Annotated in this window: 48 protein-coding genes, 1 tRNA gene and 3 pseudogenes (1 of these 52 running past the window's edge); 28 read left to right on the forward strand and 24 right to left on the reverse strand. The window is 72.2% G+C overall.

Annotated elements, in window-relative coordinates:
* Positions 1-95 carry the end of an amino acid permease gene (locus C9F11_RS22780; protein ID WP_249401843.1) on the forward strand. The gene continues 1,387 nt to the left of window position 1, outside the view, so the window shows 95 of its 1,482 coding nt (coding positions 1,388-1,482); the start codon falls outside the window, past its left edge; its stop codon occupies positions 93-95.
* 64 nt (positions 96-159) lie between these two features.
* Here C9F11_RS22780 and C9F11_RS22785 read toward each other — a convergent pair whose 3' ends face one another.
* From C9F11_RS22785 to C9F11_RS22805, 5 genes and pseudogenes are all read right to left on the reverse strand, one after another.
* Positions 160-1,830, reverse strand: coding sequence for a relaxase/mobilization nuclease domain-containing protein (locus tag C9F11_RS22785; RefSeq protein ID WP_138961018.1), 1,671 nt, complete (start codon positions 1,828-1,830; stop codon positions 160-162).
* Between the two features lie 4 nt (positions 1,831-1,834).
* Positions 1,835-2,206: a plasmid mobilization relaxosome protein MobC gene (mobC, locus tag C9F11_RS47485; RefSeq protein WP_171076110.1), complete on the reverse strand. Its 372-nt coding sequence runs from the start codon at positions 2,204-2,206 to the stop codon at positions 1,835-1,837.
* A gap of 346 nt (positions 2,207-2,552) precedes the next feature.
* Positions 2,553-3,569, reverse strand: a pseudogene (locus C9F11_RS22795) (DUF2637 domain-containing protein).
* Between the two features lie 457 nt (positions 3,570-4,026).
* Positions 4,027-4,731, reverse strand: a complete 705-nt coding sequence (locus tag C9F11_RS22800; RefSeq protein WP_138966867.1) for an ATP-binding protein — start codon at positions 4,729-4,731, stop codon at positions 4,027-4,029.
* 17 nt (positions 4,732-4,748) lie between these two features.
* Positions 4,749-5,669 (reverse strand): hypothetical protein, encoded by a 921-nt coding sequence (locus C9F11_RS22805; protein ID WP_138961020.1) that lies wholly within the window; start codon positions 5,667-5,669, stop codon positions 4,749-4,751.
* Positions 5,670-6,145: 476 nt separating this feature from the next.
* On the opposite strand from C9F11_RS22805, the gene C9F11_RS22810 reads away from it, so the two are divergent.
* The 3 genes and pseudogenes from C9F11_RS22810 to C9F11_RS22820 all read left to right on the forward strand — a co-directional run.
* The gene (locus C9F11_RS22810) at positions 6,146-6,403 is read left to right on the forward strand and encodes a helix-turn-helix transcriptional regulator (RefSeq protein WP_138961021.1); all 258 of its coding nucleotides are present in this window, start codon (positions 6,146-6,148) and stop codon (positions 6,401-6,403) included.
* Between the two features lie 122 nt (positions 6,404-6,525).
* Positions 6,526-6,843, forward strand: coding sequence for a helix-turn-helix domain-containing protein (locus C9F11_RS22815; protein ID WP_138966869.1), 318 nt, complete (start codon positions 6,526-6,528; stop codon positions 6,841-6,843).
* Between the two features lie 27 nt (positions 6,844-6,870).
* Positions 6,871-8,154 (forward strand): annotated as a pseudogene (locus tag C9F11_RS22820) (LacI family DNA-binding transcriptional regulator); the annotation flags it as partial.
* 102 nt (positions 8,155-8,256) lie between these two features.
* Here C9F11_RS22820 and C9F11_RS47490 read toward each other — a convergent pair.
* The 4 genes from C9F11_RS47490 to C9F11_RS22840 all read right to left on the reverse strand — a co-directional run bounded on the left by C9F11_RS47490 (position 8,257) and on the right by C9F11_RS22840 (position 11,315).
* Entirely contained in the window at positions 8,257-8,925 is a 669-nt protein-coding gene (locus tag C9F11_RS47490) for a hypothetical protein (RefSeq protein ID WP_171075583.1), read from the reverse strand.
* 244 nt (positions 8,926-9,169) lie between these two features.
* Positions 9,170-9,958: a DUF1883 domain-containing protein gene (locus C9F11_RS22825; RefSeq protein WP_138961022.1), complete on the reverse strand. Its 789-nt coding sequence runs from the start codon at positions 9,956-9,958 to the stop codon at positions 9,170-9,172.
* A 238-nt stretch (positions 9,959-10,196) separates the two neighbouring features.
* Positions 10,197-10,270: transfer RNA gene (locus tag C9F11_RS22835), tRNA-Pro, on the reverse strand.
* A 109-nt stretch (positions 10,271-10,379) separates the two neighbouring features.
* The gene (locus C9F11_RS22840) at positions 10,380-11,315 is read right to left on the reverse strand and encodes a metallophosphoesterase (protein WP_138961024.1); all 936 of its coding nucleotides are present in this window, start codon (positions 11,313-11,315) and stop codon (positions 10,380-10,382) included.
* A gap of 131 nt (positions 11,316-11,446) precedes the next feature.
* On the opposite strand from C9F11_RS22840, the gene C9F11_RS22845 reads away from it, so the two are divergent.
* Complete coding sequence (locus C9F11_RS22845; protein WP_138961025.1) at positions 11,447-11,914, forward strand: GatB/YqeY domain-containing protein; 468 nt, start codon at positions 11,447-11,449, stop codon at positions 11,912-11,914.
* 539 nt (positions 11,915-12,453) lie between these two features.
* On the opposite strand, the gene C9F11_RS22850 is transcribed toward C9F11_RS22845, so the two are convergent.
* Positions 12,454-14,742, reverse strand: a complete 2,289-nt coding sequence (locus C9F11_RS22850) for a transglycosylase domain-containing protein (RefSeq protein WP_138961026.1) — start codon at positions 14,740-14,742, stop codon at positions 12,454-12,456.
* Positions 14,743-15,181: 439 nt separating this feature from the next.
* Between C9F11_RS22850 and C9F11_RS22860 the strand changes: the two genes are divergently transcribed.
* Positions 15,182-15,526, forward strand: a complete 345-nt coding sequence (locus tag C9F11_RS22860) for a WhiB family transcriptional regulator (protein WP_171075821.1) — start codon at positions 15,182-15,184, stop codon at positions 15,524-15,526.
* 131 nt (positions 15,527-15,657) lie between these two features.
* On the opposite strand, the gene C9F11_RS22865 is transcribed toward C9F11_RS22860, so the two are convergent.
* A complete protein-coding gene (locus C9F11_RS22865; RefSeq protein WP_138961027.1) occupies positions 15,658-17,043 on the reverse strand; it encodes an ArsA family ATPase in 1,386 nt (461 codons plus the stop codon).
* A gap of 58 nt (positions 17,044-17,101) precedes the next feature.
* Positions 17,102-18,076, reverse strand: a complete 975-nt coding sequence (locus tag C9F11_RS22870) for an ArsA-related P-loop ATPase (protein WP_138961028.1) — start codon at positions 18,074-18,076, stop codon at positions 17,102-17,104.
* Between the two features lie 82 nt (positions 18,077-18,158).
* On the opposite strand from C9F11_RS22870, the gene C9F11_RS22875 reads away from it, so the two are divergent.
* The 4 genes from C9F11_RS22875 to C9F11_RS22890 all read left to right on the forward strand — a co-directional run bounded on the left by C9F11_RS22875 (position 18,159) and on the right by C9F11_RS22890 (position 20,628).
* Positions 18,159-18,320, forward strand: coding sequence for a DUF4177 domain-containing protein (locus tag C9F11_RS22875; RefSeq protein WP_003975360.1), 162 nt, complete (start codon positions 18,159-18,161; stop codon positions 18,318-18,320).
* On the forward strand, positions 18,317-18,781 hold the full coding sequence (locus tag C9F11_RS22880; RefSeq protein ID WP_138961029.1) for a RidA family protein: 465 nt from the start codon (positions 18,317-18,319) through the stop codon (positions 18,779-18,781). Before C9F11_RS22875 ends, C9F11_RS22880 begins: the two co-directional genes overlap by 4 nt.
* Positions 18,782-18,881: 100 nt before the next feature.
* The gene (locus C9F11_RS22885) at positions 18,882-19,748 is read left to right on the forward strand and encodes an NUDIX hydrolase (RefSeq protein ID WP_138961030.1); all 867 of its coding nucleotides are present in this window, start codon (positions 18,882-18,884) and stop codon (positions 19,746-19,748) included.
* 49 nt (positions 19,749-19,797) lie between these two features.
* Positions 19,798-20,628, forward strand: coding sequence for an MBL fold metallo-hydrolase (locus C9F11_RS22890; RefSeq protein ID WP_138961031.1), 831 nt, complete (start codon positions 19,798-19,800; stop codon positions 20,626-20,628).
* On the opposite strand, the gene C9F11_RS22895 is transcribed toward C9F11_RS22890, so the two are convergent.
* Together C9F11_RS22895 and C9F11_RS22900 are read right to left on the reverse strand one after the other, a co-directional pair.
* The gene (locus C9F11_RS22895) at positions 20,625-21,449 is read right to left on the reverse strand and encodes a nucleotidyltransferase domain-containing protein (protein WP_138961032.1); all 825 of its coding nucleotides are present in this window, start codon (positions 21,447-21,449) and stop codon (positions 20,625-20,627) included. The two genes, C9F11_RS22890 and C9F11_RS22895, sit on opposite strands and share 4 nt — an antisense overlap.
* 118 nt (positions 21,450-21,567) lie before the next feature.
* Positions 21,568-22,242 carry a Crp/Fnr family transcriptional regulator gene (locus tag C9F11_RS22900; protein WP_006382668.1) on the reverse strand — a complete coding sequence of 225 codons (675 nt, stop codon included), beginning with the start codon at positions 22,240-22,242 and terminating at the stop codon, positions 21,568-21,570.
* 438 nt (positions 22,243-22,680) lie between these two features.
* Here C9F11_RS22900 and nth point away from each other — a divergent pair, with 438 nt between their 5' ends.
* The 3 genes from nth to C9F11_RS22915 all read left to right on the forward strand — a co-directional run bounded on the left by nth (position 22,681) and on the right by C9F11_RS22915 (position 26,119).
* Complete coding sequence (gene nth, locus C9F11_RS22905) at positions 22,681-23,742, forward strand: endonuclease III (protein ID WP_249401844.1); 1,062 nt, start codon at positions 22,681-22,683, stop codon at positions 23,740-23,742.
* Positions 23,743-24,162: 420 nt separating this feature from the next.
* Positions 24,163-24,804, forward strand: coding sequence for a CoA pyrophosphatase (locus C9F11_RS22910; protein WP_138966871.1), 642 nt, complete (start codon positions 24,163-24,165; stop codon positions 24,802-24,804).
* A gap of 112 nt (positions 24,805-24,916) precedes the next feature.
* Positions 24,917-26,119: a MarP family serine protease gene (locus tag C9F11_RS22915; protein WP_138961034.1), complete on the forward strand. Its 1,203-nt coding sequence runs from the start codon at positions 24,917-24,919 to the stop codon at positions 26,117-26,119.
* Positions 26,120-26,137: 18 nt separating this feature from the next.
* Here the strand turns inward: C9F11_RS22915 and C9F11_RS22920 are convergent, their stop codons facing one another.
* The 6 genes from C9F11_RS22920 to C9F11_RS22945 form a co-directional block, all read right to left on the reverse strand.
* A complete protein-coding gene (locus C9F11_RS22920) occupies positions 26,138-26,326 on the reverse strand; it encodes a hypothetical protein (RefSeq protein ID WP_138961035.1) in 189 nt (62 codons plus the stop codon).
* Positions 26,327-26,457: 131 nt separating this feature from the next.
* Positions 26,458-27,405 carry an alpha/beta hydrolase gene (locus C9F11_RS22925; protein ID WP_138961036.1) on the reverse strand — a complete coding sequence of 316 codons (948 nt, stop codon included), beginning with the start codon at positions 27,403-27,405 and terminating at the stop codon, positions 26,458-26,460.
* Positions 27,402-27,902: a phage holin family protein gene (locus C9F11_RS22930; protein ID WP_138961037.1), complete on the reverse strand. Its 501-nt coding sequence runs from the start codon at positions 27,900-27,902 to the stop codon at positions 27,402-27,404. The genes C9F11_RS22925 and C9F11_RS22930 overlap by 4 nt, the downstream gene beginning before the upstream one ends.
* Before the next feature lie 87 nt (positions 27,903-27,989).
* Entirely contained in the window at positions 27,990-29,387 is a 1,398-nt protein-coding gene (nhaA, locus tag C9F11_RS22935) for a Na+/H+ antiporter NhaA (protein ID WP_138961038.1), read from the reverse strand.
* A gap of 292 nt (positions 29,388-29,679) precedes the next feature.
* Positions 29,680-31,680 carry an acetate--CoA ligase gene (gene acs, locus C9F11_RS22940; protein ID WP_138961039.1) on the reverse strand — a complete coding sequence of 667 codons (2,001 nt, stop codon included), beginning with the start codon at positions 31,678-31,680 and terminating at the stop codon, positions 29,680-29,682.
* Positions 31,681-31,869: 189 nt separating this feature from the next.
* Positions 31,870-34,275, reverse strand: coding sequence for a SulP family inorganic anion transporter (locus C9F11_RS22945; protein WP_138961040.1), 2,406 nt, complete (start codon positions 34,273-34,275; stop codon positions 31,870-31,872).
* A 294-nt stretch (positions 34,276-34,569) separates the two neighbouring features.
* On the opposite strand from C9F11_RS22945, the gene C9F11_RS22950 reads away from it, so the two are divergent.
* The gene (locus C9F11_RS22950; RefSeq protein WP_138961041.1) at positions 34,570-35,859 is read left to right on the forward strand and encodes a hypothetical protein; all 1,290 of its coding nucleotides are present in this window, start codon (positions 34,570-34,572) and stop codon (positions 35,857-35,859) included.
* Between the two features lie 87 nt (positions 35,860-35,946).
* Here C9F11_RS22950 and C9F11_RS22955 read toward each other — a convergent pair whose 3' ends face one another.
* Positions 35,947-36,927 (reverse strand): ATP-binding protein, encoded by a 981-nt coding sequence (locus C9F11_RS22955; protein ID WP_138961042.1) that lies wholly within the window; start codon positions 36,925-36,927, stop codon positions 35,947-35,949.
* Positions 36,928-37,028: 101 nt separating this feature from the next.
* Between C9F11_RS22955 and C9F11_RS22960 the strand changes: the two genes are divergently transcribed.
* Positions 37,029-37,856, forward strand: a complete 828-nt coding sequence (locus C9F11_RS22960) for a Fic family protein (protein ID WP_138961043.1) — start codon at positions 37,029-37,031, stop codon at positions 37,854-37,856.
* 459 nt (positions 37,857-38,315) lie between these two features.
* Here C9F11_RS22960 and C9F11_RS22965 read toward each other — a convergent pair whose 3' ends face one another.
* The gene (locus C9F11_RS22965; RefSeq protein WP_138961044.1) at positions 38,316-39,143 is read right to left on the reverse strand and encodes an HAD-IB family hydrolase; all 828 of its coding nucleotides are present in this window, start codon (positions 39,141-39,143) and stop codon (positions 38,316-38,318) included.
* 524 nt (positions 39,144-39,667) lie between these two features.
* Here C9F11_RS22965 and ssd point away from each other — a divergent pair.
* The 7 genes and pseudogenes from ssd to C9F11_RS23000 form a co-directional block, all read left to right on the forward strand.
* The gene (gene ssd / locus C9F11_RS22970; RefSeq protein WP_138961045.1) at positions 39,668-40,810 is read left to right on the forward strand and encodes a septum site-determining protein Ssd; all 1,143 of its coding nucleotides are present in this window, start codon (positions 39,668-39,670) and stop codon (positions 40,808-40,810) included.
* On the forward strand, positions 40,807-41,976 hold the full coding sequence (locus C9F11_RS22975; protein ID WP_138961046.1) for a TadA family conjugal transfer-associated ATPase: 1,170 nt from the start codon (positions 40,807-40,809) through the stop codon (positions 41,974-41,976). The genes ssd and C9F11_RS22975 overlap by 4 nt, the downstream gene beginning before the upstream one ends.
* A gap of 8 nt (positions 41,977-41,984) precedes the next feature.
* Complete coding sequence (locus C9F11_RS22980; RefSeq protein WP_138966873.1) at positions 41,985-42,896, forward strand: type II secretion system F family protein; 912 nt, start codon at positions 41,985-41,987, stop codon at positions 42,894-42,896.
* On the forward strand, positions 42,896-43,711 hold the full coding sequence (locus C9F11_RS22985) for a type II secretion system F family protein (protein WP_138961047.1): 816 nt from the start codon (positions 42,896-42,898) through the stop codon (positions 43,709-43,711). Before C9F11_RS22980 ends, C9F11_RS22985 begins: the two co-directional genes overlap by 1 nt.
* Positions 43,712-44,109: 398 nt before the next feature.
* On the forward strand, positions 44,110-44,247 hold the full coding sequence (locus C9F11_RS48755) for a DUF4244 domain-containing protein (RefSeq protein ID WP_249401845.1): 138 nt from the start codon (positions 44,110-44,112) through the stop codon (positions 44,245-44,247).
* Positions 44,234-44,698, forward strand: a complete 465-nt coding sequence (locus C9F11_RS22995; RefSeq protein ID WP_138961048.1) for a TadE family type IV pilus minor pilin — start codon at positions 44,234-44,236, stop codon at positions 44,696-44,698. The genes C9F11_RS48755 and C9F11_RS22995 overlap by 14 nt, the downstream gene beginning before the upstream one ends.
* Positions 44,695-45,054 (forward strand): annotated as a pseudogene (locus C9F11_RS23000) (Rv3654c family TadE-like protein); the annotation flags it as partial. The gene C9F11_RS22995 and the pseudogene C9F11_RS23000, both read left to right, overlap by 4 nt.
* A gap of 162 nt (positions 45,055-45,216) precedes the next feature.
* Here the strand turns inward: C9F11_RS23000 and C9F11_RS23005 are convergent.
* Positions 45,217-47,670: a DEAD/DEAH box helicase gene (locus tag C9F11_RS23005; RefSeq protein ID WP_138961049.1), complete on the reverse strand. Its 2,454-nt coding sequence runs from the start codon at positions 47,668-47,670 to the stop codon at positions 45,217-45,219.
* An 81-nt stretch (positions 47,671-47,751) separates the two neighbouring features.
* On the opposite strand from C9F11_RS23005, the gene bldG reads away from it, so the two are divergent.
* From bldG to C9F11_RS23025, 4 genes are all read left to right on the forward strand, one after another.
* Complete coding sequence (gene bldG / locus C9F11_RS23010; protein WP_030677886.1) at positions 47,752-48,093, forward strand: anti-sigma factor antagonist BldG; 342 nt, start codon at positions 47,752-47,754, stop codon at positions 48,091-48,093.
* Positions 48,094-48,211: 118 nt separating this feature from the next.
* The gene (locus C9F11_RS23015; RefSeq protein ID WP_138961050.1) at positions 48,212-48,631 is read left to right on the forward strand and encodes an ATP-binding protein; all 420 of its coding nucleotides are present in this window, start codon (positions 48,212-48,214) and stop codon (positions 48,629-48,631) included.
* A 605-nt stretch (positions 48,632-49,236) separates the two neighbouring features.
* Entirely contained in the window at positions 49,237-51,639 is a 2,403-nt protein-coding gene (locus C9F11_RS23020; RefSeq protein ID WP_138961051.1) for a sodium-translocating pyrophosphatase, read from the forward strand.
* Positions 51,640-51,847: 208 nt separating this feature from the next.
* A complete protein-coding gene (locus tag C9F11_RS23025; RefSeq protein WP_138961052.1) occupies positions 51,848-52,432 on the forward strand; it encodes a small secreted protein in 585 nt (194 codons plus the stop codon).
* A 206-nt stretch (positions 52,433-52,638) separates the two neighbouring features.
* Here the strand turns inward: C9F11_RS23025 and C9F11_RS23030 are convergent, their stop codons facing one another.
* Complete coding sequence (locus C9F11_RS23030; RefSeq protein ID WP_138961053.1) at positions 52,639-53,466, reverse strand: class I SAM-dependent methyltransferase; 828 nt, start codon at positions 53,464-53,466, stop codon at positions 52,639-52,641.
* A 177-nt stretch (positions 53,467-53,643) separates the two neighbouring features.
* Here C9F11_RS23030 and C9F11_RS23035 point away from each other — a divergent pair, with 177 nt between their 5' ends.
* Positions 53,644-54,243 (forward strand): TetR/AcrR family transcriptional regulator, encoded by a 600-nt coding sequence (locus C9F11_RS23035; RefSeq protein WP_138961054.1) that lies wholly within the window; start codon positions 53,644-53,646, stop codon positions 54,241-54,243.
* A gap of 20 nt (positions 54,244-54,263) precedes the next feature.
* Positions 54,264-55,784 carry a class I SAM-dependent methyltransferase gene (locus C9F11_RS23040; RefSeq protein WP_249401846.1) on the forward strand — a complete coding sequence of 507 codons (1,521 nt, stop codon included), beginning with the start codon at positions 54,264-54,266 and terminating at the stop codon, positions 55,782-55,784.
* Positions 55,785-55,956: the final 172 nt, after the last annotated feature.

Genomic DNA, 55,956 nt, shown 5'->3' on the forward strand with positions numbered 1-55,956 from the left:
CGATCGCGGTCGGGGTGGTCGTCGCCTTCTGCGGTGTCTGGTGGCTTGCGTCGGCCCGCAAATGGTTCCTCAACCCGGGCCACCCCCGCTCATGAGCGGGGTGGCGCGCTAGTAGGCCGCAGCGGAGGAGAAACGGCTATGTTCCGCCCGCTTGTGCGGTCAGCGCCGGCGAGCAGCACTGTTCGCCGGCTTGGCGCCGGGTGTGCTGGTGCCGGAGACGGGGTGCTGCATGGTGGCCTGGGCGCGAGGGCCGGGGGCGTGGCGTTGGCCGAGGCGTTGGATGCGCCAGGTCAGGGCGCGGGCGGGGTTGCGGGCGTCGTCCAGGGTGCGTTGGCTGACGGCCTGGTCGAGGATGGTGGCCGCGTTATGCCCTGCCTTCTCGGCCTCGGCCAGTACTGCGGCCAAGGCATCCCAGGCAGCGTCGTCAAGGATGCGCTCGGCGTAGGCGGGCACCGCCTTATGGACGTACCGGGCAAGGCGATGCTTGGTCTGCAGGCTGGGTGCGTGGCGGGCGAGGTTGTCCAGCACCGGTGGGGCGATCTGCGCGTACGCGGTCTGCAGGTGGCGGAGGGCCTGTTCGGCTGCCGCCTCCTGCTGGGCGTGCTGGCGGGTGCGGTGCCAGTGCCGGGCGAAGGCGACCGCGGTGTCGATCAGCATCGCCAGGCCGGACCCGTCGCCCACGGATGCGGGGTTGCGCCAGATCGCCTGGACGCTGCTGCGCAGAACGCGGGCGCTGGCGTCGTCGGCGGTGATGCGGGAGCGGGTGGCGCGCTCGAACGCCGCGGCGGCCCGTTCCAGTTCGCTCCTTACCCCGGCCGGTGCGGTGAGCGGCAGCAGGTCCAAGGCGGCACCGAGTGCGACGAGCTGGCCCTGGGCGGCAGGATCGTCACCACGGGTGAGGTGGTGGGGGATGCGTTCGGTGGCGGCGGTGGCCTGGTGCCACGGATTGTCCGGCGGGATGGGGGCGGGCGCGGAGCTGGTGTGCGTGAGGCGCTGGCGGATCTTGGGCAGGGAGAGGTCGCTGGCGAGGGTGGAGCCCGCGTACCAGATGGGTTCGTCCTGCTTATTGACGTCGCCGGGCAGAGCGACGCTGTAGCCGATCACGTCGCCGGACGGCTCGGTCTTCGGGCGTACGTTCACGCCGGTTGCCCCCAGGAAGGCGAAGAACTCAGCTTCGCTGGAGACGGCGGCCACCGCGCGGCGTACCCGCAGGCGCAGGATCTCGCGGGATGTGACGTCCTGGTCCAGGCGCTTGGCCTTAAAGTGCTCTTTGCTGGTGGGGCGCTTGGCGGCGGTGCCATCGCCCGGCTTCAACCGCCGCAACCCGTAGTCGATTTCGATCCGGCGAGCCTCACGCTGGACGGCGCGTTGGTCGTAGCCGCGCTGCGGGCGTCGGCCGTCTTGGCGGACGAGGGTGGCGGCGATGTGGATGTGGTCGTCGGCGTGGCGCACGGCGACCCAGCGGCAGGCTTCCTCGTCCCCGGTCGGGGCGATGCCGGCGGCGGCCACGATGCGGCGGGCGATGTCTGCCCACTGGGCGTCGGTGAGGATGGGGTCTTCGGGTGCGGCGCGGACCGGGCAGTGCCACACGGTGTCCTTGGGCGCCTTGTCGCCGAGCATCTGCACGGGCTGGTCGAGCTGGGCGACAAGCTGCTTTTCCACCTCCTTCGGGTCGCGGTGGGGGCTGCGGCCAGGGTCAGGGGCGAAGCCGTTCCAGGACGCCACCAGATGCGGGTCGGTGTGCTCATTGGCCCGGCCCTTGCCGAAGAGGTAGCCGATCGTGCGGCGGGTAGCCTCGGGACCCCCGCCAAGGATGATCTTGGGTATCACCGTCTCACCGGCCCTCTGTGATCTGGGAGACGGCGGTGTCCACGTCGGCGATCGACGCCTCGACGCGGTCCAGGAGCCGCTGGACGGTGTCGGGGTGGGGCCAGGCGCCGTCCTTGTTGAGGTGCCGTGTGAGCTGGTTGAGGTTGTTGCCGATCTTGCCCAATTGCCCGTTGGCGGCCATCAGCGCCTTAACCATGGCCCGGTAGTCGGCGACCGCGGCTGTGGGGTCATCGGAGCGGGCGGCGGCCAGCGAGCACTCGGCGACGTAGCCGCCGGGCTTCATACGGCTCAGGGCGGCGGCGTTCTTCACGAGGGCGTACTCGTCGTCGTTGTAGCGGGGATGGACGCGGTGCTCGCGCAGCTGCTTGTCACGCAGACGGCGACGCGGTGCAGGCTGCTGCGGCGCGTTCGACGACGGCTCGCTTGTTCCTCCCTCGGTCGGCTCCCCCGGGCCGGCCGACTCCGGTGCCCCCTCGGCGCCGGAAGCCTCCGCCCCCTGTGGGGCGGAGGCCGGGTAAGGACTCCTTACCCGACAACTTGCTGCGTGTGTGACGGGGGTGATGGTCGACTGCTGCTGAGCTGTGAGGGGTTCGTGGTGCTGGTCGTGCATGCGATGGATCTCCGTGGGGTGCTGGTACTGGGTGCTTGGCTGTGTGCGGCCCCCGTGTCCCGTGTTTGTCAGCACGGGACACGGGGCGGGGCGAGTGGTGCGTTGGTGGGGGTCAGGCCGCATCGGCCGGGGCTGTGCTGAGTTCCCTCTGTGGCTGGGGGGTGGCCTCGTCGGGGCTCTCCAGAGGCTCGGCCTCGAAGCCGTCGTCCACGACGGGCTCGGCGTGACCGGTCCGCTCGGCCCGCAGCTGGTCGCGCACGATGCGAGCGCGCTTCTGGCCGACACGTAGTTCGGTGCGCAGACGCTCGGCGGTCAGCTCGTCGTCTCCCCAGGCAGCGGTCAGGATTCGGGCCTCGTCGAGGGCTTCGGCGTCGGTGCGGGAGCGGGTGCGGTCGGCGGTCGACTCGGTGGTGGCGGGGCCCCGACCGGTCGCCTGACGCGGGGCGGCGCCGGTCGACTCCGCCACAACCGACCGGGGCGGTCGGGCAGCGCGGGCGGGGGCCGACTCGTCGGTCTCGGTCGGCCTCGCCACGGGCGCCTCGGTGACTTCCACAGAGGTCGACTCGGCCAGCTGGTCGAGGCCCGATTCGGCCTGGTCAGATGCCGACCGGGCAGCCTGTTCACTGGCTGCCTGACCGGCCGACTCGTCGGCTTGTCGGTTGCCCGACTGGGCCGAGGACACTTCGGCGGAGTCGGCCGACTCGGGGTTGTGGTGCAGCACCTTCGCCACGAGGTCCGACCCGAAGTAGATCGACCCGACCGGGAGCGAGGTCGCCAACAGCACCAGGGCCCAGTTCGCAGGCTCTCAGTCGGCCAGTCGGCCCCACCGGATCGACGAGGTGTGCAGGGCCGGAGCAAGGCCGTGCACGTAGTTCAGAAGGAGGCTGGCGATCGTGTAGGCCGCCAGAACCCGCAGCGCGAACTTCCGGTCGGGACCGGTCAGCACGAGCGTGGCGACCAGTGCAAGGGCCATCAGCCCGTCGACCACGATCGGGTAGAGCAGGGCGGCGGTGGAGTCGGCGCCGATGGCGCGGGCCACGTCGGACAGCGCGTTCCACGAGACGCGGAAGGCCATGAGGACGACTGGCACCAGGCCGACGACCAGGGTGATGCGTCCGTTGCGGTTCACGCGATGCTCGCCAGTGGGTGCGGGTGCCCGGCGAGCATCGCCAGGATCGTCATGTTGGTGAGGGCCTCGTCGTCGGCGGCCGGAGCGAGCGGTAGCAGGGTCACTGCCTGCATGGGTGCTGTGGTTGCCGCGTATGGCTGCCGGTGCGCTCGGGGCAGGGAAGTGCAAGGCAGTGGGCTCCAGGGTGGAGAGGTGGGGCCTGTGGGGCGGGAGTGAGGGGCGTGCACGCGGGCCGTTCTGAAGAGGGCTCCGCGCGTGTACGCCTGGGCGCATGTACGGCGTGGATGCTCGCGTGATCGCTCCGCGCGCACCGGTAGGGATTCAGCCGACGGCGGTGAGGCATCGGACGGTGGCGTAGGAGCGGGTCTGCTCGTCCCTCTTCGGCAACGCCGTCGGCCTTGGTGGCCAGCTTGCTGTCGACGAGACGGCCGAGGCGGCGCCGGGGCGCAAGGGCCTGTTAATGCCCGCGCGGGCCGGTGACCGTGCCGCGCCTGCGGTCGGGGCCGTCGAGGATGACGCGGCGGGTCATCTCGGCGAGGCGGGAGGCGACGCGGTCGCCGACGGCGGTGCGCAGGTCGGCGATGGGGAGGTTGGTGGTGATGAGGGTGTGCAGCTCGTGGACGTACCGGTGGTCGATGAGTCGGTAGGTCAGCTCCTCGGTCCACTCCGATGCCTTGGCGGCGCCGAGGTCGTCGAGGAGCAGCAGCGGGCTGCGGGCCAGTTCCTGGAAGCGGCGTTCGCCGTCGTGGCCCTGGCGTGGGCGCAGGGTGGCGTGCAGCTCAGCGGTGGTGATGGCCTCCCAGCGCAGCCGGACCCCGGCGCCGAGCAGCGAGCGGATGGCGCCGTACGCCTGGTAGGTCTTGCCGGTTCCGGTCGGGCCCGCGATCAGCAGCGAGGGGCCGTAGGCGATGCCCGGTGCGCCGCCCGGCCCCGGCCGTCCGGCAGCCGCGATCTCCTCGACCCAGGCCGATACGTCGGCGTGGTCGGCCAGGGCGTTGAGGTAGCGGCGCGGGATGCGGGCGGCTGCCAGCTCCAGCGCGGTCACCGGCTCCGGCGACGGCGCGGCGTCGACCACGGCGGTGGGATCGATGTCGCGGGCGGCCAGGATTGCCTCCAGTTTGGCCACTGCGCCGCCCAGTTGGCGTGGCTCGCGCGCAGAGATCGCAGAGGTCGCCGTGGTCACAGCTCACCTCCGTACGCGGCCTGCGCGTCGACCGGGTTGGTCCACGGCCGGTGCCCTGCGGACGTGCCGCTCGACGAGGGCGGGTTCATGGCCTCGTTGACCAGGCTCGGCAGCACGCTGGGATGCAGGCCCTTGGCCCGCAGTCGCTCGAGACCGGCGCGCACGTACGCCGCGTCGATGCCTTCGGCGAGCAGACGGGCGGTCTCCTTGCCGAGATGCCCCAGGAAGCCTCTGGGCGGCCGGTTGGCGCATGCGGCGGAGTACTCGGCGATGAGCGCCTTGGCCGAGACGGACTCGAGTGCGGGGGCGCTCGCGCCCCCCACCGGAGGTGATCCTAGATCCAGGATCCTAGGTCCTAGATCCGGGCCATGAGGGCTCACTGAGTCCTCAGTGAGCCCTCCCGGAATGTTCCGTGATGCCTCACTGAAACCCTCCCGAGCTGCGGTTTCGCCGCTTTTCGCCGAAGACTCCCGCAGAGTGTGCGACTCCTCGGCGAGGACTCCGGGAGAGCTCACCGAAGGCCCCGTGAGTCCTGCGTGATGGCTCGCGGAGGGCTGCGCGGGCCGTCCGCCCTCGTGGCGCGGGCACGGAGGGCAGCGGCTGCCGCTGGGCCGATTGATCTTCTGGTGCTTGGCCCAGGTGACGATGTGCAGGTAGTTCTTGCCGTCGTGGCCTTCGTAGCGGCAGATCAGGCCGGCCCCGGCGAGCTGGGTGAGGTCGTCCTCGACCGCCAGCGGGCCGTGTTCGGGGCGCAGTGACCACAGGGCACCGGCGATGACGGCGGCTTGGTCGCGGAAGCAGCCGTGGTCGTCGGCCTGGGTGAGGAGCCCGAAGAAGGTCCGTTCCGCGGAGATCGAGACCTCGGCCAGCGACTCAGAGGTGAAGGCTTCCGGCTTGATGGTGCGTATCCGTGCCAAGGCAGGTGGGTGTCCTCACTCGGTGGCCGGGCGGTCGGGCAGGGCTCACCGTCGTTGGTCGGGGGGGGAGAGAGAGGGGCGGTTCGTGACCTACGGCGGGGCGTGCGCCGCAGGCATCCGCGTATGCGGGGGGGTGTCGTCAACACAGCCACACCCCACCGCATAAGTCCACCCCCATCTCTCACGGCAGAAATGCCGCTGGAAATGAGGCGGGCGGCGCCCCGCCAAAACAGTAAGACGCAATCCCCAGTCGCCGAAATCGTCGGCACAATTAACCGAGCCAGAAGGATCACATTGCCGAAGCGTTGACGGCCCGCTGCCCGGGAAGCTACAACACAACACCGCACGTCAGAGCAGGGTCGGCATTCCACCCCCGACCCCTGAATGCCCGAGTTGCCGGTTTGGGAATCGCGGCGTGCTTTATAGCAGACGATCCCCGGTTAGCGAAACCGGAGAAGGCGAGCTACAAAAAACCCATGGCAGCCCGACCCCTTCAAATCGGTTCAGTAGGAATCCGGACCGCCCGAACCATCGAAATTCTCCGTACCGAGCGCGGACTTTCCCAACGCCAGCTCGCCACCCGTGTGACCGCCCTCGGCCACCCGATGTCGAACACGGCGCTCTCCCGTATCGAACGCGCCCAGCGTCGCTGCGACATCGACGACCTCGCTGCCCTGGCCCAGGCCCTCCACGTCCCGCCCTTCGCCCTCCTGGAGGGCGACACCGCGCTGTGATCGCGGGCATTCCAACTCATGCCCCCCAGCACCGCCTACGTAAGGACCCCTCACTCTTGCCCCAAGCCGCAATACCCGCCGCGCCCACGCCTGCTCCGCTCCGCCCCGAAGGCGGCTCCTCGCTGCCACGCCTCTACGTCCCCGAGGAGATCGCCGACGTACTCGGCTGCTCCGCCTGGTGGGTCAAGGACCGCGCCCGCCGACGGCTCATCCCCTTCACGAGGGTCGGTCGTGCCTACCGCTTCACCGACGAGCACCTAGCGGAGATCATCCGCATGCACGAGACCCGCCCCGCAATTCCGCGGCAGCGAGCCGAAGCTCCTCGTGCGCCCAAGTCCTCCTCACCTCAGCCTTCTCCGTCGTCTGCCGCGTCCACGGCTCGCCTGCGCGCCCGGCCACCACGCCGAGCCCATCAGAGCCAGTTCGGGACAGCCGCCTAGCCGACGACGCAGGAAGGGGAGGAATACGTGGGTTTCGCGGAGAAGCGCGGAAACTACTGGCGCGGCCGGTACAAGATCGCGCCCGGCAAGCACCTCACGGTCGCCGACGACAACGGCAAGGCGATCAAGTTCGCTACCAAGGGCGAGGCTCAGCGTGCCGCGAGTGAGGCGGAGAACAAGTACCGGCGCGGAGACTGGCGCGACCCGGCACTCGGCCAGGAGACCTTCGGCGAGTACGCGAGCCGCTGGTACGCCGCCCAGGACCTGGCCGCCTCAACGATGCAGAACTACAAGCGCCACATCGAGGAGCACCTGCTCCCCGACTTCGAGGACAAGGCGCTCGCAGGCATCCTGCGCACGGACGTCGAGCTGTGGGAGAAGAAGGAGCGGGCCGCGTACGCGGCCTCCAGCGTCAAGACCTGGCGCTCCACGCTCCACCTGATCTTCGAGGACGCGATCGACGAGGGCCTGCTCACGTCCAACCCGGCCGCCCGGCGACGCGGGCGCGGCAAGCGTGCCGGCCGCTCCCGCGACCGCGGCCCGGAGAAGGTCGTCACTGACGCCCTCGGCATCCTGCTCACCGCTGAGCGGGCTGCCCTGCTCTCCGGCCGCGACGACGAGTTCGTCGCCACGGTTCTCAAGGGCTACACCGGCAAACGCTGGGGCGAAATCGTCGGTCTCGAAACGGAGTTCGTCCGCCCTGCTGCCTTCCGCGTCGAGTGGCAGCTGTACGAGCTGGATACCGGCGAGCTGGTCCGCTGCCCGCCCAAGGACGACAGCTACCGCACCATCGACTCGCCGGACTGGCTGTCCGCCCTTGTCCTCAACCACATCGCCCGTACGAAGCCCCTGCCGTGCCCCTGCCACGGCAGGACGTACGTCTTCAGGGGCCAGGGTGCAGCCCGCACCGGCGGCCACCTGGGCGCGAAGCTGGCTGATGTCGCACGCCGCGCCGGAGTCTCCACCGGCACGGTTTCCAACGTCCTCAACCACCCCGACCGCGTACGCGAGGACACCCGAGCCCGCGTCGAGCAGGCGATCGCCGACCTCGGCTTCGTACGCGGCGGCACCACATCGGAGCACGCGGCCCACTGACGCCGAAACGGCTTCGCCACTTGGTTGTTCACCCCGGCGGTCTCCGGTTGGTACCCGAAGAAGGCACCCCAGGAGGCCCGCCCGGTGCCGATCCTCGGCGATCCCTGGCCCGGCATCCCAGCCCGAGGCCGCGGCGCCGCCGACCGGGCCGACGCCTGCTGGATCCCGATCGCCAAGGGCCTCACACCCCATGGCCTGCGCCACACCCACCGGACTCGGAGCTTCGCCGGCCAGGTCTGGCCCGCGAACTCCTGCGCCATCGAGATTGTCACCTTGTCTTCATGTGCCATCGCGACCGCTGCGCGACCTGCCGTATCGTCACTCCCGCGGTCCGGGCCGTGTCCCATCCTGTTGGGGCACCGTAAGACGGGGCTGCGTGGAACGCCCCGAAGGGCGCAGATGCCGCTCCGGATCACGGATACCAGCGATCTCTCCGAGCCCGATCACGTACGGCCGCAGGCGTTCCTGCAGTTGGCGAAGTTCTGTGCGGAACGCGGTGTTCTCCAACCACTCGGATTCGTCCTTGTCAGGGTGGCTTTCCTCGAAACGCTGCAGGCTTGGGTGCCACTTGGCCAGGAACGGAGCTAACTCGAAGTTGAGCACGTCTAGGGCTAGTTCGTACACCGAGTCCCCCTTGGCAGGTGGAGGAGGGGTCGTATGGCCCTCTAGCGGATCGCGATAGAGGTCGAAGAGCGTATTGAGAGAGGTCAGGGCCTCGCGTAGGTTCCCACTCCCTTCTTCCAGCGGGCGAGTAGCCACCCGGGTGGCGGCTTGGAAGAACATCCTCTGAGCGGCCTGACGCATGTCCGTCTTAGTGATGAACGACATCTCGTTGCCGAAAAGGACGAGGCGGACCTCGGTCAGCTGAGCGGTCCTGCGATACAGCTCCAGGCCAAGTGCTGCGGCCACACCGGTGAGGCACCCCACGATGATCGACAATTGCTGCCCACCAGTCTGACTGATGGAATATGTTGCAATGCCGATCACGCTGCCTATGAGACCGGCTAACACCATGCGTAAACCTATTCGAACCGTGCTGTTTCCCTCGCGTCCACTCTGTCTGGCCACCGGACTCCTCACGCCCTGACGCTTCGTATTATCTGGTGGCCCTCGCTGGCGCACGGAGGCCACCTGGTGCCCCCGGAGGTCGTTGGACTCCGCTCCGGTAAACGTGATCATGCCACTCTGGAAGGGGCGCGTCGGTAGCTGAGTCGGCGGTTGTGTTCGTGGGCTAAGCGGCTTCTTCCTCTCGTACCACGTCAGCGATCTGTCGTGCGATCTCCCCGATGGAATAGTCGCTGGTGCTCATCGCCACCTTGTCTGCGAGGGAGGGGCTGTAGCGCCGGACGTCTTCAACGTGCAGGTTGTGCCAGATCGGCAGGAGCGACTGCTCTCCGGCCACGTTACGGGTGATGAGTCCGTCGAGTTCGTGGTTGGTCCAGCCCTTGGCGAAGAAGGGGGCCGAGAGCACGACGATGCCGATTCGGCTTGCTCTAATCCCTTCATCGATCTTGCGACGGAGGCTGTGGCCGATCCGCATCTGGGCTTCGTCGAGCCAGACAGTCACGCCTAGCGTGGTCAGTGCGTCTCGAAGGGGGCGGGCAACAGCTCCTTTGTCCTCGGACGCATGGGAGATGAAGACGTCCCAGGTCTGGCCGCCAAGCACGTCGCCAGGGGGCTCCTCCGGCTCATGGACCGCGACGGAGCGGGCCGGGCTGCCGTGCTCGTTGCGGGCTGGGGGCAGGAAGCCCAGCGGAGGCGGTTGAACCTGAACCGATGAGGTGATGCGGCCGGTGCGGCCGCCGAGGTCGATGGCCGCGACCCAGTGTCCGTTACTCGGGATGGTGATCCGGTGAGGGGACCGATTGACGCGACCGCCCAGGTATCGGTACCTCTTCCCCGACTTGTACTTGCTGTACTCGCTGCGCGTCATCACCTGGACATTGGCTTGGTTGCGCAAGGTGACGACGACTGTGGAACCTCTCTTGAGGCTGCCGAGGTCGTAATAGGCGTGTTCCATAAGCGCTCCTGGGAGGCGTGCGGTGCGGCCAAGCGCATCCCAGGGTATGGACTGCCACTGACAGTCGGCGGCGTAAGGCAAGAGGGGAGACGCCGACTGGGCGCTTACCGCTCAGTGGTGTCAGTCGGAGCCGACTTTCGGAAGTCGGCTCCCAAACGGCTCCCAGATCGTCTCCAGAAACCACTCAGGGGCCTGACCCGCTCTCGCGGATCAGGCCCCTGACCTGGTCTTACAGCTGTCGGGGTGGCGGGATTTGAACCCACGACCTCTTCGTCCCGAACGAAGCGCGCTGCCAAGCTGCGCCACACCCCGATGTCGATGCTCCGCTGCCTGTCAGCTCTGCTGCGCAGGTCGCGGCGACATCGATTACTTTAGCGGACCGGCGGCCGGAGACGAAATCCGGTTTTCCGGAGGGCGTGGGTCAGGCCCGTGCGGGGCGCTCCGTGAGGGTCAGGAGCGTGGCCTCGGGCGGGCAGGCGAAGCGCAGCGGGGTGTAGCGGTTGGCGCCGCAGCCGGCGGAGACGTGGAGGTAGGAGGTGTGGCCTCCGGCCTCGTGCGTGGAGAGTCCCTTCACGCGGTCCGTGTCCAGGTCGCAGTTGGTGACGAGGGCCCCGTAGAAGGGGATGCAGAGCTGGCCGCCGTGGGTGTGGCCCGCGAGGACCAGCGGGTAGCCGTCGGCGGTGAAGGCGTCCAGGGAGCGGAGGTAGGGGGCGTGCACGACGGCCATCGAGAAGTCGGCGCCGGTGTCGGGGCCGCCCGCGACCTGCTCGTACCGGTCCCGCTTGATGTGCGGGTCGTCCAGGCCGGTCAGCGCGATCTCGTAGCCGTCGATCTTGAGGGTGCCCCGGGTGTTCGTGAGGTTGACCCAGCCCGCCGCGTCGAAGCCGTCGCGCAGGTCCTCCCAGTCGATGTGGACGACGCCCACCGCGGGCGGGTTGCCGTTCAGGCCGTGGCGGCCCTGGACCTTCTCCAGCAAGTAGCGGGCGGGGTTGCGGGGTTTGGGCCCGTAGTAGTCGTTCGAGCCGAAGACGTACGCCCCGGGGAAGGCCATCAGCGGGCCCAGCGAGTCCAGGACCTCGGGGATGCCCTCCGGGTCCGACAGGTTGTCGCCCGTGTTGATCACGAAGTCGGGGCGCAGGCCCGCGAGCGAACGCAGCCAGCGCTGCTTCTTGCGCTGCCCGGACACCATGTGGATGTCCGAGACCTGGAGCACGCGCAGCGGTCGCATCCCCGGCGGCAGCACGGGAACCGTCACCCGCCTCAGCCGGAACATGCGGGTCTCGATGCCCACGGAGTAGGCGATTCCGGCCGCGGCCGTCGCCGTGATTCCCAGAGGTACTGCGTATCGCGCGCGCATACCTCCATCGTGTCAGACCCGGTGCGTCCCGTCGGTGGCGAGGGCCCGGGGAGGGCGGGCCGGAGACGGGCCCGGAGCGCCGCCCGGAAATGAAGGGGCCGACCGGGCTGCCCACCTGCCACAATTGCCCCATGACCACGCTCAAGTCGAAGCTTCAGGCCGACCTCAACGCCGCGATCAAGGGGCGCGACGAGCTGCGCTCCTCGACGCTGCGGATGACGCTCGCCGCCGTGACGAAGGAAGAGGTCGCGGGCAAGGAGAAGCGCGAGCTCTCCGACGACGAGGTGCAGAAGGTGATCACCCGCGAGGCGAAGAAGCGCCGCGAGGCGGCCGACGCCTTCGCCCAGGGCAACCGCCCCGAGCAGGCCGAGCGCGAGCGCGCCGAGGGCGAGGTCCTCGCCGAGTACCTGCCCAAGCAGCTCTCCGACGACGACCTGGAGCGGATCGTCGCCGAGGCCGTCGCCGAGGCGAAGGGCGCGGGTGCGGAGGGCCCCCGGGCCATGGGCCAGGTCATGAAGATCGTGAACCCGAAGGTGGCGGGCCAGGCCGAGGGCGGCCGCGTCGCCGCCACGGTCAAGCGCCTCCTCGCGGGCAGCTGACCCCGCCGCGGGCGTCTGCCCCTGCCCTTCGCGGGCGGCGGCCCCCGCCGCGGGCGTCTGCCCCTGCCCCTCGCGGGCGGCGGCTCCGACCTCGTTCGGGCGGCGGCTCCCGCCTCGGGCCGCCCCCGTCGCGGGCGGCGAGCCCTGCCCCTCGCGGGCAGTGCCCCCCTCGGGCGGCCCCACCTCCGGAGGCGAGCCCCGCCCCTCACAGGCGGCGGCTCCCACCCCGTTCGGGCGGCGGCTCCCACCCCGTTCGGGCGGCGGCTCCGACCTCGTTCGGGCGGCGGCTCCCGCCTCGGGCCGCCCCCGTCGCGGGCGGCGAGCCCTGCCCCCCGCGGGCAGCGGCCCCCTCACCTCGGGCGGCCCCACCTCCGGCGACGAGTCCCGCCCCGCTGCGGGCGGCCCCCCGCTTAGGGCGGCCACCGCCCCCGCCCTCCCCCGGACCGGACCGCCCCGCCCCGCACCACACAGGGGCGGCCCCCGAGCCAGAGCTCAGGGGCCGCCCCTGTCACCGTGTGGCCCGGCGCGGGCCGTCGGCCTCAGTCGCGTCCGCGCCGTCCGCCGTCGCCCCAGCCGCCGCCGTCGCCCCAACCGCCCGGGCCGTCGCCGCCATTGCCGTTGCCGCCGTTGTCGTTGCCGCCGATGATGTCCGGCCAGGGGCTCCCGCCGTTGCCGTTGCCGTCACCCGGCTTGCCGTCGTCGCCGTCGTTCCCACCGCCGTCGTTCCCACCGCCGTCGTGGTCGTCGTGGTCGTCGCGGTCCCGGTCGCCCGGCAGCCGGACGGTGTCGAAGCGCGGGTCGGGCTTGCCCGTGAGGGCGCCGCTCATGGCGTCGCGCCAGATCGGCCCCGGCACCTCGCCACCGAAGACCTTGCCGTAGCCGCGGCCGCCGATGGAGATGTCGATCATCTTGCGCTCGTGGGCCGGGTCACCGACCCAGACCGCGCCCGACATGTTCGGGGTGTAGCCCGCGAACCAGGCCGCGTACCGGTAGTCGGTCGTACCCGTCTTGCCCGCGCTGTCGCGGGCGCCGAGGCCCGCCTGCTTGCCGGTGCCGTCCTCGACGACGCCCTTCAGGAGGGTGTTGATCGTGTCGGCGGTCCGCTCCGACATGGCCCGCGAGCACGTCGACTTCGGCACCGGAAGGGACTTGCCCGCGATCGTGCTGATCGACTCGATGGCGATCGGCGTGCAGTACCTGCCGCGCGCCGCGAACGTCGCGTACGCGCTCGCCATCGTCAGCGGCGACACCTCCTGGGTGCCGAGCGCGATCGAGGGGGCCTGGTCCATCGGCTTGCCGTTGGCCCGCTCGACGCCCATCTTCCCGGCCATCTCGGTGACCGGGCAGATGCCGAGGTCGCCGATCATCTGCACGAAGTAGGTGTTGACCGACTTCGCGGTGGCCTCCCGCAGCCGGTAGGGGCCGACCTCGGACTCGTTCTCGTTGGTGAGCTTCGCGGGCCGGCTGGGGTCGTTGCGCCACGTCTTGCCGTCGCAGGCGGCGACGCTCGACGGGTACGGCATCTCGTACGGGGCCGAGTAGCGCTTGCCCGGTGACATGCCGCGCTCCAGGGCGGCGGCGGCCACGATCGGCTTGAACGTCGAACCGGGCTGGTAGCCCGCGCCGCCGCCCATCGACTGGTCCACGGACAGATTGATCTCGGTCTCGTTCTTGCCGTAGCCGAAGGGGCGCGACTGGCCCATGCCGAGGATCTTGCCGGTGCCCGGCTCGACGATGGTCGCGGCGGTCGCCACCTCGTCGGTCCGGTAGACGTGATCCTTTATCGAGGACTGCACCGAGCGCTGGGTCTGCGGGTCGAGGGTGGTCCTGATCCGCAGGCCGCCGCGGTTCCAGAGCTTGGCCCTGGCCTCCTTGCTCTTGCCGAACGCCGGGTCGTTCTTGAAGACCTTCTCGACGTACTTGCAGAAGAACCCGGCGCCCTTCACGGCGGTGATGCAGCCGTTCTTGGGGCGGCTCACGTCCAGGTCGAGCCGGGTCTTCTTGGCGCGGTCGGCCTCGGCCTGCGAGATGTCGTGGGTGTCGGCCATGCGCTGGAGCACGACGTTGCGCCGCTGCTTGGCCTCGGTCGCGTCGTTCACCGGGTCGTAGCGGCTCGGGGACTGCACGATGCCCGCGAGCAGCGCGGCCTCCTGGAGCTTCAGGTCCTTGGCCGGCTTGGAGAAGTAGCGCTGGGACGCGGCCTCGACGCCGTACGCGGCCTGACCGAAGTACGTGATGTTCAGGTAGTTCTTGAGGATCCGCTTCTTGCCGAGCTCCTCCTCGACCTGGATCGCGTACTTCAGTTCGCGGATCTTGCGGCCGAGCGTCTGCTGGGTGGCCTCGGCGACCTTCGCGGGGTCGTCACCGGCCTCCTCCACGAAGACGTTCTTCACGTACTGCTGCGTGAGCGTCGAGGCGCCCTGGGAGACGCCGCCGCTCTGCGCGTTCTGGTTCAGCGCGCGCAGGATGCCCTTGAGGTCCACCGCGCCGTGCTCGTAGAACCGGGCGTCCTCGATGGCGACGATCGCCTTCTGCATGTACGGGGAGATGCGCTTCAGCGGGACCACGGTGCGGTCGCGCGAGTACACGGTGGCGATGGGGCCGCCCGCGGAGTCCAGGATGGTCGTGCGCTGGCTCAGCGGCGGCTGCTTCAGGTTCGCCGGGATCTCGTCGAAGCCCTCGACGGATCCCTTGGCCGCGAGCCCGATCACTCCCGCGGCGGGCAGCGCGATCCCGGCGAGCACCGCGCCCGCGAGCACGCTGACGCCCAGGAACTTGGCGGTCTGCTGCGCAGGGGACAGACCACCGCCCGATCGCTTGTTTCCCATGGGGGGCAGCCTACGTTCTGATTCGCCGGACAGGCGTATATGCCTTGGCCTAAGCTGCTCTCAACTGTCACAGCAGTGCGGTCCCGCACCACGTTCTACGTCGGCCTTTCCCCGTTCGTTCAGCGTTTATCGAATGCGGCGCGGTTACCGCCCGTATCCGGCCGGTCCGGCGGAACCCCGTCCGGATCCGCCCCATGCGTCGTCCCGTGTCCGCTGTGACTCAACTGAACTGCCCGTGTTTGCCGGGTTGGTCACGCATGTCGCCAGCTCACTCCGTCGGGTGATCTGCCGCTTACGCATAGTCCGTTCGGGCCATTCAAGATTGGGCCCGAAGGGGGTGTTGCGCTGTGCCCACCTTCCGTAACGTCCTCAACTGGCGGCGGTGAATATGCCGCTGCCGCCGTGGGGGAGCCTCGATTCGGGAGAGGACGGCGCCGGTATGGGCTGGGTAACCGACTGGAGTGCGCAGGCCGCCTGCCGCACTACCGATCCGGATGAACTGTTCGTACAAGGAGCAGCGCAGAACAGGGCCAAGGCGGTGTGCACCGGCTGCCCGGTGCGGACCGAGTGCCTGGCCGACGCGCTGGACAACCGCGTCGAGTTCGGCGTGTGGGGCGGAATGACGGAGCGGGAGCGCCGTGCGCTGCTGCGCAGGCGCCCCACCGTCACCTCGTGGCGCAGGCTCCTGGAGACAGCGCGCTCCGAGTACGAGCGCGGCGCGGGCCTGCTGCCCGTGGACTTGGACGACGAGGAGACGTACGAGAGCTACGCGGCCGTGGGCTGACGCCACGTCACGCGTCATGCGGATCAGCTGACCGGCTCCCAGGGGGCCGCCTCGCTCGGGCGGCCCCGGAGCCGTGCGCCGGGCCACCGGTGCCGTCAGGGTGCCTTCGGGCTGCCGTCAGGGCGCCGGGCTCACGCCGCCCCGGCGGGTCCCGCGGTGCCGTGCGCCGCCGCGAGCTGCTCGCCGATGGCGCGCAGGCCCGCGAGGTCGTGCACGTCACCCGGCAGCGCGGCCACCTCGGCCACCGCCACCTCCGGGTGGAGCGCGGTGAAGCGGTCACGCGTGTGCTGCTCCCGGGCGATCAGACGCATCCGCTCCGCGTGCAGCCGCAGCAGCCCCGCGGTGAGCCGGTCGACGGCGGGGTCGGCGGACGCGCCGACGGCCGACGGCGCGGCGGCGCCGGACGGGGCCGGTCCGGGTGCTGGTGCGGGCTCGGGCCCTGCGGGCGGGGTGCCGGTGGACGCTGAACTGCCGGGGGCCTCAGAAGAGGGGGGAGCCGCTGAGGCGGGGGTCTCGGAGGAGGGAGCCTCAGAGGAGCTACGCCCTCCAACCTTCCCGTCCTCCTGATCCACAATGCCGCGCTCCTCAAGATTTTCGGCGGCCGCGAGCGCCCGCTCCGCCGAGAGGCCGGCCGCTCCGCTGCCGTGCACGCGGTTCAGCACGAGACCGGCCAGCGGCATGTCGTCCGCCGCGAGCCGCTCCACGAAGTACGCCGCCTCCCGCAGCGCGTCCCGCTCCGGCGACGCCACCACGAGGAACGCCGTGCCCGGCGCCTGGAGCAGCCGGTAGGTGGCGTCCGCGCGCTTGCGGAAGCCGCCGAACATCGTGTCCATCGCCGCGACGAAGGTCTGTACGTCCCGCAGCAGCTGGCCGCCGAGCAGCTTGCCCAGGGCGCCCGTCATCATCGACATGCCGACGTTCAGGAACTTCATCCCGGCCCGGCCGCCCACCTTCGCCGGGGCCATCAGGAGCCGGATCAGCTTGCCGTCGAGGAAGGAGCCGAGCCGCTTGGGCGCGTCCAGGAAGTCCAGGGCCGAGCGCGAGGGCGGGGTGTCCACGACGATCAGGTCCCAGTCGTCCCGGGCCCGCAGCTGCCCCAGCTTCTCCATCGCCATGTACTCCTGCGTGCCCGCGAAGCCCGCCGAGAGCGACTGGTAGAAGGGGTTGGACAGGATCGCCCGCGCGCGTTCCTCGTCCGCGTGCGCCTCGACGATCTCGTCGAAGGTGCGCTTCATGTCGAGCATCATGGCGCACAGCTCGCCCTCGCCCTTGATGTCCTCCACGCGCCGGGGCACGTTGTCCAAGGAGTCGATCCCCATGGACTGCGCGAGGCGCCGGGCGGGGTCGATCGTCAACACCACGACGGAGCGCCCCCGTTCGGCGGCGCGCAGCCCCAGGGCCGCCGCCGTCGTGGTCTTGCCGACGCCCCCCGAGCCGCAGCACACCACGATGCGCGTCTTGCGGTCGTCGAGCAGCGCGTCTACGTCGAGCGGGTCACGTGCCGGATCGAGGCTCATGAGTTCCTTGGCTTCCGGGGGTGTGCTTCCGGGCGTGCTGGTGCCGGACGGCGGGAGGTCACGCGACCCCCTGGTGGCGCAGCTCCTTGGCGAGTTCGTACAGGCCCGCCAGGTCCATCCCGTCGGCCAGCAGCGGCAGTTCGTGCCGGGGCAGGTCGAGACCGGCGAGGACCTCGCGCTGGGAGGCCTCCAGGGCGTGCCGCGCCGCGTACTCGGCGGCCTGGTCCAGGAGCGGGTCCACGAGCCGCCCGGCGGCGCCGCGGGCCCCGCCGAGCCCCGCCGCCGCGAGGGACTTCGCGAGGGCGGCGCGGGGGGCGCGCTCCAGGCCGAGGTCGAGCGCGGCCTCGTCCAGGAGCGCCGGGCGCACCATGTTCACGATCACGCGGCCCACGGGCAGGCCCGCGGCGCGCAGCTCGGCGATGCCGTCGGCGGTCTCCTGGACGGGCATCTCCTCCAGGAGCGTCACCAAGTGCACGTCCGTCTCGGGGGACTTGAGGACGCGCATCACGGCCTGGGCCTGGTTGTGTATCGGGCCGATCTTGGCGAGCCCGGCGACCTCGTCGTTCACGTTCAGGAAGCGCGTGATGCGGCCGGTGGGCGGCGCGTCCATGATCACGCAGTCGTACGCGTACCGCCCGTTCTTGTCCTTGCGGCGGACGGCCTCGCAGGCCTTGCCGGTGAGGAGCACGTCCCGCAGGCCCGGCGCGACCGTCGTCGCGAAGTCCACGGCGCCGAGCTTCTTCAGGGCGCGGCCCGCGCCGCCGAGTTTGTAGAACATCTGGAGGTAGTCGAGCAGCGCCAGTTCCGCGTCGATGGCCAGGGCGTACACCTCCCCGCCGCCGGGGGCCACGGCGATCTTCCGCTCCTCGTACGGAAGCGCTTCCGTCTCGAAGAGCTGCGCGATGCCCTGTCTGCCCTCGACCTCCACGAGGAGGGTGCGTCTGCCCTCGGTCGCGAGGGCGAGCGCGAGGGCCGCGGCGACCGTGGTCTTGCCGGTACCGCCCTTGCCGCTGACGACCTGGAGCCTGCTCACGTCTTCGAGCCTAACCAGTCCCCTCGCGGGCTACGCATGAGGCTGCCCACAGCAGGCCGGTCCCAGGCATTACAGTCGCCGTATGACCAAGTGGGAATACGCAACCGTGCCGCTGCTCGTCCATGCCACGAAGCAGATCCTGGACACCTGGGGCGAGGACGGCTGGGAGCTCGTCCAGGTCGTCCCGGGCCCGAACAACCCGGAGCAGCTGGTGGCCTATCTGAAGCGCGAGAAGCAGGCATGAGCACGGTAGAGGCGAAGCTGGCGGAGCTCGGGCACACGCTGCCCGCGGTCGTCCCGCCGCTCGCGGCGTACCAGCCGGCCGTGCAGTCCGGCGTGTACGTGTACACCGCCGGGCAGCTGCCCATGGTGGACGGCAAGCTGCCCGTCACCGGCAAGGTCGGCGCCGAGGTCACGCCCGAGGAGGCCAAGGACCTGGCCCGGCTGTGCGCGCTCAACGCCCTGGCGGCCGTGAAGTCCGTCGCGGGCGACCTGGACCGGATCGCCCGGGTCGTGAAGGTCACCGGCTTCGTCGCCTCGGCCCCCGACTTCACCGGCCAGCCCGGCGTGCTCAACGGCGCGAGCGAGCTGCTCGGCGCGGCCCTCGGCGACGCGGGCGTGCACGCGCGCAGCGCGGTGGGCGTGGCGGTGCTCCCGCTGGACGCCCCGGTGGAGGTCGAGATCCAGGTCGAGCTCAAGCCGTAGCGCCACGGGTGGGCGGGGCGGCGGCCCCGCCCCGCCCGCCCGCCCCGGGCGCCGAAAGGTGACCCTCGAACATCCGCGCCACCTCGGATAGCCTCCGCCCATGGCAGATGGGCAGTGGTACCCCCCGGAGTGGCCCGACCGCGTCCGCGCCCTCGCGAGCGGCGAGCTGACCCCGGCGCCCCCGCGCCCCGCCGCGACGGTGCTGCTCCTGCGGGACACCCCTCGGGGCCCGGAGGTGCACATGCTCCGGCGCCGTACGTCGATGCCCTTCGCGGCGGGCGCGTACGCCTACCCGGGCGGTGGCGTCGACCCCCGCGACCACGAGCGGGCCGTCCGCTGGGCGGGCCCGCCGCGCGCCGCCTGGGCCGCCCGGCTCGGCGTCGACGAGGCCGCGGCGCAGGCCACGGTGTGCGCGGCCGTCCGCGAGACCTACGAGGAAGCCGGGGTCCTGCTCGCGGGCCCCGGCCCGGACTCGGTCGTCGGTGACACCACGGGCGACGACTGGGAGGCCGACCGCCGGGCCCTCGTGGACCGCGACCTGTCCTTCGCCGAGTTCCTCGACCGCCGCGGCCTGGTGCTGCGCAGCGACCTCCTGGGCGCGTGGGCCCGCTGGATCACCCCGGAGTTCGAGCCGCGCCGCTACGACACGTTCTTCTTCGTGGCCGCGCTCCCGGCGGGCCAGCGCACCCGCAACGCCTCCACGGAGGCCGACCGCACGGAGTGGCTGAGCCCCGCCGCGGCCGCCGCCCGCTACGACCGCGGCGAACTCGTCATGATGCCGCCCACCATCGCCACCCTGCGTCAGCTGGCCCCGCACCGGGCCGCCGCCGACGCGGTGGCCGCGGCCGCCGGGCACGACCTCGCGCCCGTCCTGGCCCGGGCCCGCCTGGAGGACGGGGAGCTGGTGCTCTCCTGGCCGGGCCACGAGGAGTTCACCAAGCACATCCCCTCCGGCGGCGCGGCGTGAATCCGCTGCCCGCGACGACCGCCCCGATGCCGACGGGAGCCATCCCCGCATGACCGAAGCAGCGGCCCTGCCGGGCCAGCCACGTGGCGGGGTGCTCAGCGGCCCCGCCACCGCCCGCGCCGTCAACGTCCTCGCCCCCAACGCGTCCGCGATGACCCTGGACGGCACCAACACCTGGGTCGTCGCCGAACCGGACTCCGACCTCGCGGTCGTCATCGACCCGGGCCCCCTGCACGAGGGACACCTCGCCGAGGTCGTGGCGGCCGCCGAGCGCGCCGGGAAGCGGGTCGCGCTCACCCTCCTCACGCACGGCCACCCCGACCACGCCGAGGGCGCCGCCCGCTTCGCCGAGCTGACGGGCAGTAAGGTCCGCGCCCTCGACCCGGCGCTGCGCCTGGGCGACGAGGGCCTCGCCGCGGGTGATGTGATCACCACCGGGGGCCTGGAGCTGCGCGTCGTCCCGACGCCGGGCCACACGGCCGACTCGCTCTGCTTCCACCTCCCGGCCGACCGGGCCGTCCTGACGGGCGACACGATCCTGGGGCGCGGCACCACGATGGTCGCCCACCCCGACGGCCGGCTCGGCGACTATCTGGACTCGCTGCGCAGGCTGCGCTCGCTGACCGTCGACGACGGCGTGCACACGGTCCTGCCCGGTCACGGCCCGGTCCTGGAGGACGCCCAGGGGGCGGTCGAGTTCTATCTGGCGCACCGCGCCAGCCGCCTCGCCCAGGTGGAGACGGCCGTCGAGAACGGCCATACGACGGCGTCCGACGTCGTGGCGCACGTGTACGCGGACGTGGACCGCTCCCTGTGGCCCGCCGCGCAGCTGTCGGTGCACGCGCAGCTGGAGTACCTCAAGGAACACGGCCTGATCTAGCCCCAGGGCCCCGGTGTCCGCACACCGTGCCGTGCGGTGTACTCCGCCGCGAGCCACGGCCCGAGCGTCTCCATGAGTTCGCGCGGCACACCGGGGTCGGCCACGGGCTCGTACGCCACGGCGGCGGCCGTCCGCATCCGGTCGGCCCACTCGGGGTAGTAGCGGCCGAACACCTCGGCCATCTCGGCGAGTTCGCCGGTCCAGCCGTGCCAGCGGGGCATGACGAGCGTGAAGCCGGTGCGGACGAGGCGCCGGGAGACCGTCCGGCACAGGGCCCGCAGGGCCGCGTCGTCGCCCGCGGCCGCGGCGGCGTCGAGGCGCTCGCGCCAGGACGGGAGCAGCGCGGCCAGGTCGCCGTTGGTCTCCCGGGCGAGCCGGCCGTCGGGCCGGTAGCGGGGCAGGAATTCGGCCAGGTCCGCGCCCAGGAGCGGCGTACAGAGGCAGGCGAGGAACCAGCCGTGGTCGTACGTCTCGTGCTCGCTCAGGACGCGTGCGCGGCTCAGGAGCAGGATGCCGACGCCGTCGACCTCCGTGAACTCCTTGTCGACGGCGGCGGACACGGCGTGCGCGTCCGCGCGGTCGGCCTCGCTCGGCTCCTCGCGCAGGACGAGCAGGAGGTCCAGGTCGGAGCGGTGGACGCGGGCGGTGCCGCGCGGCACCGAGCCGTACAGATAGGCGCTGTCGAGCCGCTTGCCGAAGACGTCGGCGACCCGGTCGCGCGCGGCGGCGACGACCGGCCGGAAGGCGTCCTGGATCCGTCCCAGGGAGCCCTCGCGCTCGATGTACCCCTGGCTGTCGAGCCCACGGCTGACGGTAGTCATGGGGCCACTGTGCAGGGTGGGTGCCCCTGGGGCACGCACTTTTCCGATGCGGCACGTCGGGGCGTACGCCGAACGCACCGTGCCCGGTGGGCGCGGTGCGTTCGGTACGGCGTACGGGTCAGCGGGACCGCTTGGCCAGGCGCTCGACGTCCAGGAGGATCACGGCGCGGGCCTCCAGGCGGAGCCAGCCGCGGCCCGCGAAGTCCGCGAGGGCCTTGTTGACCGTCTCGCGGGAGGCGCCGACCAGCTGGGCGAGCTCTTCCTGCGTGAGGTCGTGCACCACGTGGATGCCCTCTTCGGACTGCACGCCGAAGCGGCGGGACAGGTCGAGCAGGGCGCGGGCCACGCGGCCGGGGACGTCGGAGAACACGAGGTCCGACATCTGGTCGTTGGTCTTGCGCAGGCGCCGGGCGACGGCGCGCAGCAGGGCGGCGGCCACCTCCGGGCGCGCGTTGAGCCACGGCTGGAGGTCGCCGTGGCCGAGGCCGAGCAGCTTGACCTCGGTGAGGGCGGTGGCGGTGGCGGTGCGGGGGCCCGGGTCGAAGAGCGAGAGCTCACCGATGAGCTCGCCGGGGCCCAGGACGGCGAGCATGTTCTCGCGGCCGTCGGGGGAGGTGCGGTGGAGCTTCACCTTGCCTTCGGTGACCACGTACAGGCGGTCTCCGGGGTCGCCCTCATGGAAGAGCGCGTCCCCGCGTGCGAGCGTCACCTCACTCATGGAGGCGCGGAGCTCCGCGGCCTGCTCGTCATCGAGCGCCGCGAAGAGCGGGGCGCGCCGCAGAACGTCGTCCACGAGTTCTCTCCTTGTCGACCTGCATCAGGGGACGGGTGCCCCAGTTTGCCGGACGGTTCAAACAGTGTGATCAGTCACTCAAGTCTGCCGCACTTGTGACGGAGGCAATGCGGAAGGGGGCCAATTGGGGGCTGATCCGGGGGATCGGCGCCGGACGCGGCCGCCCGGCCGGAAGCCGGACACCCGCCTACGGGCCCGTGAGAGCACAGGCCACGGCGGCGCGGCGGACGGGTACGCAGGACAATTCTGCTGTGGGCGAACACGCTTCCGCCACTTCTGAGAATCCGGACAAATCGGACCCTGTGCGGCGCGTCGGTGAGGGCGCGGGGGGTGTGCGGGGGAGGGTGCGCTCCGGCGCGCGCCCGGCGCCGATGCCCTCCGCGGCGACAACGGCGCATCTCCGCCGTCGGTGTCAGTGAGGGCCCGTACGCTGGCCGCATGGCGAATCAAGGCGCTTCACGGGCCGCTCGGCCCACTGCGGAGCCGACGGACGGGGCGGCGTCGGCCGGGGCGGCGGCCAAGAAGGTGCCCGCCGCGAAGGCCCCGGCGAAGAAGGCTTCGACCAAGAAGGCTCCGGCGGCGGAGAAGGCTCCGGCCAAGAAGGCATCCGTGGCCGAGGCTCCGGCGAAGAAGGCTCCGGCGAAGAAAGCCCCGGCGAAGAAGGCTCCCGCCGGGAAGGCGACCGCCGGGGGCGCGAAGGCCGCCCCCCAGGGCGTGAAGGCCCCCGCCGCGCCCAAGACGCACACGGCCCTCGTCCGCCAGGCCCGCCGCATCAACCGCGAGCTCGCCGACGTGTATCCGTACGCGCACCCGGAGCTCGATTTCGAAAACCCGTTCCAATTGCTCGTGGCGACCGTCCTCTCCGCGCAGACGACGGACCTGCGGGTCAATCAGACGACACCGGCCCTCTTCGCCAAGTACCCGACCCCGGAGGACCTCGCCGCGGCCAATCCGGAGGAGGTCGAGGAGGTGATCCGGCCGACCGGGTTCTTCCGCGCCAAGACCCGGTCGATCATGGGCCTCTCCGCCGCCCTGCGGGACGACTTCGGCGGCGAGGTGCCCGGCCGCCTCGAAGACCTGGTCAAGCTGCCCGGCGTGGGCCGCAAGACCGCCTTCGTCGTCCTGGGCAACGCCTTCGGCGTCCCCGGCATCACCGTGGACACCCACTTCGGCCGTCTGGTGCGCCGCTGGAAGTGGACGGCGGAGACCGACCCGGAGAAGGTCGAGGCCGTCGTCGCCGGGCTCTTCCCCAAGAGCGACTGGACGATGCTGTCGCACCGCGTGATCTTCCACGGCCGCCGCATCTGCCACGCCCGCAAGCCCGCGTGCGGCGCCTGTCCGATCGCCCCCCTCTGCCCGTCGTACGGGGAGGGCGAGACGGACCCGGAGAAGGCCGAGAAGCTCCTGAAGTACGAGAAGGGCGGCCTGCCGGGGCAGCGCCTCAAGCCCCCGCCGGACTATCCGGGCAGGGCCGCGCCGCCGCTCGGCGCCACGGGGTGATCGAGGAACCATCCGCGGGGCAGGTGGCGTTGTGGAGAGATGGAGGGGCGGACGGGGGACCGCGGGGGGACCGGGGTTCCGATGACGCACGCGAGTGACACGCACACAGGCGGCAGGGACATGAGCGACGACGGCGAGAAGCACGGCACGGACTCCCACGGGGCGCGGGGCCCCCACACCCACGAGACCCCGGGCGGAGCCAGGCCCCACCCGCCGGGCGCCGCCCAGGCCCACCCCGCCCCGGGCGCCGCCCAGGCCCAGCCCGCCCCGGGCGCCCCCCGGGCGCGGCAGCCGCACGCTCCCCGCGCGCAGCCCGTCGGCGCCTCCCGCGCGCAGGGCGCCACCGCCCCCCGGGACACCCCGGCCCCGGACACCCCCGCCCTTCCTCACCCCGGGCCGACCCCCCTCACCACCGAAGGCCTGCCCTCCTGGCTCGCCCCCGTCGTGCGGGCGGCCGCCACCGTGCGGCCCGACCAGCTCAGCAGGTTCCTGCCGCCGGAGGGCGGCGGCGGACGGCAGTCCGCCGTGCTCGTCCTCTTCGGCGAGGGCGAGCGGGGACCCGAGCTGCTCCTCATGGAGCGGGCGGGCTCGCTGCGCTCCCACCCGGGGCAGCCGTCGTTCCCCGGCGGCGCCCTGGACCCGGAGGACGGGGACCCGCAGGGCGAGGGGCCGCTGCGCGCCGCCCTCAGGGAGGCCGAGGAGGAGACCGGGCTCGACCCGCGCGGCGTCCAGCTCTTCGGGGTGCTGCCGAGCCTGTTCATCCCCGTGAGCGATTTCGTCGTGACGCCCGTCCTCGGCTGGTGGCGCGCGCCGAGCCCGGTGGGCGTCGTCGATCCGGCCGAGACCGCCCGGGTCTTCACCGTGCCCGTGGCGGACCTCACGGACCCGGCGAACCGCGCGATGGCGGTGCACCCCCGCGGGCACCAGGGCCCCGCCTTCCTCGTGGAGTCCGCCCTGGTCTGGGGATTCACCGCCGGGGTCATCGACAGGATCCTGCACTTCGCCGGGTGGGAGCGCCCGTGGGACAGGGACCGCCGCGTCCCGCTCGACTGGGGCTCATGACAAGGTTGCGTGGACCGCGGCCACCGAGGCCGAGGACGGCGCGCGCCCCGCGAGGCGTGGCGCGTAACGGCGACCGCTGGGCGGGGACTCATGCGAGGCGAGGACTGAATCGGTGAACGTGCTGGACATCCTGCTGCTGCTCGCCGCGGTGTGGTTCGCGATCGTCGGCTACCGCCAGGGTTTCGTCGTCGGCATCCTGTCCGTGATCGGCTTCCTCGGCGGCGGTCTCGTCGCGGTGTATCTGCTCCCCGTCGTCTGGGACGCCATGACCGACGAGGGCGCGAAGGTGACGACGACCGCGGCGGTCATCGCCGTCGTCGTGGTGATCGTCTGTGCCTCCGTCGGCCAGGCCTTCACCACCCACCTGGGCAACAAGCTGCGCCGGTACATCACCTGGCAGCCCGCCAGAGCCCTGGACGCCACCGGCGGCGCCCTGGTCAACGTGGTCGCGATGCTCCTGGTCGCCTGGCTGATCGGCTCCCTCCTCGCGGGCACGACGCTGCCGACCTTCGGCAAGGAGGTCCGCAACTCCAAGGTGCTGCTCGGCATCGACCGCGCCCTGCCCGGCCAGGCCGACACCTGGTTCACGGACTTCACCTCGGTCCTCGCGAGGAACGGCTTCCCGCAGGTCTTCAGCCCGTTCTCGAACGAGCCGATCAAGGAGGTCCCGCCCCCCGACTCGAAGCTGGCCCGCAGCCACGTCGCCGTCACCGCCAAGCGCTCCATCGTGAAGGTCAGCGGCGACGCGCACAGCTGCGGCAAGGCCCTCGAAGGCACCGGCTTCGTCTTCGCCCCGCGCCGCGTCATGACGAACGCGCACGTGGTCGGCGGTGTGGACGAGCCCCGCGTGCAGATAGGCGGCGAGGCCGAGAAGTACGACGCGAAGGTCGTGCTCTACGACTGGGAGCGCGACATCGCCGTGCTCGACGTGCCGTCGCTGCCCGCCCCCGCCCTGAAGTTCGCCTCGGGCGACGCCGTGAGCGGCAACGGCGCCATCGTGGCGGGCTTCCCGGAGGACGGCCCGTACACCGTCCGCCCCGCGCGCGTGCGCGGCCGCATCACGGCCAAGGGCCCGGACATCTACCACCGGGGCACGGTCCGCCGCGATGTGTACTCGCTGTACGCCACGGTCCGCCAGGGCAACTCCGGCGGCCCGCTGCTCACCCCCAAGGGCGAGGTCTACGGCGTCGTGTTCGCCAAGTCGCTCGACGACCCCGACACCGGCTACGCCCTGACGGCGGACGAGATCCGCGAGGACATCGACCGGGGCCGCACCGCCAACCAGGAGGTCGACAGCCAGGGGTGCGCGCTGTAGCGGCGTACGGGAAGCGGGTCAGTCGCGGGTGTGCCGCAGGCGCGCCGACACCCACCGGGCCCGGCGGCGCAGGATGCGCGGAATACCGATCGCCTGAGCGGTGCCCGCGGGCCCCTGCTCATGCGGGCCGCCCCTCTCGTGGCTGTTCACCACGGTGGCCGTGCGGCGCTTGCGTGCTACGTCACTGTAGTCGTGCGTCCAGCCCATACCCGGACGTGTGCCCGTGCCTCAAGGTCGGTAACCGCGCGCAGGGGCCCCAATTGGCCTATGCGCCAGGCAATTGGCGTTCGTCGGACTGACGTTCCCGCATTCGGGTGACGCCGCGGCCGCGGGGGGCGTCAGCGGTCGGGCTCGGGGTCCTTCAGCCAGCTCACCAGCTCGTTGGAGAAGGCCACCGGGTCCTCCTCGTGCGGGAAGTGCCCCAGGCCGTCGAACAGCCGCCAGCGGTACGGCGCTTCGACGTACTCGCCGGAACCGGCCGCGCTGCGGGTGCGCATCACCGGGTCGAGGGACCCGTGCACATGGAGCGTGGGCACCCGCACCGGGCGCTTCATGCGCCGGTTGAACTGGATCCCGTCGGGGCGCGCCATGGACCGCACCATCCAGCGGTACGGCTCGATCGAGCAGTGCGCCGTCGAGGGGATGCACATCGCGCGCCGGTACGTCTCCACGGCCTCGTCGTCCGGGAGGCGCGGCCCCGACCAGTCCCGCATCAGCCGGCCGACCAGGGCGCCGTCGTCCGCGACGAGCTGGCGCTCCGGGACCCACGGCCGCTGGAAGCCCCACACGTAGGAACCGGCGGCGGTCTGCTTCATGTCCCGCAGCATCGCCGAGCGCCAGCGCCGGGGGTGCGGCATGGAGGTGACGGCGAGGCGGCGCACCAGCTTGGGCCGCATCACGGCGGCGGTCCAGGCGAGGTAGCCGCCCAGGTCGTGGCCCACGAGCGCGGCGTCGGGCTCCCCGAGGGAGCGCACCACGCCGGTGATGTCGAGGGCCAGGTTGGCCGGGTCGTAGCCGCGCGGGGTGCGGTCGCTGCCGCCGACGCCCCGCAGGTCCATCGCCACCGCGCGGAAGCCCGCGTCGGCGAGCGAGACGAGCTGGTGCCGCCAGGCCCACCAGAACTGCGGGAAGCCGTGGAGCAGCAGCACCAGCGGCCCGTCACCGAGCTCCGCGATGTGGAAGCGGGCGCCGTTGGCGGCGACGTCCCGGTGCGTCCAGGGGCCGTCGATGCGTACGGCCGACGCGGTCGCGGAGGCGTGCTGGGGGGTATTGGCGGGGTCCGTCATGCAGTCGAGCGTGCCACAGCGTCGGCCCGCTCACCCTTCTCCAGCTCAAGGGCGCTCGTCGCAGGGGTCACGGGGCGCGGATGCGGCTTGACGTTCTGCAGTACGGCAGCCGTCTCCTTGGCCGCGGCCGCGGCCTTCTGCGGGCCCTTGCCCTTGGCGGCCTTCTTGGCGAAGATCACGCCGATCCAGGCGAGCACGCCCGCCACCAGGACGTTCGCCGCGAAGGACAGCACGAAGCAGATCGCGAGGTTCCAGCCGCTCCAGGTGCGGATGCCGTAGGCCAGGGCGAAGCTCAGCATCGGCAGCGAGAAGATGAGGACGGCAACGGCCGCGATGAACGCGGCACTGCCGATCGCACCGCGCTTGACGTCCTGCGTCAGCTGGGCCTTGACCAGCGCGATCTCGTCGTGCACCAGCTCCGACATCTCTTTGCTCGCCGCGGAGACGAGCTGGCCGAGGCTGCGTTCGGTGCCGACGGGACCGTCGGGTGCGCTCATCGCGTACTCCTCATTTCTCTGTCTGCCGGTCAGCGTGCGCAATCCTGCCGCCCGGGGACCGGCGCCGCGCGGAAGGTTCTGGACAGATCATGCCGGACCGCGGTCCGGATCGCCCGACCCGGCCGACGTTTCCGCCCGCCTGCGGTGCTCGGCGGCCTTCTTCTCGTAGATCTCCGCCATCCGCAAGTGGTAATCCGGATTGTCCTGTTCGTAGATGTCCGGGATGCCGTCGAGGTCCTCGTCGCGCTCCTCGTCGTCGCACATCGCGCGGTACTTGCGGTTGCGGAGCTTCAGCAGGACGGTGGCGAGCACGGCCGCGATCAGGGAGCCGACGAGGACCGCCGCCTTGACCTCGTCGGTGAGGGCCGGGTCGTCGCTGAAGGCGAGTTCGCCGATGAGCAGCGAGACGGTGAAGCCGATGCCGGCGAGCGAGGCGACCGCGAAGACGTCCGGCCAGGCCAGGTCGTCGTTCAGCTCGGCCCGGGTGAAGCGGGCGGCGAGCCAGGTGCCGCCGAAGATGCCGACGGCCTTGCCGACGACCAGACCGAGGACCACGCCGAGCGTCTCGGGCCGCGTGAAGACGTCGCCGAGCGCACCGCCGGAGACCACCACCCCGGCGCTGAACAGGGCGAACAGCGGTACCGCGAGGCCCGCGGAGAGGGGCCGTACGAGGTGCTCGATGTGCTCGCCGGGGGAGTGCGGCTCGCCCTCCTCGCGGTGGCAGCGCAGCATCAGGCCCATGGCGACACCGGCGATGGTGGCGTGGACGCCGCTGTTGTACATCAGGCCCCAGATGACCAGGGCGAGCGGCACGTAGACGTACCAGCCGCGGACGCCCTTGCGCAGGAGCAGCCAGAAGACGGCGAGGCCGATGACGGCGCCGGCGAGCGCGGCGAAGTTCAGGTCGCTGGTGAAGAAGACCGCGATGATCATGATCGCGAAGAGGTCGTCGACGACGGCGAGGGTGAGCAGGAAGGCGCGCAGCGCCGACGGCAGCGAGGTGCCGATGACCGCGAGCACCGCGAGCGCGAAGGCGATGTCGGTCGCGGTGGGCACGGCCCACCCGTCCGTGGAGCCGCCGCCGACGGTGTTGACCAGCGTGTAGACGAGCGCCGGTACGGCCATGCCGCAGATCGCGGCGATGACGGGCAGCGCGGCGGCCTTGGGGTCGCGCAGGTCGCCCGCGACCAGCTCGCGCTTGAGCTCGATCCCGGCGACGAAGAAGAAGACCGCGAGCAGCCCGTCGGCGGCCCAGTGCTGCACGGACAGGTCGAGGCCGAGCGAGCCGGGGCCCAGATGGAAGTCCCTAACGCTCTCGTAGCTCTCCTTGAGCGGGGTGTTCGCCCAGATCAGGGCCGCGACGGCGGCGATGAGCAGCAGGACGCCGCCGACCGTCTCGGTGCGCAGCGCGTTCGCCACGAAGGTGCGCTCGGGCAGGGAGAGGCGTCCGAGGAACTTGCGGTTGGTGGGGGTGGGCGCGGCCACAGGAGTCGACCTCCGGTCGGGTAGGCAGGGCTGAGCACATGCCGACCAGACTTCCCGGCGCACCTGATGATTCTTGTCGCGTTGTTGACGTTGATCCTTAGCTTATCTAATCGCTTCGGGGCGGGTGCGGCGGGGGTATCCGGCGAAAGCCACTTTAAGGACAAACGGCTTGTCCGGCAGACGCGAAAAGGCACCCGGCGCGCGGGGCGCCGGGTGCCTCAGGCGCGCCCCGAAGGGGCGCGGGGAACTGCGCGACCAGCCACGGAGAACCCGCAGCCGACCGAAGGGCGACTTAGTCCTCGCTGGCGGCGGCCGGGAGCTTGGACTGGATGAGGTCCATCACGGAGGAGTCGGTCAGCGTGGTGACGTCCCCCAGCTGACGGTTCTCGGCAACGTCCCGCAGCAGCCGCCGCATGATCTTCCCGGAACGGGTCTTCGGCAGCTCGGCCACCGGCAGGATCCGCTTGGGCTTGGCGATCGGGCCGAGCGTCGCGCCCACGTGGTTGCGCAGGTCCGCGACGAGCCCCTCGTCCTCGGCGTTCGCCGTGCCCCGCAGGATCACGAAGGCGACGATGGCCTGGCCGGTGGTCTCGTCCGCCGCGCCCACGACCGCCGCCTCGGCGACCGACGGGTGCGAGACGAGCGCCGACTCCACCTCGGTGGTGGAGATGTTGTGCCCGGACACGAGCATCACGTCGTCGACCCGGCCGAGCAGCCAGATGTCGCCGTCCTCGTCCTTCTTGGCGCCGTCACCGGCGAAGTACTTGCCCTCGAAGCGCGACCAGTACGTGTCGATGAACCGCTGGTCGTCGCCCCAGATGGTGCGCAGCATCGACGGCCACGGCTCGGTGAGGACCAGATAGCCACCGCCGCCGTCGGGCACCTCGTTCGCCTCGTCGTCGACCACGGTCGCGGCGATGCCCGGCAGCGCGCGCTGGGCGGAGCCCGGCTTGGTCTCGGTCACGCCCGGGAGCGGCGAGATCATCATCGCGCCGGTCTCGGTCTGCCACCAGGTGTCCACGATCGGGCAGTTGTCACCGCCGATGTGCTTGCGGTACCAGACCCACGCCTCGGGGTTGATCGGCTCGCCGACCGAGCCCAGGACGCGCAGCGAGGACAGGTCGAACTTCGCGGGGATGTCGTCGCCCCACTTCATGAACGTACGGATCGCCGTGGGCGCCGTGTACAGGATCGTCACCCCGTACTTCTGCACGATCTCCCAGAAGCGGCCCTGGTGCGGGGTGTCCGGGGTGCCCTCGTAGATCACCTGCGTCGCGCCGTTCGACAGCGGTCCGTACGTGATGTACGAGTGGCCCGTCACCCAGCCGATGTCGGCCGTGCACCAGTAGACGTCGGTCTCCGGCTTGAGGTCGAAGACGGCGTGGTGGGTGTACGACGCCTGGGTCAGATAGCCGCCCGACGTGTGCAGGATGCCCTTGGGCTTCCCCGTGGTGCCCGACGTGTACAGGATGAACAGCGGCTGCTCGGCGTCGAACGCCTCCGGGGTGTGCTCGGCCGACTGCCGCCCGACCACGTCGTGCCACCACAGGTCGCGGCCCTCGGTCCAGGCCACCTCCTGCTCGGTGCGCCGTACGACGAGGACCTTGTCGACGCCCTCCACCCGGCCCAGGGCCTCGTCGACCGCGGGCTTGAGCGCGGACGGCTTGCCCCGGCGGTAGCCGCCGTCGGCGGTGATGACGAGCTTGGCATCGGCGTCCTTGATGCGGGCGGCGATCGCGTCGGCGGAGAAGCCGCCGAAGACCACCGAGTGCGCGGCGCCGATGCGGGCGCACGCCAGCATCGCCACGACCGCCTCGGGGATCATCGGCAGATAGACGGCGACCCGGTCGCCCTTGCCGACGCCCAGCTCCGTCAGGGCGTTGGCGGCGCGGCTCACCTCGTCCTTCAGCTCGGCGTAGGTGAGGGCACGGCTGTCGCCGGGCTCGCCCTCGAAGTGGATGGCCACCCGGTCGCCGTGGCCCGCCTCGACGTGGCGGTCCACGCAGTTGTACGCGACGTTGAGCTTGCCGTCCTCGAACCACTTCGCGAACGGCGGGTTCGACCAGTCGAGCGTCTTGGTCGGTTCGGTGGCCCAGGTCAGCCGACGGGCCTGCTCGGCCCAGAAGCCGAGCCTGTCAGCCTTGGCCTGCTCGTACGCGTCCGCGCTGACGTTGGCCCGCGCGGCCAGATCGGCCGGCGGCGCGAAGCGACGCTCCTCCTTCAAGAGGTTGGCCAGGCTTTCGTTACTCACGACATCTCCCTTTCTCAGGGTGTCCGTTGTGTCCCAAGCCACAGCTCATCAGACACCCGGCCCTGGTGACAAGGGCTTGCCGGAAATTGGTTTAGACCTGTAAAGGGTGGCAGGTAGGGGGCGGTCGGCATAGGCGGCGCGCCGGGGCGGGCGCGATCGGGTGCGCCCCGGCGCACGGAGCGGTGGGCCTCCCGCAGGGGAGACCCACCGCTGTCGGCCGGTCGGCGTGGCTCAGCCCGTCGGCGTGGCCTCCGCGCGGGGCGAGGGCCGCACCTGGCTGAACACCTCGTGCGGCAGGGGCCGGCCGCCGGAGGAGCCGCCGTGCGTGCCGGGCGCGCCGCCGGGGCCCTCGGCCAGCAGATAGGCCTGGGCCTCACCGACGTGGAAGTACATCCCGTGCAGTTCCAGGGTCCCCTCGGCAAGCCGCCGCGCGACCGCTTCGTGGGCCCGCAGATGCTCCAGCTGCTGGACCACGTTGGTCAGGCACAGCTGCTCCACCGCGTCCGCGGGCGCCCGTCCGGCGAGCCGCGGGGCGATCCTGCCGGAGGGGTCGGCGGTGCTGGACGCGGCCATCCGCTCCAGGCTCGGCAGGCCGTGCCGCAGCCACCGCTTGAGCGGCGTCTGCGCCCCGGTCGGCGGCGAGCTGAGCAGCGCCTGCATCGCCCCGCACCCCGAATGCCCGCACACGGTGATGGACTTGACCTCCAGCACGTCCACCGCGTACTCGATCGCGGCGGCGACCGAGTCGTCGCCGCTCTCGGCGCCGGGCAGCGGCACCAGATTGCCCACGTTCCGCACGACGAAGAGGTCGCCCGGGCCGCTGGACGTGATCATGGAGGTGACGACCCGGGAGTCGGCACACGTCAGGAACAGCTGCACGGGCCGCTGGCCCTCGCGGGCGAGCCGGGCCAGCTCCCCCCGCACGCGGGGCGCCGTGTGCTGCTGGAAGGCGCTGATGCCCTGGGCCAGTTCGTGCTGGTGGTGGGGGTGATCGTGGGGGGCGCCGGGGGAGTGCTGCGGGGGCGCCTCGCAGTTGTGGTTGCGCCACGGCGTCCAGGGGCGGCAGCTGCAGTGGGCGATCCGGGCGGGCTCGGCGATCCGCTGGCCGCCACGGCCGGTGATCTCGGCCGTGCCGCCGTGCGCGGCGTGCGCGTCCTGCCAGCTCTGCAGCGTCTCGTACGCCGCGTGGTCCATGAAGGAGCCGTCCAGCTCCACGACGGCGTGCGCCCGGTGCGGGATGTGGTGCAGACAGCGGCTGAGGCGGGGCACGGCGAGGAACGTCAACTGTCCTCGGACGTGTACGTGATGGACTCCTTCCGCGTCTTCGTCGCAGGTGATGCGGGTGCGGGCGAGGCGGTGCAGGGCCACGGCCACGGCGGCGGCGACGCCGAGCGCGACCCCTTCGAGGACGCCGAGCACGACCACGCCGAGGATGGTGACCGCGTAGACCAGGATCTCGCGGTGCCGGGTGACGGTACGGATGTGGTTCAGGCTGACCATCTGGATGCCGACGGCCATGACCAGGGCGGCGAGGGCGGCGAGCGGGATCAGCTCCAGGACGGGCACGAGCAGCAGGGCGGCTACTACTACCCAAACGCCGTGCAGCATCGTGGAGTTCCTGCTGACGGCACCCGCGCGGACATTCGCCACGCTGCGCACCGCGACTCCGGCGACGGGCAGGCCGCCGAGCAGGCCGGACACGATGTTCGACACGCCCTGGCCGCGCAGCTCGCGGTCGAGGTCGGAACGGCCCACTCCGGGGGGCGAGTCCGGGCGGCCGGACGTGAGCTTGTCGATGGCGACCGCGCCGAGCAGCGACTGCACGCTGCACACCAGCGTGATCGTGAGCACGGCCGCCACCAGGCCGAGCGCGGGCCCTTCGGGCAGTCCCGCGAGCGCGTGGCTGCGCCAGGACGGCAGGTCGACCTTGTCCAGCTGGAGCGCGGCGAAGCCCGCGAGCGCCGTGGCGGCGGCGACGGCCACCAGGGGGGCGGGCAGGACGCGCGCGGCGCGGCCCGCGCGCCCGGGCAGACGGGGCCAGAGGAGCAGCAGGAGGAGGGTCAGGAGGCTGATCGACAGGGCGGCCGGGCGCACCTCGGTCAACTGGGCGGGCAGCGCCCGGAGGTTGTCGATCACGGAGCTCTGCGGGGTGCCGCCGAGCACGATGTGCAGCTGGGCGACTGCGATGGTGACGCCGATCCCGGCGAGCATGCCGTGCACGACGGCGGGGCTGACGGCGAGGGCCGTGCGGGCCACGCGCAGACAGCCGAGACCCACCTGGGTGAGCCCGGCGAGGACGGTGATCGCGCAGGTGGTGCGCCAGCCGTAGCGCTGGATGAGGTCGGCGGTGACGACGGTGAGCCCGGCGGCGGGTCCGCTGACCTGGAGCGGGGACCCGGCGAGACGGCCCCCGACGACGCCGCCGACGGCCGCGGCGACGAGTCCCGCCTGGAGGGGCGCTCCGGTGGCGAGGGCGATGCCCAGGGACAGGGGCAGGGCGATGAGGAACACGGCGATCGACGCGGAGAGGTCGGCGCCCGCGACGCGGAAGGCGCGGCGCGGCGGTGGCGCGTGCGGCTGCCGGGTGCTTGCGGCCGGGGCCGAGTCGGTGGCGCGTGAGGGGACGCTGGCAGACATTTTCCCGACTCCTCCGGGGCGGCGCGGTCGCGGAACAGGTGGGCCTCCGACGGGCTGCCGGAGGGCGGGTCGCGGCCGTGGGTCACGGCGTTGCAGCGGCGGGACGACTCAACTCTCGGTAAACGAATCGTAATGCAGAGTAAAGGTCACGGCAGGATTTTCGGCGCAAATGGGGCAAGTGATCACCTCAACGAGTGATTAAGCCTATTCATCGGCTTGTCGTAATGGGGCTCCCGCACCTCTGTGCGAAGTTGCTCGGGTTCTGTCCCGATTCGTACGGAAGTAGGTGGGCGGATGGCCGCCAACCAGAGGACTGCCGCCGCGGCCGGGCTCGCCGCCCTCGTGGTCTGCGTCGCGGCCCTGGCCGGGTGCGGTAGTGGCGCGTCCGACACGAAGAAGAGCGCGCGCGAGGGCGCGCACGGCGCGAAGAAGCCGGCCGGTGCCGCCGCGCCCAAGTCACCGGTCCGGCTGATCGGCGACGGCTCCACGGCCTTCACCGGCAAGCAGCCGCTGCTGCCCCGGCCGGAACGCCTTGGACCGGGGCAGAAGCCACCGCAGTTCGTGGTCTTCTCCTGGGACGGCGCGGGCGAGGACGGGCAGAAGCTCTTCTCGTACTTCCGCAAGGTCGCCAAGCGCAACAACGCCACGATGACCTACTTCCTCAGCGGCGTGTACATGCTTCCGCAGGAGAAGCGCGGGCTCTACAAGCCGCCGCAGCACCTGGCCGGCAGCTCGGACATCGGCTTCAACGACCGCAAGGGAATCAGGGACACCGTGGACCAGCTCCGCGGCGCCTGGCTTGAGGGCAACGAGATCGGCACGCACTTCAACGGCCACTTCTGCGGCGCGGGCCGGGGCGTCGACGAGTGGTCCGTCGACGACTGGAAGAGCGAGATCCGGCAGGCCAAGTCCTTTGTGAAGGCCTGGAAGACGAACGCGGGCGTGAAGAGCGCGCTGCCGCTGCCCTTCGACTACGACAAGGAGCTCATCGGCGCCCGCACCCCCTGCCTCGAAGGCCGGAAGAACTTCATGCGGGCGGCCCGCGAACTCGGCTTCCGCTACGACACCAGCGGGGTGAACAACCAGCTCTGGCCCGAGAAGAAGGAGGGCCTGTGGGACCTGTCGATGCAGCTCGTCCCCGTCCCCGGGCGCGGCTTCGAGACGCTCACCATGGACTACAACTTCATGGTGAACCAGTCCGGTTCGACCTCCCAGGGCGATCCGTCCCGGCATGAGTACTGGGGCGACCAGATGCGCGACGGCCTCCTCAAGGGCTTCGACCGCGCCTACTACGGCAACCGCGCGCCCCTGATCATCGGCAACCACTTCGAGTCCTGGAACGGCGGCACGTACATGCGTGCCATCGAGGAGACCATCGAGCGGGTCTGCACCAAGAGGGACGTGCGGTGCGTGTCCTTCCGGCAGCTCGCCGACTGGCTGGACGCCCAGGACCCGCAGGTCCTCGCCAAGCTGACCAAGCTCGGCGTCGGCAAGGCCCCCAAGGAGGGCTGGCCCGCCTTCCTCTCGGCCCGCCCGGCCCCGGCACCCAAGGGGGTCCCGGGGGCCGAACCGGCCAAGAGGTAGCCGCGAGCGGCGCGTGAGGGCCCGCCCTGTGGGGGCCCCGCCCGCGGGTCCCGCTTGGGGGCCCTGTGGGGCCTCTGGCGGGGCCTCTCAAGCCGTGGCGATCGCTTCCTCGCGCAGGACGAAGCCGGGGTCGATCTGGGACGCCAGGTCGGCTCCGGTCCTGGCGTTGCCCCAGCTCTGCGCGTTCTTCAGGTGGAAGTGGACCATCTGGCGCGTGTACCGCTCCCAGTCGCGGTGCTCGTACGTGGCGTCGACGGCGTCCTGAAGCGTGCGCAGGGCGGTGCGGGTGGTGTCCTCCAGGAGGGCGAACCGGGGCGGGCGGCCCTTCTCCATGGAACGCACCCAGTCCGAGTGCCCGACGGTCACCAGGAGGTCCTCGCCGACCTGCTCGCGCAGGAAGTCGATGTCGTCCTGACTCTGGACCTTGTTGCCCACGACCTTCAGGGCGACGCCGAAGTCCAATGCGTAGTCCCGGTACTGGCGGTAGACGGAGACCCCCTTCCGGGTCGGCTCGGCGACGAGGAACGTCATGTCGAAGCGGGTGAACATGCCGGAGGCGAAGGAGTCCGAGCCGGCGGTCATGTCGACGACGGCGTACTCGTCACGGCCGTCGACCAGGTGGTTCAGACACAGCTCCACCGCTCCGGTCTTGGAGTGGTAGCAGGCGACACCGAGGTCGGATTCGGTGAACGGCCCGGTGACCATCAAACGCACGGCGCCGCCGTCGAGTTCCACGGGCCGCGCGCACGCGTCGTACACCGGGTTCTGCTCGCGGAGCCGCAGCAGCCGGGAGCCGTCGCCGGGCGGTGTCGTCTTGATCATCGTCTCGGCGGAGGCGATGCGCGGGTTGGCGCCGCGCAGATAGTCCTTGATGAGCGGCAGCCGCGCGCCCATGGCGGGCAGCTCGGCGGCCTGCTCGTCGTCGAGGCCGAGCGCGGCGCCGAGGTGCTGGTTGATGTCGGCGTCCACCGCGACGACGGGGGCGCCGGTGGTGGCGAGGTGTCGGATGAAGAGCGAGGACAGCGTGGTCTTGCCGCTGCCGCCCTTCCCCACGAAAGCGATTTTCATGGTCGGTTAGCGTAGTGGCGAGCCCCGCGGCACACCGGTCCTTGAGTGAAGAAGACCACTCCTTCGTGGGGCGGCGGCCCCGAGTGCGTAGGGTCGTACTCATGAGTACGACACCCGATCCGCTGGCTCCCCTGGGCGCCCTGCCCGGCGTCCCGGACGCCGTGGACTCCGTGCGCAAGGCCGTGGACCGCGTCTACGGACACCGGATCATGCGCCGCCGCAGCAACGAGATCACCTCGGAGGCCGCGCTGCGCGGAGCCCGTGGTTCCGCCGCGTTGTCCGGTGCCGCGTGGGCGCTCGAAGAGGTGCGCAGGCGCAGCGACTTCAGCGGTGACGCCGAGGCGCGCGTCGTGGGCGCCGCGCTGCGCCTCACGGCTGAGGCGGGCCAGCTGCTCTCCGTCTGGCGCCAGTCGCCGCTGCGGGTCCTCGCGCGGCTGCATCTGGTCGCGGCGGCCGACTCGGACGAGGCGGCGGGCCGTCCGCGCCTCGCGGGCGAGCCGGTCGACGAGCCCCTGGACGGGCCCGTGTCCGCGCCGGCGGTGCCGGACGCCGACGAGGTCGCGGGGCGCCTGGAGGGGCTCTCGCGCCTCGTCGTCGCGGGCAGCTCGGCGCCCGCCCTAGTGATGGCGTCCGTCGTGCACGGCGAACTGGCGGTGCTGCGGCCCTTCGGCTCGCACAACGGTCTGGTCGCGCGGGCGGCCGAGCGCGTCGTCCTGGTGGGCAGCGGGCTCGACCCGAAGTCGGTCTGCCCGGCCGAGGCGGGCCACGCGGAGCTGGGGCGCGACGCCTACGCGGCGGCGCTCGCGGGCTACGCGTCCGGGACGCCGGAGGGGGTCGCGGCCTGGATCGCCCACTGCGGCAAGGCCGTTGAGCTGGGCGTCAGGGAGTCGACGGCGGTGTGCGAGGCGCTGCAGCGGGGTGCCGCCTGAGGCGGCTCCGGCGGGGCGCTTCCTGGGGCGGACCCCAGGAGAGGGCGATCGGCCCGGTGGGCTTCAAGGAGGGGGCGATCGGGCCCTGAACAGGGTTGCGGCGGTACGAGATTTCGTACCGCCGCTGGCATGTCCACCGGGTTACCAAGCGTCCTCGAATCATGTGCCCATCAGGTCGGGAACTTTGCCCGTCACCTGGTGCGGCTGGCCCGTAATCGACGGGTCGACGTCGCGTGGGTGCTCGGTGTTCATGCTTCGGTCCGTGGGGCCAATTCTGCGGTTGAAGGTAATCCTCTCGGATGTCCTTGGTCTCGCGGGCCGTTGACTCCTTTGTACTACTGTCCTGGGGGAAGCGGAAGCCCTGGCCGCACTTCTTTACTTTTAGGTTCAAACAAGGGTGAACCGGACAGGGCTTTCCGGTCGCCCCTCGAAGCCCGGGTGCATCCCCACGCGCGCGTGTCAGCTCGCCGCCGCGGCTCGGCGGCGGGTGGCGAGCCAGACCAGGCCCGCGGTGGCCGCCGCGGCCCCCACCGCGGCCGCGGCGACGAGCGCCGGGCGCGGCGGCGCGGGCAGCCGCTGCTTGAGCCGCACCGGGCGGTGGAAGTCCAGGATCGGCCACTCGCGCGCGAGGGCCTCGCGGCGCAGTGCCCGGTCGGGGTTGACGGCGTGGGGGTGGCCGACGGCGTCGAGCATCGGCATGTCGGTGAACGAGTCGCTGTAGGCGTAGCAGCGCTCCAGGTCGTACCCCTCCGACTCGGCGAGCTCCTTGATCGCCTCCGCCTTCGTCGGACCGTACGCGTAGTACTCCACCTCGCCCGTGAAGCAGCCGTCGGGGCCGACGACCATCCGGGTGGCCACCACCCGGTCCGCGCCGAGCAGTTCACCGATCGGCTCGACCACCTCGGCGCCCGAGGTGGACACGATGACGACGTCCCGCCCGGCGGTGTGGTGCTGCTCGATGAGCGAGGCGGCCTCGTCGTAGATGATCGGGTCGATCAGGTCGTGCAGGGTCTCGGCGACGATCTCCTTGACCTGCTGCACGTTCCACCCCCGGCAGAGCGCGGACAGGTACTCGCGCATCCGCTCCATCTGGTCGTGGTCGGCGCCCCCGGCGAGGAACACGAACTGGGCATATGCGGTCCGCAGTACCGCTCGCCGGTTGATCAGGCCACCTTGGTAGAACGACTTGCTGAAGGTGAGGGTGCTCGACTTCGCAATGACCGTCTTGTCCAGGTCAAAGAAGGCGGCTGTGCGAGGCAAGGAGTGGTTTTCCACGAGCCCGAGCATAGGCGCCCACCATTCGGCGTAAGCTGAGGCGCGTGGGTTTGCCTGAGAAGGCTCTCGGGTACACCATGGAAGTCACGGATCGTTCGCGACCGTGCTAACCCGGTCTGGCTCCTCCCCCCCCGAGTCGGACCGAGGGGACGACCCCCGCTCTCCCCCCCGGCGGGGGTCGTCGCATGTCCGGATGGGTTTTCGCCCCCGGTTTCTGATCTTGAATGCTCGCTGAGCGCCCTCATGAGCCGCTGGGGCGCCGCTGAGCCTTGCCCACGATTCATCACTGTGCGTAGTCGTAGCGCTGCGCTGCGGAAGTCGTTCGGGGCCTCACCGGTATGGGTGACGGAGATATTCACAGCCCCCGTCTTCTCCACAGTTATTGACCAAGATCCACACGATTTCCGGGAGCGCAGCACGCTGATTCCGCTCGTGAAGTTCATGGCCGGATTCCATTGGCCGGTCTCCGCGGGCTCGGATCCGGATGCGCACAGGCGCGCATTCGAAGGACTTGCAGCGAGAGGGGGCTGGAGATCGTGGGCGGAGTCATTGCGGGCGACGCGTCGCCGCCGTCCGACGGGCGGCCGGGCGCACCACTGATCGTCACCGAGGACGTGGACCTGCTGGATGACCTGCTGCGGCTGTGCGCCGCGGCGGGTGCGCGACCCGAGGTGCACCACGGGGTGCCGGAGCGCGGGGGCGGCAGGGACACCTGGGCGTCGGCCCCGCTCGTCCTGGTCGGGGACGACGCGGCGGACCGGGTGCGCGGAGCCGCGCGGCGGCGCGGGGTGGTGCTGGTTGGGCGGGATCAGGACGATTCCGACGTATGGCGGCGCGCGGTGGAGATCGGCGCCGAGCAGGTCCTCGTCCTGCCGGACGGCGAGCAGTGGCTGGTGGACCGCATCGCCGACGTGGCCGAGGGCGTGGGGCGGCCCGCCCTCACCCTCGGCGTCATCGGCGGCCGGGGCGGTGCCGGCGCCTCCACCCTGGCCTGCGCCCTCGCCGTCACGGCGGCGCGCGCCCGGCGGCGCACCATGCTCATCGACGCCGACCCGCTGGGCGGCGGGCTCGATGTCCTGCTCGGCGGGGAGAGTGCCGACGGGCTGCGCTGGCCCGCCTTCGCCCAGTCGCGCGGCCGGGTCGGCGGCGGCGCCCTGGAGGAGTCGCTGCCCCAGCTGCACGACCTGCGGGTGCTCAGCTGGGACCGCGGCGACACCGTCGCCGTCGCCCCGCAAGCGATGAGGGCCGTCCTCGCCGCGGCCCGCAGGCGCGGCGGCGTGGTCGTCGTGGACCTGCCGCGCCGTGTGGACGAGACGGTGGGCGAGGCGCTCGCCCAGCTCGACCTGGGCCTCCTGGTGGTGCCGCGCGAGCTGCGCGCGGTGGCCGGGGCGCGCCGGGTCGCGTCGGCCGCGGGCATGGTGCTGCGGGACCTGCGGGTCGTGGCCACCACCGGCCGGTCCGGGCGCGACGTGCTCGACGGAGGGGACGGGCTCGACGCGGGCGAGGTCGCGCGCCTCCTCCAGCTGCCGCTCATCGGCGAGCTGCCCTGGGAGCACGGCCTCGTGGCGGCCCAGGACGGCGGACAGCCACCCGGCGGCCTGGCACGCGGGCCGCTCGCCCGGTTCTGCGCCGCCTTCTGGCAGCAGCTTCCGGCCGACGCCACCGGAGGGCGCGTATGAACGCGGTCGTGGGTGCCCGCATGCTGGACGGCGTACGCCAGTGGCTCGCCGCGAACGGCACGGAGCCGACCCCGGCGCGGGTCGCCGAAGCCCTGCGGGCACAGGCAGGCGTCCTGGGAGACGCCGAAGTCCTGGGGGCGGCCCAGCAGCTGCGCTCCGAGCTCGTGGGCGCGGGCCCGCTCGAACCCCTGCTCGCGGACCCGTCGGTGACCGATGTCCTGGTGTCCGCGCCGGACCGGGTGTGGGTGGACCGGGGCGGCGGCCTGGAGCTCACGGAGGTGGCGTTCCGGGACGCGGCGGCCGTGCGGCGGCTCGCCCAGCGGCTCGCGGCGGTCGCGGGGCGGCGCCTGGACGACGCGCGGCCCTGGGTGGACGCCCGCCTTCCGGACGGCACCCGGCTGCACGCCGTCCTGCCCCCGGTCGCCGTCGGCTCCGCCTGCCTCTCGCTGCGGGTCGTGCGGCCGAGGGCCTTCACCCTCGCGGAGCTGACGGCCGCGGGCACGGTGCCGCCCGGCGGCGAGCGGTTCCTGCGCGCCCTGCTCGACGCCCGCCTGTCGTACGTGATCAGCGGCGGCACGGGCAGCGGCAAGACGACGCTCCTGAGCACCCTGCTCGGCCTGGTCGGCCCGGGAGAGCGGATCGTGCTCGCCGAGGACTCCGCGGAGCTGCGCCCCGAGCACCCGCACGTGGTGCGCCTGGAGACCCGGCCGGCGAACCAGGAGGGCGCGGGGTTCGTCGGCCTCGACGACCTGGTGCGCCAGGCCCTGCGGATGCGGCCCGACCGGCTCGTCGTGGGCGAGGTCCGGGGCGCGGAGGTCGTGCATCTCCTGGCCGCGCTCAACACGGGCCACGAAGGGGGCTGCGGCACCCTGCACGCGAACGCCGCGGCGGACGTACCGGCCCGCCTGGAAGCCCTGGGCACGGCCGCCGGGCTCGACCGCGCGGCCCTGCACAGCCAGGTGGCGGCCGCGCTCTCGGTGGTCATCCACCTCGCCCGGGACCGGGCCGGGTGCCGCCGCGTGGCCGAGGTGCACGTCCTGGAGCGGGACGCCACCGGGCTCGTGACGACGGTGCCCGCGCTGCGGTGGGGCGAGCGCGGCTTCGTCCAGGAGCGTGGCTGGCGGCGGCTGAGCACCCTGCTCGGAAGCCGGGGTGAGACCGCGTGAGCGCGGCGATGGCATGGGGCGCGGCGCTGTGCGCGGGCGGTTCGGTGTGGCTCCTGGGAGGGCGCGCCCGGGTCCGCGAGCTGCGGCGGGCCAGGCTGGTGCTCGCGGTGCCCGGGACGGTGGGCCCCGGGCCCTTGTGGCACCGGGCAGTTGCCGTGGTGCGCGACCGGTTCGGCGGCCGTGTGGGGTCCGAAGTGTGGGTTCTGGTGGGCGGCTTGGCCGTCGCGGTCCTGGGTGAGTCGATGGTGCCGCTCGTCGCGGGGGCGGTCGGCGTGCCACTGACCGGGCGGCTGCGCAGGGCCCGGGAGGCCCGCAGGGAGCGGGAGCGGCGGACGGACGCGGTGATCGCCCTGTGCGGGGCGCTCGCGGGTGAGGTGCGCGCGGGGCGGCAGCCGGGCGAGGCGCTGAGGACAGCCACGGAAGGGCTCACGGTGGGCCGGGCCGATACGAGGGCCCCGGAGCTGACGGGCTCCGGTCGGTCCGTGGGCCGGGGGCTCGGCGGGGAGTGGGCCGGGGTGCTCGCGGCGGCACGGTTCGGCGGAGACGTACCGGGGGCGTTGCGTGAGGCCGCCCGGGAGCCCGGCGCCGAGGGGCTCCTGGGGCTCGCGGCCTGCTGGCGGGTCGCCGTCGACCGGGGCGCGGGGCTCGCGACGGGCCTGGAGCGCCTGGAGGGTGCCCTGCGGGCCGAGCGTGACCAACGCTCCGACCTGCGAGCCCAGTTGGCGGGAGCCCGGTCGACGGCCGTGTTGCTCGCCGGGCTTCCCGCGCTCGGCCTGCTGATGGGCAGCGCGCTCGGCGCCCGGCCGCTGTGGGTGTTGCTGCACACGGGAGCGGGCTTCGGGTGCCTCCTCGTGGGCGGGCTTCTGGAGGGCGCGGGCGCCTGGTGGGCGCTGCGGATCATGCGAAAGGCGGCGGGGTGATGAGCGAGGCCGAGGTTTTCCACAGGCTGGGGGCGGCCCTGTGGTCGGCGGTGGCGGTGCTGTGGCTGGCCCTCGTGGCGACAGCGGTCCGGCGTGAACGGGCCCTGGGCAGACGCACGGTGGCGGCTCTGGGCGGGCCGGGGCGGGCGGATCGGCCCTGGCCGTGGCGGTCGCGGTGGCGCGGGCGGTGGCGTGGCGGCCTGTCCGGGCGGCGGGACGGGGCCCGTGTGCGGCTGGCCGTGGTCGGCGCGGTCGCCGCCGGGTGGGCGCTGCTCGGCGGGGTGACGGGCCTCGTGGTCGGCGCGGGGCTCGGCTGCGCCGTGGCGCGGATGGGGCGAGGGCCCGGCCAGGAGACGGAGTTCGACACGGCTGAGGCCGCGCGGCAACTGCCCTTGGCGGCCGACCTGGTGGCGGCGTGCGTGGCTGCCGGGGCCGGGCCGGTCGTGGCGGCCCAGGCCGTCGGGGAGTCGCTGCGCGGGCCGGTCGGCGAGCGGCTCGCGTGGGGCGCCGCGCAGGTGCGGCTCGGCGGCGAGCCCGCGGACGCCTGGCGGCAGTTGGGCGCCGTTCCGGGCGCCGGGGCGCTGGCCCGGCTCCTGGAGCGGGCGGGGGAGTCCGGGGCGCCCGCGGCCGCTCCCGTGGCCCGCCTCGCCGCGGACTGCCGGGCGGAGAGAGCCCGCGAGGCGACCGCCCGGGCACGCCGGGCCGCGGTCGCGATGGCCGCTCCGGTGGGGCTGTGCTTCCTGCCCGCGTTCATCGCGCTCGGGGTGGTGCCGGTGGTCATGGGCCTCGGGGGAGCGCTGCTGAGCGCCCGCTGAAGGGGTGGCGTCGGCCGCGCGGAGGAGGTGTGGAAGCAGGCCGGGACGGCGGAGGGTCGTGAGCCCTGATGGCAGAGGGCCGCGTGTCCGATAGGCGGAGGGGCGCGAGCCCGAAGGGCGGAGCGCTGTGAGCCCGAAAGACGGAGCGCTGTGAGCCCGAAAGACGGAGCGCTGTGAGCAAGGACAGGAAATTTCGAATCTCAAGGAGGGGACATCTCATGGGGGTTGGTATGTCGCGACAGGGCCAGGGACACGAGCAGGGCTGGGGACAGGGACGGAGCCAGGGGAACGGCCGTGGCTGTGGGCGGGAACCGGGGCGCGGGCGCGGGTACGACTCGGCGCGGGCCTGGGTGTCCCGCCGATGGGCGGGGACGCGCACCGGCGCGCGGGATGCCGGAATGGCGACTTCCGAGTACGCCATGGGACTGATCGCAGCCGTGGGCTTCGCCGGGCTGCTCTACAAGGTGGTGACGAGCGGGCCCGTCCACGCCGGGCTGCAAGCGGTGGTGGAGAGGGCGCTCCATGTGCAGTTCTGAGGCGGGGGCGGCCGCGCAGGGCGCCTCCGTGCGGGCCAGGGGCAGGACCGCAGGACGGGTCGGCGCGGGCGGGCCCGGGAGGCGGGGCGACGCCGGGTTCGTGACGGCGGAGGCGGCCGTGGTCCTGCCGACCCTGGTGCTGTTCACGATGGGGCTCCTGTGGATCCTCATGACCGCGTCCGCGCAGATCCAGTGCGTGGACGCGGCCAGGGCGGGAGCTCGGGCGATGGCACGTCAGGATCCGCAGGGCACGGCTGTGGCGGCGGCCCGGCAGGCTGCACCCCGCGGCGCACACGTCGCCGTGCGCCGGGACGGGGACCTGGTGCGGGTCGAGGTGGTGGCACCGTCACCGGGCCCGCGGCCCTTGGGGCTCGGCGTGCGGCTGCGCGCGGAGGCCGTGGCGCTGGCGGAGGACGCGGTGGGAGCGGGTGCGGCGGGGGTGGGCACATGAGACGGGCCGGGCCGCGGGCGGGCCGAAGCGCTGCCCCGGCGCGCCCGGGCGCTGTCCGGGCGGGCGTGGGTGCTGTCCGGACGGGACGGGGCGCCGCCCAGGCCGACAGGGGTGCCGCCACGGTATGGGTGGTGGTCGTCCTGGCCGTGCTGTGCGTGGTCACCGGTGCCGTCCTGGCGATGGCTCAGGTCATGGTGGCCCGGCACCGGGCGGGCGGCGCCGCGGATCTGGCCGCGCTCGCGGCGGCGGACCACTGGACGGCCGGGCCCGACGAGGCCTGCGCGCGGGCGGGTCGGGTGGCGCGGGCGCAGGGCACGCGGATCGTGAGGTGCGAGGTCCGAGGCCAGGTGTCGGACGTGACGGCGGCGGCGGAGCTCGGGCCGTTCACGACGGAGGTCAGGTCACGGGCGGGGCCTGCGACGCCGACAGGTCTCGTGAGGTCCTCAAGGCCTGTGGGGCTCATGGGGTCGGCAGGGTTTGCGGGGCGGCGGGACTCGCGGGGCCTTCGGAGCCAGCGCTCAGTCCACCGGCGCGTCCTTCAGGAGGGTGGTGAGCAGGCGGACCGCGCCGCGTTTGTGCAGGGGCTCGTTGCCGTTGCCGCACTTGGGGGACTGGATGCAGGACGGGCACCCGGCCTCGCACTCGCAGGAGGCGATGGCCTCGCGGGTGGCGGTGAGCCAGGCACGGGCGGTGTGGAAGGCGCGCTCGGCGAACCCGGCGCCGCCCGGATGACCGTCGTAGACGAAGACCGTCGGGAGGAGCGTGTCCGGGTGCAGGGGCACGGAGACGCCGCCGATGTCCCAGCGGTCGCACGTGGCGAAGAGCGGCAGCATGCCGATGGAGGCGTGCTCGGCGGCGTGCAGGGCGCCGCCGAGGATCTCCGGGTTGATGCGGGCCGCGTCGAGCTGGTCCTCGGTGACCGTCCACCACACCGCGCGGGTGCGCAGGGTGCGCGGCGGCAGGTCCAGCTTGGTCTCGCCGAGCACCTCGCCGGTGATGAGCTTGCGGCGCAGGAAGGAGACGACCTGGTTGGTGACTTCGACGGAGCCGTAGCAGAGGCGGCCGGGCCCCCAGGGGATCTCGGTGTCGGTGTCGAGGACGGAGATGGCGGTGGTGTCGCGGGCGGTCGTCGAATAGGGCGGGACGGCCTCCTCGACGAGCGCGACGGAGTCCTCCAGATCCAGGTGGCGCACGAGATACGTACGGCCCTGATGGAGGTGGACCGCGCCCTCGTGGACGGTCGTGTGCGCGGCGGAGGCGTCGACGGTGCCGAGCAGTCGGCCCGTGCCCTCTTCGACGACCTGGACGGGGCGGCCGCCCCCGCCGCGGATGTCGGTGAGGTCGGCGGCGCGCTCGCGGCGGGTCCAGTGCCAGGCCTTCGTGCGGCGGCGCAGCAGCTTCGCGGCCTCCAGCTGCGGCAGCAGCTCCTCGGCGGTCGGCCCGAAGAGCGGGAAGTCCTCCTCGGTGAGGGGAAGTTCCGCGGCGGCGGCGCACAGGTGGGGCGCGAGGACATACGGATTGTCGGGATCGAGGACGGTCGACTCGACGGGCTGGTGGAACAGCGCCTCGGGATGGTGGACGAGGTACGTGTCCAGGGGATCGTCGCGGGCCACGAGCACCGCCAGGGAGCCCTGCCCGGAGCGCCCGGCGCGGCCCGCCTGCTGCCACAGCGAGGCCCGGGTCCCCGGATAGCCCGCGATGAGGACGGCGTCCAGGCCGGACACGTCCACGCCGAGTTCGAGGGCGGTGGTGGCGGCGAGGCCGAGGAGTTCGCCGGAGTGCAGGGCCTGTTCCAGGGCGCGGCGCTCCTCGGGGAGATAGCCGCCCCGGTAGGCGGCGACGCGGCGGGCCAGGGAGCGGTCGACCTCGCTCAGGCGCTCCTGGGCGATCACGGAGATCAGCTCGGCGCCGCGCCGGGAGCGGACGAAGGCGACGGAGCGGACGCCCTGCACGGTCAGGTCGGTGAGCAGGTCGGCGGTCTCGGCGGTGGCGGTGCGGCGCACCGGGGCACCCTTCTCGCCGTGGAGCTCGGTGAGCGGCGGCTCCCAGAGGGCGAAGACGACCTCGCCCCGGGGCGAGCCGTCGTCGGCGACCTCGGTGACGGGCAGACCGGTCAGGCGCCGCGCGGCCACGGCAGGGTCCGCGGCCGTGGCGGAGGCGAGGAGGAAGACGGGATCGGAGCCGTAGCGGGCGCACAAGCGACGCAGACGGCGAAGGACTTGGGCGACGTGCGAGCCGAAGACGCCGCGGTAGGTGTGGCACTCGTCGATGACGACGTAGCGCAGGGCCCGCAGGAAGGAGGACCAGCGGGGGTGGGACGGGAGGATCCCGCGGTGCAGCATGTCGGGGTTGGTCAGGACGTAGTTGGCGTACTGGCGCACCCACTCGCGTTCCTCGACGGGGGTGTCGCCGTCGTACACGGCGGGTCTGACGGCCGGGCCGAGCGGCTCGGCCAGGGCGCGCACGGCGCGGCGCTGGTCGGCGGCGAGGGCCTTCGTGGGGGCCAGGTACAGGGCGGTGGTGCCGCGCCCGTTCGCGGCCTCGGCGCCGTCCAGGAGGGCGGAGAGCACCGGTGTGAGATATGCCAATGACTTGCCGGACGCGGTGCCGGTGGCGACGACGACGGACGTGCCGTCAAGCGCGTGTTCGGCGGCCCGTGCCTGGTGGGCCCAGGGGTGCTCGATTCCGGCCTTCTGGACGGCGGCGACGACCTCGGAGCGGATGCGATCGGGCCAGACGGCATAGCGGGGCGCCCTCGGGGGCAGGTGCTCCGTATGAGTGACGCGCGCAGCCCGGCTCGGCCCCGTGGTCAGACGGTCCAGGACCGTCTGCGGGGAGACGTGTGCCGGGGTGTCCGCCGAGGGTCTTCCGGAAGGGGAAAAGTTGGCCATCGGCATCGAGTGTGTCACTGGCGGGATGGACAATGGTCCGAAGGCGTCGTGCACGCCTGCCCGTAAGTGATTGAATGCCATCGCGGCTGGCGATCCGTCCCGGGGGCGTGGGCCGAGGTGTCCCGAGGGGCGACCGCTCGATAGCAAGGTGCTGGAGGATCCGTGGACCTGTCTCTGTCGACCCGTACCGTCGGCGATCGTACGGTCGTCGAGGTCGGTGGCGAAATCGATGTTTATACCGCGCCCAAGCTGCGCGAGCAGTTGGTCGAGTTGGTGAACGACGGCAGTTTCCATCTGGTCGTCGACATGGAGCGCGTGGACTTCCTCGACTCCACCGGACTCGGCGTACTGGTCGGTGGCCTGAAGCGCGTGCGGGCCCACGAGGGCTCGCTGCGCCTGGTGTGCAACCAGGAGCGCATTCTCAAGATCTTCCGCATCACCGGCCTGACCAAGGTGTTCCCGATCCACACCTCGGTCGACGAAGCGGTCGCGGCCACCGACTGAGCCGGACGCCCCGGCAGGTCCGGGGCTTCCGGGCTCCGTCCCGGAGTGGCAGTACGGCGGGGGGCCGGGCCGACGGCCCGGCCCTTCGACAGCACGCGTGTATGTCCGAGGGGGATGCATGGCCACCGTTGAACTCCGCTTCAGCGCGCTGCCCGAGCACGTCAGGACCGCCCGACTGGTGGCGGCCGCGGTGGCGCGACGGTCCGGAGTGGACGAGGCCGTCCTCGACGAGGTCAGGCTAGCGGTCGGCGAGGCCTGCACTCGCGCCGTGGGGCTGCATCAGGCCGCCGGGATCACCGCACCCGTGCGCGTCGCGCTGGTCGAGGAGGAGAAGCAGTTCTCCATCGAGGTCGGTGACGAGGCGCCGCGCGTCGTGCCCGCGGCCGCGTCGGGCGGTCGGCCCGGCGCGGAGGACCCCGAGGCCGAGGGCGAGGACGAGATGGGCCTCGCGGTGATCAGCGGACTCGTCGACGACGTGGAGGTCACGGCGGACGAGAGCGGCGGCTCGATCCGCATGAGCTGGCCCACGACGCCCTAGCGACGCCCCGGCCGCGCCCCCGGCCGACGCTCTCCCGAGCCACACCCAGAGCCACACCCCAGCGGTGCCTCCCGGCCGGGCCCCATGCGGACCCCGGCGAGGCGCCTTCCGGCCGCGCCCCCGCAAGCCCATCGAGGCCTCCCGGCCGGGCTTCACCGGACCGGGCAGCGCATCCCGAGCCCCCTTCGTCGAAGCCGCCCCCGGGCCCGGCCGAAGATCCTGCGGCCGTGTGCACCCCCCCAAGCGCCGCGCCCCCGCCTCGCTCCGGCCCACCCGCCCAACCCGCCCCACCGGCCTCCCACCGTCTCCCTCGTCGCATAAATCTGTTCGCCGTATACCTGCGCACGGTTTCCGTTTATGTGACAAGTGGGGAAATTGGTGAGCGAGGGAACGGTGATCAATGGAGGTGGGGGCAGGGAAGCCGCGGTCAACTCCGGCGTCAATGGTTTTGGGGCATTACCGCTTTCGGGGCCAATCGGCGGCCGCGATCTTTTGAAGATACGCACCTGTGCGCCAATTCCGTTTGCGGCGCTCTGTTTTGATCAGGTCCGGCTCCCTACAATCCGTCCACATCTTGAGCTCAGCCCAAGCGTCAAGGAGGACGAATGGCGGGGCTTTCTACCCCTCATCAGCTTGACCACCCCTCAATCCTCGCGGGTCCGGTACTGACCGACGACAACCGCCTCATCGTGATGGTCATCGCGGCCGTCGCGATCGCGGCCCTGGCGGTCGCCTGGGTGCTCGTGCGCCAGGTGCTCGCGGCCGGCGAGGGCACCGACAGCATGAAGAAGATCGCCGCGGCGGTGCAGGAAGGCGCGAATGCCTATCTGTGGCGGCAGTTGCGGACCCTCGGCGTTTTCGCCGTCGTGGTGTTCTTCCTGCTCATGCTGCTGCCCGCGGACGACTGGAATCAGCGCATCGGCCGGTCGGTGTTCTTCCTGATCGGTGCGGCCTTCTCGGCCACCACCGGCTATATCGGTATGTGGCTCGCCGTGCGCAGCAATGTGCGCGTGGCCGCCGCGGCCCGGGAAGCGACACCGGCGGAAGGCGAGCCGGAAAAGGATCTCACCGCCGTCTCGCACAAAGCGATGAAGATCGCTTTCCGTACGGGCGGCGTCGTCGGCATGTTCACGGTGGGGCTCGGTCTGCTCGGCGCCTCCTGTGTCGTGCTCGTCTACGCGGCGGACGCACCGAAGGTGCTCGAAGGCTTCGGCCTCGGAGCCGCGCTGATCGCGATGTTCATGCGTGTCGGAGGCGGCATCTTCACCAAGGCCGCCGACGTCGGCGCCGACCTGGTCGGCAAGGTCGAACAGGGCATTCCGGAGGACGATCCGCGCAATGCCGCGACCATCGCCGACAACGTGGGCGACAACGTCGGCGACTGCGCGGGGATGGCGGCCGACCTCTTCGAGTCGTACGCCGTCACGCTCGTCGCCGCGCTGATCCTCGGCAAGGCCGCGTTCGGTGACTCCGGACTCGCCTTCCCGCTGATCGTGCCCGCGATCGGCGTGATCACCGCGATGATCGGCATCTTCGCGGTGGCGCCCCGGCGCTCCGACCGCAGCGGGATGACCGCCATCAACCGCGGCTTCTTCATCTCGGCGTTCATCTCGCTCGCCCTCGTCGCGGTGGCCGTCTTCGTCTACCTCCCGTCCTCGTACGCGGACTTGGACGGGGTCGAGGACGCGGCGATCCTGGCCAAGAGCGGCGACCCACGGGTCCTCGCGGTCGTGGCGGTCGCCATCGGCATCGTCCTGGCCGCGCTGATCCAGCAGCTGACCGGCTACTTCACCGAGACCAGCCGACGCCCCGTCAGGGACATCGGCAAGACCTCGCTCACGGGCCCGGCCACGGTCGTGCTCGCGGGCATCTCCGTGGGTCTGGAATCGGCCGTCTACACGGCGCTGTTGATCGGCCTCGGCGTGTACGGGGCGTTCCTGCTCGGCGGCACGTCGATCATGCTCGCCCTGTTCGCGGTGGCGCTCGCCGGGACCGGCCTGCTCACCACGGTCGGCGTCATCGTCGCCATGGACACCTTCGGGCCGGTCTCCGACAACGCGCAGGGCATCGCCGAGATGTCCGGCGACGTCCAGGGCGCGGGCGCGCAGGTGCTCACCGACCTGGACGCCGTGGGCAACACCACCAAGGCCATCACCAAGGGCATCGCCATCGCCACGGCCGTGCTCGCGGCCTCGGCGCTGTTCGGCTCGTACCGGGACGCGATCGCCGAGGCGGCGGACGACGTCGGCCAGAAGCTCGGCGACGGCGCCCCGATGAACCTGGTGATGGACATCTCACAGCCCAACAACCTGGTGGGCCTCGTGCTCGGCGCCGCGGTCGTGTTCCTCTTCTCGGGGCTCGCGATCAACGCCGTGTCGCGGTCGGCCGGGGCCGTGGTGTACGAGGTGCGGCGGCAGTTCCGCGAGCGTCCCGGGATCATGGACTACACGGAGCAGCCCGAGTACGGGCGCGTCGTCGACATCTGCACCAAGGACGCGCTGCGCGAGCTGGCCACGCCCGGACTGATCGCCGTGCTCACGCCGATCGCGGTCGGCTTCACGTTCGGCGTGGGCGCGCTCGGCGCGTTCCTCGCGGGCGCGATCGGCACGGGCACGCTGATGGCGGTCTTCCTCGCCAACTCCGGTGGCGCGTGGGACAACGCGAAGAAGCTCGTCGAGGACGGTCACCACGGCGGCAAGGGCAGTGAGGCCCATGCCGCGACGGTGATCGGCGACACGGTCGGCGACCCGTTCAAGGACACCGCGGGCCCGGCGATCAACCCGCTCCTGAAGGTGATGAACCTGGTGGCGCTGCTCATCGCGCCCGCCGTCGTCAAGTTCAGCTACGGAGAGGACAAGAGCGTCGGGATGCGCGTCCTGATCGCGGTCCTGTCCATCGCGGTCATCGTCGGCGCGGTGTACGTCTCCAAGCGGCGCGGCATCGCCGTCGGTGACGAGGAGAACTCGGGGAAGGTCGCCAGCTCGGCCGACCCCGCGGTCGTCTCGTAGCCGGTTCCGCCGTCCCAACACAGGGGCGGGTGGCGCTTCTTGAAGCGCCGCCCGCCCCTCGTGCGTGCCGACGGGCGCCACGGCGCACGTGTCGTGAGCCTTCTCTCGCCCCGCGCCCCTTGGTGCAAATGGCTGCAATAGGGGCGGTAGGGGATGCCCGGCGTGGGGTCCCGGCCCGGTCGGCGTGTAAGTTCCGGGGCCGAGAGCCATGGAAGGGACCAATCCGGTGAACAAGAAGCTCGCGGCCGCAGTGTCCGGCGGTGCGGTACTGGTACTGGCGCTGTCGGGGTGCTCGGACGACGACGGCAACAAGAAGCTGGACGACTGGGCCAAGAAGGTCTGCGACACGGCCGTACAGGCCCAGTCGAAGAAGATCGCCAACGCCAACGCGGCGATCAAGAAGCAGACCGCGGACAACAGCTCGCCGGAGGAAGTGAAGAAGACCGACTCGCAGGCGTTCCAGGACATCTCCGACGCCTACAAGGAGCGCAGCGCCGCCCTGAAGAAGGCGGGCGCGCCGCCGGTCGACGACGGCGAGAAGAAGCTGAACGCCGCCGTGAAGGAGCTGGACGGCCTCTCCAAGTCGTACGCGGACCTCAAGGCGCAGACCGACAAGCTCGACACGAAGAACCAGTCGGCCTTCGCGGACGACCTCGCGAAGGTCGCCGAGGGCCTCGGCAAGCTCAGCAAGAGCGAGAACACGGCCCAGAAGCAGCTGGAGGCCGGGGACGTCGGCAAGGCCATGCGCGAGCAGGACAGCTGCAAGGCGGGCAGCTCGCCCTCGTCCTCCTGACGGCTCGTCGACCGGACGTCCGACGCTTGTCGGCCGGGCGTCCGACGCATGTCCGCAGGACGTCTGACGGCCTGTCGTCCGGACGCGTGACGGCCCGTCGGCCATGCTTCCGGCGGCCCGTCGGTCGGGCTATCGCCAGCCCGTCGGCCGGATCCGTGATGAGGGGCGCCCCTGATGGGCGCCCCTCTCGCATGCCCCGGCTGGTCCTACGTGCGTGCCGCCGTGACCGCCACCGTCGTGTACCGCATGGTGAAGCCGCCCCCGGCCGCGTCCACGGCGGCTCCGACGCCCTTGAGGACCTGCTCCAGGAGGGCCGCCGGGAGGCCGGTGTGGCCGCCGGTCGTGGGCACCTGGTCCAGCCACTCGTCGCGGCTGTATTCCCGCTCCCAGGCGAAGCGCCAGTGCTCCGGCGTGCCGAACGCGCCCGCTGCCCGCATCCCGTCGGCGGCCCTCAGGGCGAGGGCCGCGTACGCGTCCCCGGCGGGCATCGTCCACTGGCGGGCGGCGAGCGAGTCGGGCAGCAGCCGGCGGTAGACCTCGGCGAAGGCCCGCGCCAGGTCGGCCGGGGGCTCGCCCGCGTTCCAGAACACCGCGACGCGGCCGCCGGGCCGCAGCGTCCGTGCCGCCCGCGCCGCGCCCGCGACCGGGTCCACCCAGTGCCAGGTCTGGCCGGAGACGACCGCGTCGAAGGCCCGCCCCGCCGGGTCCCACTCCTCGAACGCCGCCACCTCCACCGTGAGGCCGCGCCGCCGCGCCAGGGCCGCCATCCGCGGGTCCACCTCGACCCCGAGCACCCGGCATCCGGCCGCCTGGAACTGGCGGGCCGCGATGCCGGTCCCCGTGCCTACGTCGACGACGTCCGGCCCCGGGCTCGCGGCGACGACACGGTCCACCAGGGCCTGGGGGTAGCGGGGCCGGGCCCGGTCGTAGCGGGCGGCGTCGGCGCCGAACGACTCGGCCACGTCGCGGTGTTGATGGGGCGGGGGCTCGCGGGGAAGGCCCTGCTCCGACGGCTCCGGCGGTAAAGTGGGCATGTGCCCACTATGAGTGGGCGATCGCCCACTCGTCAACGGGCCCGTCGGCCACCGGCCAATGGCCCGTCGGCCGCCCGTCAGCGACCCATCGGCCGACTGCCGCAGATACGAAAGCCCGGCGGCCGCCAGGCGCAGAACCGGCGGCCGCCGGCCGCAGAAGGAGAGGTGAGCACCCCGGTGCCCACAGGAGTAGCCATCCGCGACGCGCGCGAGCAGCTCTTCGACGCCGCCGAGCGCGTCCTGCTCCGGGACGGGCCGAGCGCGCTGACCAGCAGGGCGGTCACCGCGGAGGCGGGCTGCGCCAAGGGCGTGCTGCACCGGCACTTCGCCGACTTCGACGCCTTCCTCGCCGAACTGGTCCTGGACCGCGTCGCCCGGGTGGACCGGCAGGCCGCGGAGCTGTGCGCGTCCGCCGGGACCGGCACCGTCGTCGACAACCTCGCCGACGCCCTGACGGAGCTGTTCGGATCGGTCGCCGTGGCCGTGGTCGGCCTCGTCACCTCGCGGGACGAGCTGCGTGCCCGGCTGCGGCGGTCGCGGCCCACCGGGGTCCCGGTGCTCGCGGAGGCCACCGCCATGGTCGCCGCGTACCTCTGCGCCGAGCGCGAACGGGGCCGTCTCGCGGCCTACGCCGACGTCGACACGCTCGCACCCACGCTGATCGGCGCGGGGCACCTGCTGTTCGCCGACAGGAAGGGCGCCCCGCCGGAGGCCGACGCCGTCGTGAAGGTCGTGCGGACGGTCGTCGCGGGCGTCGTACGCGGACCGCTGGCCTGAGGACGGGTCACAATGTGGGCGTGAGTTATGGCCTGCCTTTGACCGACCGTCCCGATGTCACCCCGCGCCTGAGGGAGGCCCTCCTGGGGGCCGACTTCACCGCGGACGGACTCCTCGACCTCCTGGGGGCGTCCGCGTACGCCGCGCTCGCGCGCAGCGAGACCGTGCCCGCGCTGCGGGCCACCCGGGGCGACGGCGATCTGGAGACGCTCGTACGGCTCTTCCTGTTGCAGCGTTCCGTGCCGCACGCGCGCGTGGAGCGCGTCCTGCCCGTCGGCCCTCTCCTGGAGAGCGGTTGGCTCGCGGAGGACCGGGCGGCGGGCGAGGGCGGCGGCCTCAAGGCCACCGTCGACGTACGCCCGTACGGGGGGCCCGACGGCGAGGACTGGTTCATCGTCTCGGACCTGGGGTGCGCGGTCGGCGGGGCCGGGGGCATCGGCAGCCGCGACGAGGGCGTGGTGCTCGGCGTCGGCGGGGCCTCCACGACGCTCGCCGGGATCACCGTGCGCACACCCGTGGCCAGCGCCCTCGACGTCGGTACGGGCTCCGGCATCCAGGCGCTGCACGCCGCCCAGCACGCCACCCGGGTCACCGCGACCGACCTCAACCCCCGTGCCCTGCACATCACCCGGCTCACGCTCGCGCTCTCCGGGGCGCCGGAAGCGGACCTGCGGGAGGGCTCGCTGTACCAGCCGGTCGAGGGCGAGACGTACGACCTGATCGTGTCCAACCCGCCGTTCGTGATCTCGCCGGGCGCGCGGCTCACGTACCGCGACGGCGGCATGGGCGGGGACGATCTGTGCCGCTCGATCGTTCAGCAGGCGGGGGACAGGCTGAACGACGGGGGGTACGCGCAGTTCCTCGCCAACTGGCAGCACGTGGACGGCGAGGAGTGGACCGAGCGCGTCCGCTCCTGGGTGCCGCGCGGCTGTGACGCGTGGATCGTGCAGCGCGAGGTGCAGGACATCACGCAGTACGCGGAGCTGTGGCTGCGCGACGCCGGGGACCACCGCACCGACCCGGCGGAGTACGCGGCGTTGTACGACGCCTGGCTCGACGAGTTCGAGGCCCGTAAGACCAAGGGCGTCGGCTTCGGCTGGGTCACGCTGCGCAAGTCCGGCGCCGCGGAGCCGTCCGTGACCATCGAGGAGTGGCCGCACCCCGTCGAGCAGCCCCTCGGCGACACGGTCCGGGCCCACTTCGCCCGCCAGGACTATCTGCGCGCCCACGACGACGCCGCGCTGCTCGGCGACCACTTCAAGCTCGCCGCCGAAGTGGTGCAGGAGCAGGTCGGCATGCCCGGCGCCGAGGACCCGGAGCACGTCGTGCTGCGCCAGCACCGCGGCATGCGGCGGGCGACCCGGGTGGACACGGTGGGCGCGGGCTTCGCCGGCGTGTGTGACGGCACGCTCGGCGCGGGCCGCATCCTGGACGCCATCGCCCAGCTGATGGGCGAGGACCCGGTGGCGCTCAGGGACCGCACCCCGGCCCAGATCCGGCTCCTGGTGGAGCAGGGGTTCCTGGAGCCGGTGGGGCAGTAGGGGCGGCCGTGCCGACCGGGGGGCGCGTCCCGTACCGGCCCCGATCGGTCACGTACGTGGCGTGAGCGACCTCCGTACGCACCGTGACGAGTCCCTGTCACCACGGGGGGCCGACCCCCACACCCGCCCGGAGTCGGCCCTTCCGGGTAGGGAACCGGCCATTGTCGCCCCG

The organism is Streptomyces sp. YIM 121038 (assembly GCF_006088715.1).
GTDB lineage: Bacteria > Actinomycetota > Actinomycetes > Streptomycetales > Streptomycetaceae > Streptomyces.

What these genes read in the sequence shown, in the direction of transcription:
- C9F11_RS22810 (WP_138961021.1), top strand. Translation starts at nt 6,146, where the DNA reads ATGGCAGCCCGACCCCTTCAAATCGGTTCAGTAGGAATCCGGACCGCC.
- C9F11_RS22825 (WP_138961022.1), bottom strand. Translation starts at nt 9,958, where the DNA reads ATGGAACACGCCTATTACGACCTCGGCAGCCTCAAGAGAGGTTCCACA.
- C9F11_RS22840 (WP_138961024.1), bottom strand. Translation starts at nt 11,315, where the DNA reads ATGCGCGCGCGATACGCAGTACCTCTGGGAATCACGGCGACGGCCGCG.
- C9F11_RS22845 (WP_138961025.1), top strand. Translation starts at nt 11,447, where the DNA reads ATGACCACGCTCAAGTCGAAGCTTCAGGCCGACCTCAACGCCGCGATC.
- C9F11_RS22850 (WP_138961026.1), bottom strand. Translation starts at nt 14,742, where the DNA reads ATGGGAAACAAGCGATCGGGCGGTGGTCTGTCCCCTGCGCAGCAGACC.
- C9F11_RS22860 (WP_171075821.1), top strand. Translation starts at nt 15,182, where the DNA reads ATGGGCTGGGTAACCGACTGGAGTGCGCAGGCCGCCTGCCGCACTACC.
- C9F11_RS22865 (WP_138961027.1), bottom strand. Translation starts at nt 17,043, where the DNA reads ATGAGCCTCGATCCGGCACGTGACCCGCTCGACGTAGACGCGCTGCTC.
- C9F11_RS22875 (WP_003975360.1), top strand. Translation starts at nt 18,159, where the DNA reads ATGACCAAGTGGGAATACGCAACCGTGCCGCTGCTCGTCCATGCCACG.
- C9F11_RS22880 (WP_138961029.1), top strand. Translation starts at nt 18,317, where the DNA reads ATGAGCACGGTAGAGGCGAAGCTGGCGGAGCTCGGGCACACGCTGCCC.
- C9F11_RS22885 (WP_138961030.1), top strand. Translation starts at nt 18,882, where the DNA reads ATGGCAGATGGGCAGTGGTACCCCCCGGAGTGGCCCGACCGCGTCCGC.
- C9F11_RS22890 (WP_138961031.1), top strand. Translation starts at nt 19,798, where the DNA reads ATGACCGAAGCAGCGGCCCTGCCGGGCCAGCCACGTGGCGGGGTGCTC.
- C9F11_RS22895 (WP_138961032.1), bottom strand. Translation starts at nt 21,449, where the DNA reads ATGACTACCGTCAGCCGTGGGCTCGACAGCCAGGGGTACATCGAGCGC.
- nth (WP_249401844.1), top strand. Translation starts at nt 22,681, where the DNA reads ATGGCGAATCAAGGCGCTTCACGGGCCGCTCGGCCCACTGCGGAGCCG.
- C9F11_RS22920 (WP_138961035.1), bottom strand. Translation starts at nt 26,326, where the DNA reads ATGGGCTGGACGCACGACTACAGTGACGTAGCACGCAAGCGCCGCACG.
- C9F11_RS22925 (WP_138961036.1), bottom strand. Translation starts at nt 27,405, where the DNA reads ATGACGGACCCCGCCAATACCCCCCAGCACGCCTCCGCGACCGCGTCG.
- C9F11_RS22930 (WP_138961037.1), bottom strand. Translation starts at nt 27,902, where the DNA reads ATGAGCGCACCCGACGGTCCCGTCGGCACCGAACGCAGCCTCGGCCAG.
- C9F11_RS22945 (WP_138961040.1), bottom strand. Translation starts at nt 34,275, where the DNA reads ATGTCTGCCAGCGTCCCCTCACGCGCCACCGACTCGGCCCCGGCCGCA.
- C9F11_RS22950 (WP_138961041.1), top strand. Translation starts at nt 34,570, where the DNA reads ATGGCCGCCAACCAGAGGACTGCCGCCGCGGCCGGGCTCGCCGCCCTC.
- C9F11_RS22955 (WP_138961042.1), bottom strand. Translation starts at nt 36,927, where the DNA reads ATGAAAATCGCTTTCGTGGGGAAGGGCGGCAGCGGCAAGACCACGCTG.
- C9F11_RS22960 (WP_138961043.1), top strand. Translation starts at nt 37,029, where the DNA reads ATGAGTACGACACCCGATCCGCTGGCTCCCCTGGGCGCCCTGCCCGGC.
- C9F11_RS22965 (WP_138961044.1), bottom strand. Translation starts at nt 39,143, where the DNA reads ATGCTCGGGCTCGTGGAAAACCACTCCTTGCCTCGCACAGCCGCCTTC.
- C9F11_RS22975 (WP_138961046.1), top strand. Translation starts at nt 40,807, where the DNA reads ATGAACGCGGTCGTGGGTGCCCGCATGCTGGACGGCGTACGCCAGTGG.
- C9F11_RS22980 (WP_138966873.1), top strand. Translation starts at nt 41,985, where the DNA reads ATGGCATGGGGCGCGGCGCTGTGCGCGGGCGGTTCGGTGTGGCTCCTG.
- C9F11_RS22985 (WP_138961047.1), top strand. Translation starts at nt 42,896, where the DNA reads ATGAGCGAGGCCGAGGTTTTCCACAGGCTGGGGGCGGCCCTGTGGTCG.
- C9F11_RS48755 (WP_249401845.1), top strand. Translation starts at nt 44,110, where the DNA reads ATGGCGACTTCCGAGTACGCCATGGGACTGATCGCAGCCGTGGGCTTC.
- C9F11_RS22995 (WP_138961048.1), top strand. Translation starts at nt 44,234, where the DNA reads ATGTGCAGTTCTGAGGCGGGGGCGGCCGCGCAGGGCGCCTCCGTGCGG.
- C9F11_RS23005 (WP_138961049.1), bottom strand. Translation starts at nt 47,670, where the DNA reads ATGGCATTCAATCACTTACGGGCAGGCGTGCACGACGCCTTCGGACCA.
- C9F11_RS23015 (WP_138961050.1), top strand. Translation starts at nt 48,212, where the DNA reads ATGGCCACCGTTGAACTCCGCTTCAGCGCGCTGCCCGAGCACGTCAGG.
- C9F11_RS23020 (WP_138961051.1), top strand. Translation starts at nt 49,237, where the DNA reads ATGGCGGGGCTTTCTACCCCTCATCAGCTTGACCACCCCTCAATCCTC.
- C9F11_RS23025 (WP_138961052.1), top strand. Translation starts at nt 51,848, where the DNA reads ATGGAAGGGACCAATCCGGTGAACAAGAAGCTCGCGGCCGCAGTGTCC.
- C9F11_RS23030 (WP_138961053.1), bottom strand. Translation starts at nt 53,466, where the DNA reads ATGCCCACTTTACCGCCGGAGCCGTCGGAGCAGGGCCTTCCCCGCGAG.